The following is a 56970-nucleotide window of genomic DNA, read 5'->3' on the forward strand; positions in this document are numbered from 1 at the left end:
CCAGCTCAAGCCATTCCAGGCAGGGAGCCTTATTCAGAATTAGCCTCAGTTTCCCGAGGTTGTTCTGATCCATAGGGTAGTTTGGCCACGTGTCACTGAGCTATCTGCCACGGGTCTAAACCCGTGCGACTAGCATGGCTAAATCGAACTCCGATAGCAATGGCCTCCGGCAGGATCAACCGGAATGGTCCCGAGCTCAAGGCTCGGGGGGTATGGCGGGACACACCCGAATGGGTGTGTTCCATCTATTGCATTGCGTGGTCCGAGTTCGGTGATCCAGATCGAGTCGGCCGATCGGGCGTCACCGAACTACCAGGGCTAACATCAGATCCCGTCTTGACGGCGGACCGCAGGGGCGGAATCCTCATTTCCTTCCGGACTTGGTTATATTCCGAGCAAGGGCATAAGCCCTTCGGAATGTCCCCGTTCGGCGAGTGGTATTCGCCGAACACGTCCGGGATTGGGGTACGAGTTGAACGCACCCCGAATCGCGTTGTGCTGTGTGGATTGTATCCGAATCCCCGTATTCACTTAAGGGCGTCGGAGTCGCCCGACGCCGGAGGTCGTTCCGGCGGGGCGTTCACATCACGACGAAGTTGCCTGTTTTACTTAAGGGCGTCGTTCCGTCGTCGTCCCGTGTGTGAATCGGGGCGTTCCTGCCTCCGTGCCGGATCGCGGCCGGAGGGGGTGGCGTCGTGCGCCACCTTGTTCGCATCCATACCGATGGGGGTGATACATTTAAGGCCGTCGTTCCGTCCAGCCATTGGTATCGCGTTCACGTGGTGCGGTTTCGCACGGGTTCCGGGTCGCGCGTACGCGTAATGAAGACTCTATCGAGGATCGTGGTGCCGGATGAGGTGAAGGACTACTGTGGTGACTTGCGTCGTGATGGCCCAGGGATGGGACTGTCGCGTGTACGTGGTGGTCGTCGCGTTGTGGGAGTGAAGGGTATCGTCGCGTGCGTGGCGTGTGGGAGCGCGATGCTGGCCCTGGGATGGTTCGCGCGAACCGGTGCCAGTTGGCGTGGCTGGGAGGCGTGGGGACGGTGGTGACTCGGCCGTCGCTGGTGGGACGTGGTGTCGCGCGGGTGGAGGCCGACCAGTCATTCCTCGCGTGGTGCGGGTGGTCGGGTCGGGTGGTGCCCGCGCGGTGGCGAGGTTCGCCCTGGTGGGTGTTACGTATGTCGGTCGAGAAGCGCGGTGGGGGTTATTCTTCGAGGTGCTCGATGCGCTTCTTCGAGACGTTCGCCTCCGTGATCTCGTTGGGCATCCAGTCGGGCTTGTCGTCGGGGGCTTGCTCGTTCCAGGCCCAGCCGTCGTAGATGTGGACTTTGTCGGTGCCTTTCTCGCGGAGGCGGAGTTCGGTCTTGTCGGCGTTCGATTCGCCCTGTGCGGGTTCGAGTCGCCGCGCCGCCTTCAGTGCTGCCTGTCGTGGCGTGTTCCCGGAGAACACGCTGGTTTCCTCGCCACTCTGGTTTCGGAGCGCGAAATTGCGCTTGCCATCTTCACGTACCATGATTTCGCTCCATGCGAATGGAGCACACGACCCACCATAAAGATATCCCCGAAACCGAGGGACGGCGACGGCGCCATTGATAAAGGGAGGGGTAATCGAGGGGTTCGAGCGACCGAGTTCGGGGGGTCGAAGCCGTCTCAGTCGCTCGCGCGCGCCGCCCCGACGCCCTCTGCGTGTAGAAAACACTTAAGTAGGTGCTGTAGCGAACACTCGAACTAGACCTCGGCGATGGTACGGAAAAAGAAGCTGAGTCCGAGTGGCGCGAAAGACGAGAACGGCGAGTACCACAACGTCCACATCAACCTCCACGAGGACGAACTGGCGGTCGCGGGCATGGATATCGGGGACGAGGTGTTCGTCCGCGTGCGCGACGGGAAGATAATCATCCAGAAGGCCGACCAGGACGAAGTCGAACACGAGTTCTAGCGTACCATCCCACGGCCCTGCCCCATACGGGCCAGATCGCTTCCCGACCCGACCATCGCCGAGCCACGGCACCACGCCACCCCTGACGGCACGAACCGGTGACGCCTCCACGAGAACCGGCGGCCCAGACGCCGCCGGATGCTCCTGCGGTCACTCCCAACCGGAAACGACGACCTGCCGGCCGTCGTATGCTCCTGCGGTCAGTTCCCGAGACGTTTATCGGCGCGGAGCGTGGCGTATCAGGTAATGAGCGTGTACGACGTGGCGCGACCGCTGTTGTTCTCGCTGCCGGCGGAGACGGCACACGGACTGGTTCACGGGGGGTTGCGCGCGGTGGGAGGGACGCCAGTCGCGTCCGTGCTCGCGCGGCGGTTCGTCGTGGACGACGAGCGCCTGGCGACGACGGCGTTCGGGGAGTCGTTCCCGAACCCGGTGGGGGTGGCTGCGGGGTTCGACAAGAACGCGACGGTCGTTCCGGGACTCGCGTCGCTGGGGTTCGGGTTCGTGGAGGTCGGTGGGGTGACGGCGGAGGCGCAGCCGGGGAACCCGCGACCGCGGATGTTCCGCTTGCGCGAGGACGAGGCGATCGTGAACCGGATGGGGTTGAACAACGAGGGCGCGGACGCCGTGGGGCGTCGCCTCCGCGAGGACGTGGACGCGGCCGTGCCCGTGGGCGTGAACCTCGCGAAGTCAGAGTCGGCGTCGATGGCGGAAGCGCCGTCGGACTACCGGTACACGTACGAGCGCGTCGCCGAAGGCGGGGACTTCTTCGTGGTGAACGTCTCGTGTCCGAACTCGGAGGGGTTCCGGGACCTCCAGAACAAGGACGAGCTGGCGGCGATCTTCCGCGAGCTCGTCGACGCGGGCGCGAGTCCGCTCCTCGTGAAGCTCTCCCCGGACCTCCCGGAGCCGGCGGTCGAGGACGCGCTCGACCTCGTCGACGAGTTCGACCTGGACGGCGTCGTCGCGGTGAACACGACGACCGATCGTCCCGAGTCGCTATCCAGTCCGAATGCGAGGGAGACGGGTGGCCTGTCGGGCAAACCCATCGAGGACGCGTCGACGCGACTCGTGCGGTTCGTCGCTGAACGCACCGACGTCCCCGTGGTCGGGGTCGGTGGCGTGTCGGACGCCGCGGGCGCGTACGCGAAGATCCGTTCGGGCGCGTCGCTCGTCCAGTTGTACACGGCGCTCGTCTACGAGGGGCCGTCGCTCGCGCGAGAGATCAATCGCGGACTCCTCGAGTTGCTCGAACGCGACGGGTTCGACTCGGTCGCGGACGCGGTCGGCGCGGACCTCTAGCCCGCGAGTCGACGCCCGCGCCGGCTCGCGCGGGCGAACCCTTTTGCCTGATTGCGCGCAATCGATGGGTGTGACTGCGGAGACGGACGCGTACATGCGCTTCTTTCCCTACGAGGAGCCGTACGCGAACCAGCGCGAGGCGATGGACCGCATCTACAACGCCCTCAGTCGCGGGCAGGACGTCCTCTTCGAGGGAGCCTGTGGGACGGGGAAGACGCTCTCGGCGCTCGTGCCGGCCCTGGAGTACGCGCGGGAGGCGGAGAAGACGGTGGTCATCACGACGGACGTCCATCAGCAGATGCGTCAGTTCATCACGGAGGCGAGTGCGATCACGCGCGAGGAGGCGATCCGCGCGGTCGTGTTCAAGGGGAAGGCGTCGATGTGCCACATCGACGTCGGGTACGAGGAGTGCCAGGCGTTGCGGGATACGTCTCGCGACCTCGTGGAGAAGCGCGAGGACGTCGAGCAGCTCGAGGAGCGCCAGGAGGAGCTGCTGGAGGAAGTCAAGGAGGGCGACGACGGCTCGCAGGCGGCCCAGGAGGCTCAGGAGGCGCGGTCGGCAGTCATCAACGAGATCCAGTCCTTGCAGGGCGCGATCGAGGACGTCGACGACGCGAACGTCTGCGATCACTACCTCCAGAACCTGACTGCTGACACGGACGGCTTCTACGAGTGGCTGTTCGACGACGTGCGGACGCCCGAGGAGATCTTCGAGCAGGCGGGCTCGCAGGGCTTTTGCGGGTACGAGCTCCTGAAGGAGGGCATCGAGGGCGTGGACCTCGTCGTCGCGAACTACCATCACCTTCTGGACCCGATGATCCGCGAGCAGTTCTTCCGGTGGCTCGGCCGGGACCCCTCGGAGGTCATCACGGTGTTCGACGAGGCGCACAACGTGGAGGATGCGGCGCGCGACCACGCGACGCGGACGTTGACCGAGCAGTCCCTGGATAGCGCGCTTGGCGAGCTCGAGGAGGAGGACGACGCGCGCGCCGATCGGGCGGCGAACGTCCTGGGGGCGTTCCGGGATGCGCTCGTGGAGACGTACGAGGACGGGCTGGCGTTCGGGGAGCGCGAGCGCGTCGGCGAGGACTGGCACGACGTCACGATCGCGAGCGAGGACGGCCGCGACGACCTCACGCTATCCTTCCTCCAGGGATACACGGGTCAGGGCTACCAGCAGGACCTGGAGGCGGCGGTCCAGCTCGGGCAGGAGTTAGACGAGCGGTACGAGGAGGCGTACAAGCGCGGGGAGGCGACGACGCGCCAGGACTGCCAGACGCTCGCGGCGGCGCGGTTCGTGGGGTCGTGGATGCAGGAGTCGACGGACCAGGGGAAGTACCCGGTCGCGGCGGTGCGTCGCGACCAGGGGACCGACGACGTGTACGGGCGCGTGGAGTTGTACACGTGCATTCCCCAGGAGGTGACGAGCGAGTTGTTCCAGGAGACGCACGCGAACGTCCTGATGAGCGCGACCCTCCAGCCGTTCGGGATTGCCGGCGAGGTCCTGGGGTTACAGAATCCGGTGGAGATGGAGTACGGGCTGGCGTTCCCCGCGGAGCGCCGCCGGACGTTCGCGGTTGGGACGCCGGCGTTGTTCGCGAGCAAGCGCGACGAGGCGGCGGTCCAGGAGCGTTACGGGGAGACGCTCGCGGACGTGGTGCGGTTCACGCCGGGGAACACGCTGGCGTTCTTCCCGAACTACGCGGAGGCGAAGCGGTACGCGACGCGCCTCCGTCAGGATCCGGACGTGGATTCGACGGTGTATCTGGACGAGGCGGGCGTGAGCGCGGAGGACGCGCGCGCTGCGTTCACGAGCGACGACGACGCGGTCCTCCTGACGTCGCTGTGGGGTACCTTGGCGGAGGGCGTGAGTTTCGACGGCGACGACGCGCGGTCCGTCGTGGTCGTCGGCGTCCCCTACCCGCACCTGGACGACCGCGCGGAGGCGGTCCAGCGCGCGTACGGCGAGGAGTTCGGCGACCGCGACCCCGAACAGGACGGCTGGCGGTACGCGGTGGAGATTCCGACGGTCCGGAAGACCCGGCAGGCGCTCGGGCGCGTCATCCGGTCGCCGGAGGACTTCGGCGTGCGCGTCCTCATGGACGAGCGCTACACGGCCCGGAGCGAGCAGGAGATGGGGAAGTACAGCGTCCACGACACGTTCCCCGGCCACGAGCGCGAGGAGATGGTCGACATCGGCCCGACGAAACTCAAGTTCGCGATGCTGAACTTTTACCAAGACATGGACGCGTACGGCGATTCGGGGCCGCCAGCGCCCTGAGCGTTCGACGGTCGGCTTTCCGCCCACGTTTTGCGCCGGCGAGACCGCGAGCGAAGCGAGCGGCGACGCCGGCGACAAAAGGTGGTCTCACCAGGACATGGACGCGTACGGCGATTCGGGGCCACCAGCGCCCTGAGCGTTCGACGGTCGGCTTTTCGCCCACGTTTTGCGCCGGCGAGTCCGCGAGTGCGGAGCGGAGCGAGTGGTGCGGTCGGCCAGCGGCGTTGTCGGCGAGAGGGGTTCGTTAGCGTGGCGGGCTGTCGGTCGTGAGGTCGGGGGTGGTCCTGTCGGGCGGGGTGGTCGCGCGTTCGGTTTCGGTTGCGACGACGTGGACGCCGGTGAACTCGAAGCGGGCGCCGCCGTCGGCGCTCTCGGTTGCGGTGACGGTCCAGCCGTGGGCGTCGGCGATTTCGGCGACGATGGCGAGCCCGAAGCCGGTGCCGTCGGCGTCGGTCGTGTATCCGGGTTCGAAGACGGTCTCGCGGTCGGATTCGGGGATGCCGGGGCCGTCGTCTTCGACGTAGAACCCGTCGGCGAGCGTCCCGATGGTGAGGGTGACGTCGTCGCCGGCGTGGTCGCAGGCGTTCCGGATGAGGTTCTCGAACAGTCGCTTGAGGCGGTCTGGGTCGCCTGCGAACGCGAGGTCGTCGGCGACGACGAGTTCGGCGTTGCCGGTGTCGACGAACCGCCAGCAGTCGGTCGCGAGCGTCGAGAGGTGGACGTCGACGGGGTCCTCGACGGGGTCGCCGTTGCGGGCGAGCGCGAGGATCTCGTCGATGAGGGCGTTCATGCGGTCGAGAGCCGTCTCGATGCCGTCGAGGCCGTCGACGGCGTCTGCCTCGTCGACGGCGCCGTCGGCGAGTCGGTCGCGGAGGAGTTCGAGTTCGCCCTGGGCGACGTTGAGGGGGTTGCGGAGGTCGTGGCTGACGACGCTGGCGAAGGATTCGAGGCGCGCGTTCTGTCGTTCGAGTTCGCGCCGGTAGCGTTCGCGGTCGGTCACGTCTGTCAGGACGACGGCGTGCCCGGTGCCGGCGCCGCCCGTCCCGTAGGGGGTCGCGGTGACGCGGTAGTGTCGGGTGCTGCCGTCGACGTCGACGGAGACGACGTCGTCTTCGCCGGCGTCGATTCGGGCGGCGACCTCGGGGAGGACGGCGTCGAGGGGGTCGCCGCGTGCGCTCTCGAGGGCGGGGAAGTACGTGGTGGCGGCGCGGTTGGCGTCCCGGACGCGGCCGTCGCGGTCGAGTGCGATGGTGGGGACGTCGCGTTCGGCGGCGAACCTGACGGCCTCGAACTTCTCGATGTACGCGTACGCGACGCCGACGGCGAAGACGGCGACGCCGATGGGTTCGTACCCGATCTCAACGAGGACGGGAGTGGTGACGGCGGCGACGTCGAGGACGACGGGGAGTGCGGTGGCGGCGAGGAGCGCGGAGAGCGCGCGCGTGTCCATGTCGACTTCGGTGAAGCGGTCGAGGAGCATGAAGTAGCCGACGAACGCGAGCGCGTACGACAGCCCCATCGCGACCCAGTGGAGGGTGCCGCTGGCGACGGCGACGTGCGGGAACGGCGTCGCGACGGTCGTCGTGGTGAAGTAGCCGGCGTGGAGTGGGTTCGTGACCTTCACGGCGACGACGACGACGAAGACGAAGACGGCGACGCGCCGGTACGTCGGGTTGCGGTGGTAGGCGCGGCCGGTGTACGCGGAGCAGAAGTACAGCCACGCTCCGACGGTCGCGAACCCGAGGACGAGGCCGACGGTGTACGCGGCGAGCTTGAGGGAGAGCGTCGGGAGCGCGAGGAAGGCGGCGTTGGCGGCCGCCCAGCCGCCGCTGGTGAGGAGGAGGGCGCGGAGGCCGCGTCGCGTGTCGGCGTCGTCGACGGCGCGGAGCCGGCGGCTGCTCGCGACGCACGCGACGCTCGCGACGGCGAAGACCGCGACGTAGAGCCCGAACACGAGGGTTTCTCCGGGGAGGGAGCGCAGCACGATGTGGAGTTAATGGCCACCGCTCGTATTTCGTTTTCGGTAGTTCCCATCCGTCGAGATCGCGTCCGTCGTCGCGCCGGGGCTCGTTCTCGGCGACTACGCGGGGAGTCGTATCTCCCCCGCGGGTTCTTCGAGGTGTGCGTCGTAGAACTGGAGGCGGTCGACGGTCCACTCGATCGGGTCGACGTCGACGTCGGCAGCGGCGTCGGCGGCCGCCATCGGGCCGTCGCGGGCGATCGTGACGTGCGGGACGTAGTCGTCGCCGCCGAGGCCGTCGATGCTCCCGAGTGCGTCGACGAGGCGGTCGTGGACCTCCCGCAGACCGGGTGATTCGACGGCGAGGTAGACGACGGGGCCGGTGCCGGAGGTCGGGTCCTCGAAGTAGTCGATGCCGGTGACGCGGACGGCGAACGGCGGCATGCCGGCGAGGGCGTCCCGAACCTGGCGCTGGACGCGGTGGCGGTCGCTGGGCGTGCTGGCGTCGAGGCGCTTCGCGAGGAGCGTGTGGTCGCTGGGGTACGTCGCGAAGTCGACGAGATGGGGATGGAGGTCGCTCGCGAGCCGGCGAACGCGTCCCGGAACGGGGACGTTCAGGCTGTACACGTTCGGTGCGTGGACTGGCTCGACCTAATGTCGTGCGGTTCCGCGTCGCCCGGTCGTGGGGCTACGGACGTCCGCGGCCCAGCGAGGCCGCGTCGCTCGGGCGTGGGCCTACAGGCGGTCGAGGAGCCAGAGGACGATGAGGACGAGGATGACGAGTCCGAGGATGGGCTGGAGCGGCCCGAGCAGCCACCCGATGGTGCCGATGATCATCCCGACGACCTCGAGCACGATCCAGACGACGACGAGCAGGAGGACGATCTTGAGCAGGTCCTCGACGTCGATGCCGCCTCGGTTTTCGAGCATATCCTGGTCTGCTCGCCGTAACGATATAAAGACCCGGCAAAATCGCGGTAGTGTGTGACGTGATATCGTACGGTCGTGGGGTCCAAGGCTTGCCGCGCCGGCAACCTTTAGTAGTACGTGTCCAGTACGTGTTGGTACGATGGTTCAGCACCGCACGTCTACGTTCGCGGACTCCGCGAGCGGTGCTGCCGTGTCCCTTCGAACGCCGCGACCGGCCCGTTAGGGCCACACATACTACTTCCTCGACTCGCGGCGCAACGTACTTCGACCAGTTCGACGGCGGGGGTTCCGCCGTCACCCACATCGACACGGCATGACACACGACGATACTACGCACGACGACGCGGCGACGACGGACGCACAGCACACGACCGACTCGGACTACGCAGCAGCGAATCTCGACACGACCCACGTAACGAAAGTCGACGGCGGCACGGTCGCGCTCGCGTTCTCGGGCGGCCTCGACACGACGGTCTGCGTCCCGCTCCTCGAGGACCTCTACGGGTACGACGAGGTCGTCGGCGTCACGGTCGACGTCGGCCAGCCAGCCGAGGAGTTCGCGGAGGCCGAGGAGACCGCGGCGGCGCTCGACCTCGAGCACTACGTCGTCGACGCGAAGGACGAATTCGCGGACCTCTGCTTCGAGTCCGTGACGGCGAACGCGACGTACCAGGGATACCCGCTCGGGACGGCGCTCGCTCGCCCCGTCATCGCGGAAGCGATCGCCGAGGTCGCCGCCGACGTCGGCGCGGACGCGGTCGCGCACGGCTGCACGGGCAAGGGGAACGACCAGTTGCGCTTCGAGGCGGTGTGGCGCGACACCGACCTGGACGTCGTCGCGCCCGTGCGCGAACTCGGACTGACGCGCGAGTTCGAGCAGGCGTACGCCGCCGAACTCGACCTCCCCGTAGAGGGCGGGAACGAGGGCGACTGGAGCATCGACACGAACCTCTGGAGCCGTAGCGTCGAGGGCAAGGACCTCGAGGACCCCGCGTACGTCCCGCCAGAGGAGATCTACGACTGGACGACCGAACCCGGCACGGTCACCGAACCCACGCTCGTCCAGGTCGGGTTCGCTGACGGCCTCCCGACGGGCGTCTCCGTCCTCGAGGGCCCCGAATCCGTCCAGGAGACCGCCGCCGAGGCGGTGACCGAGGCCGGGGACGCGGACGAGGCGACGACGGCGGTCGCGTCGGGCGAGCCGGTCGCGACCATCGAGTTCCTGAACGCGCTCGCGGGCGCGTACGGCGTCGGCCGCACGGACATGATGGAGGACCGCATGCTCGGCCTCAAGGTTCGCGAGAACTACGAGCACCCGGCGGCGTCGGTGCTGCACGCGGCCCACGAGGCCCTCGAGGGCCTCGTCCTGACGAAGGACGAGCGCGACTTCAAGGCGACCGTGGACGACGAGTGGTCCCAGAAGGCCTACGAGGGCCTCGTTCACTCGCCGCTCTCCGCCGCGCTCGGCGGGTTCCTCGACGTCGTGAGCGAGAAGACCGAGGGGACCGTGACGGTGAAGCTCGCCGCCGGCCAGGCGCGCGCGGTCGGCCGCGACAGCGAGCACGCGGTGTACTCGGAGTCCGCGGCGTCGTTCGACACGTCGACCGTGGACGGCATCGAGCAGGCCGACGCGACGGGCGTCGCGAAGTACCACGGGTTCCAGGACCGCCTGGCGAACTCGACGTCGACGACGAGCGAGAGCGAGGAGTCGACCGACGAGACGACGATCACGGCCGACGACTGATGACGGAGTTCCGCGACAACCGCACGGCCGCTGGCGACTCCGGCGGGAGCGGCGGCGTCGGGGACGACGGCGTCGGGAACGACGGGAGCACCGGTCGCGACGGGAGCGGCGACGGGGCGAGCGGTCGCGGTGCGACCGACGGCGGGACGGCGGTCCGCGGCGAGCGCTTCAGCGGCGGCCCCGCCCGTGGATTCATGTCGTCGCTCGCTGGCGACGAGCGCATCTTCGAGGCGGACCTGGCGGTCGACCGCGCGCACGTCGTGATGCTCGCCGAGCAGGGCGTCGTGAGCGACGACGAGGCGGGCCAGATACTTCAGGCGCTGAACGTCGTGGAGGTCGAAGAGCACCAGGGGCTGCCCGACGGCGAGGACGTCCACGAGGCGATCGAGTCGAAGGTGATCGCGATCGCGGGGTCGGTTGGCGGGAAGATGCACACCGCCAGGTCGCGCAACGACGAGGTGGCGGCGTGCATCCGCTATCGCCTCCGCGAGGACGTCCTCGCGGCACTGGCGGCGGTGAACGACGCGCGCGCGGCGCTCGTCGAGGTGGCCGACGCCGAGGGCGAGACGCTGATGCCCGGTTACACCCACTTGCAGTCGGCGCAGCCGACGACGGTCGGGCACTGGGCGCTCTCGTACGCTGGCGCGCTCGCTCGCGACGCCGACCGCTTGCTCGACGCGTACGAGCGCGTGAACGAGTCCCCGCTGGGGGCGGCGGCGTTCGCGGGCACGCCGTTCGACGTGGACCGCGAGCGGACCGCAGAGCTGCTCGGATTCTCGGGGCTCGTGACGAACGCGACGGACGCGGTCGCCGCGCGCGACCACCTCGTGGAGGTCGCGAGCGCGCTCGCGAACGTCGCCACGCACCTGTCCGGGCTCGCGGAGGACCTCGTGATATTCTCGAGTCGCGGATTCGTCGCGCTCGACGACGCGTACGCGTCGACGTCCTCTATCATGCCCCAGAAGAAGAACCCGGACACGCTCGAGCTCGTTCGCGCGACCGCGGGCGACGCGAGCGCGGGCCTGAACGGCCTGCTCTCGACGCTGAAGGGCCTGCCGCGCGCGTACAACCGCGACCTCCAGCGTGCGACGCCGCACGTCTGGAGTGCGGTCGATGCGGTGACGGAGGCGACCGAGGTCGCGGCGGGCGCGGTCGCGACCGCCGACTGGCCGAGCGACGCGCTCGCCGAGGCGGCCGGCGAGGGGTTCGCGACGGCGACGGCGGTCGCGGACGTGCTCGCGATGGCGGGCGTCCCCTTCAGGCAGGCCCACGAGGTCGTCGCGACGGCGAGCGAACGCTCGACGGCCGCGGACGATGCGGACGGAGCTGGCGGTTCGGCTGACGGCGACGCACCGTCGGTCGAGACGATCGCTGCTGCGGTCGCGGACGTGCTCGGCGAGCCGATGGAGTCGTTCGTGGACGCGGCGAGGGTCGCGGACGCGCTCGATCCGGCGGCGAACGTCGCGATGCGCGACTCGGTCGGCGGGCCCGCGCCCGACGCGGTGGCGTCGCAGGTCGCGTCCGCGGCAGACGCGCTGTCGGGCGACGAGTCGGCGGTCGCGGCCAAGCGCGACGCGCTCGAACTGGCTCACGAGACGCTCCAGGACGAGGTGTCGACGTATGTTTGAGGCGGCGATTGCGCCTGATGGGGAGGCGATCGGACCGCGAGGCGTGCGAGGCCGACTGCCACCAGCCCCACCACGGGGCGACTATTCACAGTAATCTGATATGGGTTTCAGATTCGACGGCGGATTTTGCTTTCTCAGTGCGCCTAGAGTGGACTCTGTTTAATCTAAGTTATTTGGTAAGTTCGGAAGGTTTATGTTCCTCCCGCCGGGAGTACCGTGTACGATGACGACATGCACCGAGTGCGGCGCCGACGTGGCGCTGCACGACGACGCGGAAGCCGGAGAGATCGTCGACTGCACGACCTGTGGCGCAGAGCTCGAAGTGATAGACGTCTCCCCGCCGGTCCTCGAGAAGGCCCCCGAGCTGGAAGAGGACTGGGGGGAGTGAGCGTGCAGACGACAGTCACCAAGATTACCACGACGATGACGACGACAGCATCGAGGTGGACGACGTGAACGTCGGCGTCCTCTACTCGCGCATCCGCCAGGACGAGAAACTCCTGCTCTCGGAGCTGCGCGAGCGCGGGCACGACGTCACGAAGATCGACGTCCGCAAGCAGCGCTTCGACCTCCAGGAACCCCCCGAGGCGTTCGCGGGACTGGACGTCGTCGTCGACCGCTGCATGGCGACCTCGCGGAGCCTGTACGCGACGAAGTTCTGCGAGCAGTACGGCGTCCCCGTCGTGAACTCGGCTGATACCGCGGAGACGTGCGCGGACAAGGTCGAGAACTCGCTCGCGCTCGCCGCCGCCGGCGTCCCCACGCCGCGGACGGAGACGTCGTTCACGACCGACGCGGCGATGGAGACCATCGAGGAGTTCGGCTACCCCTGCGTCCTCAAGCCCGTCATGGGCTCGTGGGGCAGGTTGATGGCGAAGATCGACTCGAAGAGCGCCGCCGAGGCCATCCTCGAGCACAAGGCGACGCTCGGGCACTACGAGCACAAGGTGTTCTACGTCCAGGAGTTCGTCGAGAAGCCCGGCCGCGACGTCCGCGTCCTGGCGGTCGACGGCGAGCCGATCGCCGCGATGGTGCGCTCGGGCGACCACTGGTTGACGAACGCCGCGAAGGGCGCCGACACCGAAGCGTTCGAGCTCGACGACGAAGCCGAGGAGCTCGTGCAAATGGCGAGCGACGCCGTCGGCGGCGGCCTCCTGGGAGTGGACCTCATGGAGACCGACGGCGACGCGACCGACTGGTCGTACACCGTCCACGAGGTCAACCACACCGTCGAGTTCAAGGCGCTGAACGAGACCGTCGACGTCGACGTGCCCGCGAAGGTCGTCGACTGGCTGGAGGCGAAGGTCGACGCCGTCGAAGCCGACGCGGAGGACGACGCCGACGCCGAGGAAGCGATGGCGGAGGTGTCGGACTGATGGCCGCGGAACTGACTGCACCGATGGAGGTGCGTTGCTGATGGCAGCCACGCCCACCGGCGACGTGGACGTCGACGCGGAGGCGGTGTCGGCGAGCATCGTCGGCGCGAGCGGGTTCGCGGGCGGCGAACTCCTGCGCATCCTCGCGGGCCACCCCGAGTTCGAGCTCGCGCAGGCGACGAGCCGCGAGTACGCCGGGAAGTCCGTGGGGAGCGTCCACCCGCCGCTTCGCGGGACCGACCTCCGGTTCAGCGAGCCCGGCGACCTCGAGAGCGTGGACGTGCTGTTCACGGCGACGCCGCACGGCGTCACGATGGAGCACATCGACGCGTACCAGGACGCCGCGGACCTCGTCGTCGACCTGTCGGCGGACTTCCGGCTCGACACCGAAGCGCAGTACGACGAGTGGTACGACGGCCACTCGCGTCCCGAACTCCTCGCGGACGCCGAGTACGCGCTCCCCGAAGTCAACCGCGAGAACCTCGCGGGCGCGGACGTCATCGCGAGCGGTGGCTGCAACGCGACCGCGACCATCCTCGGCCTCTATCCCCTGGCGGAAGCCGGCGTGCTCGACGACGCCGAGGTCGTCGTCGACGTGAAGGTCGGGTCGAGCGAGGGCGGCGCCGGCGGCGGCAAGGCCTCGAGCCACGCGGAGCGCTCGGGCGTCGTGCGTCCGTACGCGCCCACCGGGCACCGCCACGAGGCCGAGATCGAGCAGTGGTTGGGGCAGTCAGTATCGTTCACGTGCCACGCCGTCGACATGGTCCGCGGTGCGAGCGCGACCTGTCACGTGTTCCCGGACAGCCCGGTTTCCAACGGCGACCTCTGGTCGGCGTACCGCGGCGAGTACGAGGACGAACCGTTCGTGCGCCTGCAGGCCGGCGGCTCCAGCACCTATCGCTACCCGGAGCCGAAGGCGGTCGCGGGCACGAACCACGCCGAGGTCGGGTTCGAGCTCGACCCGTCGAACGAGCGCGTCGTCGTGTTCTCCGCGATCGACAACGTCACGAAGGGGTCGGCGGGACAGGCCGTGCACGCGGCGAACGTCGCGCTCGGGTTCGAGGAGACCGCCGGCCTCGAGTTCGCGGGCCTGCACCCCGTGGGGAGTCCCTGAGATGACGCGCTCGATGACGACCGCGACGAGGTGGTCGGCGTGACCGTCGTCGTGAAGATCGGCGGCGCTCGCGCGGTCGATCCCGACGGTGCGCTCGCGGACGTGGCGGAACTGGTCGCCAGTGGAGAGCGGGTCGTCGTCGTCCACGGCGGCTCGACGGCGGTCGACGAGACGCTCGAGGACCTCGGCGAGGAGCCCGAGTACGTCGAGACGCCCGGCGGCGTCGTCGGGCGGTTCACGGACGAACGCACGATGGAGGTCTTCGAGATGGTGCTGCCCGGGAAGCTCAACACGGACCTGACCGCTGGCCTCCTGAACGAGGGCGTGGACGCGGTCGGCCTCTCCGGCGTCGACGGCGGCCTCCTGACCGGGCCCCGCAAATCTGCGGTCAGAGTCCTCGAAGACGGCAAGAAGAAGATCAAGCGCGGCGACCACTCCGGGAAGATCGAGTCGGTCGACGCGGCCCTCCTGGAGGCGCTGTTCGACGCCGGGCGCACGCCCGTCGTCACGGTCCCGATGCTCGGCGTGGACGGTGCGGCGAGCGTCGACGACGCCGTCGCCGACGACGGCGCCGAACTGGTTCCCGTGAACGCGGACGCCGACCGCGCGGCCGCCGCCATCGCGGGCACACTCGGGGCGGAGCTCGTCGTGCTCACGGACGTCGCGGGCGTCTACGCGGACCCCGAGGACGCGAGCACGCGCATCGACAGGGTCGTGACACCCGAAGGGTGGAACGACCTCCAGTCGGCCGCGGAGGGGTTCATGACGAAGAAGGTCATGGCCGCCGAGGAGGCGCTCGACGGCGGCGCGGCGAGCGTCGCGGTGGCGAGCGCGAACGCCGACGCCCCGGTGACGAGCGCGCTCGACGGCGACGCGACGACGATCCTGCCCGGTGCACTGCAGTCGGGAGACGATTCCGAAGCGGAGGTGTCGGCGCAGTGAGCGGCTTCGTGTTCAGCGAGAAGCCGATCAGCATCGAGCGCGGCGAGGACGTCCACGTCTACGACGACGCGGGCACCGAGTACCTCGACTTCGGCGCGAGTTACGCGTGCACGCCCGCCGGGCACTGCCACCCCGAGGTCGTCGACGCCGTCCGTTCGCAGGCCGGCGAGTTGCTGTACGCGCAGGCGAGCTACGGGAACGCCCAGCGCGACGTGCTCTACGAGCGTCTCGCGGCGTTCGCGCCCGACGGCCTGGACAACGTCTGGCTCTGCAATTCCGGTACCGAAGCGAACGAGGCGGCGCTGAAGTTCGCGCGCTCGGCGACCGGCCGCGAGAAGATCGTCGCCGCGAAGCGCGCGTTCCACGGCCGCACGATGGGCGCGCTCGCGGCGACGTGGAAGGCGAAGTACAAGGCGCCGTACGAGCCCGTGATGCCGGGCGTCGAGTTCGTCGACTACGGCGACGAAGACGCCCTGGCCGAAGCAGTGGACGACGAGACCGCCGCCGTCGTCCTCGAACCCGTCCAGGGCGAGGGCGGCGTGCATCCCGCACCGGAGGGCTACCTGCAGGCGGCCCAGGACCTGACGGACGACGCGGGCGCGGCGCTCGTCCTGGACGAGATCCAGACGGGCGTCGGCCGCACGGGCACGCACTGGGCGTGCCAATCGCGCGACGTCACCCCCGACATCCTGACGGCGGCGAAGGGGCTCGCGAGCGGCCTCCCGCTCGGCGCGACCGTCTGCGCGGACTGGGTCGCCGAGGGCGCCGCCTCGCACGGGTCGACGTTCTCCGGGAACCCCCTCGTCGCCGCCGCGGCGACCGCGACGCTCGACGTCGTCGAGGGCGAGGGCCTCGCCGCGAACGCGAGCGAGGTCGGCGCACACCTCCAGTCCGAACTATCAGAGCTCCCCGTGCGGGACGTCCGCGGCGAGGGCCTCATGGTCGGCGTCGAGGTGAAGCGCGGCGCGAACCGCCTCCTGAAGGGCCTCGCCATCGAGCACAAGGTGCTCGCGCTGCCCGCGGGCCGCACGGTCGTTCGCTTGCTCCCGCCGCTCTCCGCGACGACAGAGCACGCCGACGCCGTCGTCGACGCGCTCGGGGACGTCCTCGCGGAGGTGTCGGCGTGATGACGGACGCGAACGCGACCGGCGCGACGGGAACGCCCACCGACGCCGTGGACGAGGCGACGAACGACGTCTCCACGGCGGAAGCGCGCGAACTCGTCGCTGACCTCGTCGCCACCCCGTCGCCCTCGGGCGAGGAGGTGGCGGCCGCGGAACGCCTCGCGGCGTTCTTCGAGTCCCACGACCGCGAGGTCTGGCTAGACGACGTCGGGAACGTCCGCGCGCCCGCGAACGACTGGGTGCTCCTCACGAGCCACGTCGACACCGTCCCCGGCGACGTCCCGACGTGCATCACGGACGCCGACGCGACGCTCACCGACGCAGAGACGGTCGCGAACGACGCGGAAGCAGTCGCGAACGACGCCGATGTCGCCACGACCGCGGAGAGCGACGACGCGACGCTCCCGACGGACGGGACGACGCTCGTCGACGACGACGCGGTCCTCTGGGGGCGCGGAAGCGTGGACGCGACGGGGCCGCTGGCGGCGATGGCGGTCGCTGCCGTCGAGACCGGCGCGTCGTTCGTCGGCGTCGTCGGCGAAGAGACCACGAGTCGCGGCGCACACCACCTCGTCGCGGACCGCGACGCGCCCGACGCCGTCGTGAACGGCGAACCCTCGGGCTGGGACGCGCTCACGCTCGGGTACCGCGGGTTCGTCGCCGCGACCTACGAGGTCGCGACCGAGGCCGCGCACTCCTCGCTCCCCGACCTGAACGCCGTCGAGCACGCGACCGCGTGGGTCGAGGACGTCAAGGACGCGTTCGAGAGTCCGCTCGGCCCCGGCGCAGACGAACACGAAGATGCGTCCGTGTTCGAGTCCGTGACGGTCAAGCCCGTGATGGTCGACGCCGGCACCGAACCCGGCGGGAACGCGGTGACGGCGACGGTCGACTGCCAGTTCCGCATCCCACCTGGGACCGACGCCGAGGAGATCGAAGCGACCGTGGACGCAGTCACGCGCCGCGGCGTCGTCGAGTTCGGGGACGCCATCCCGCCGCACGTCGCGAGCCCCCGGACCGAACTCGGGCGGGCGTTCCGCACCGCGATCAGGCGAGCGGGGGGCGAGCCCAGCCTCCTCCGCAAGACCGGTACCGCCGACGCGAACCTCTACGACGCCGCGTGGGACTGCCCCGTCGCCACGTACGGCCCCGGGGACTCCTCGCTCGACCACTCGCCCGACGAACACCTCGCGCTCGCCGACTACGACCGCGCCGTCGCGGTCCTCGAGTCGGTCGTCGCGAGCCAGCAGTGAGCATTCAACCATGAGCACGCCGACAGCCGACCCGTCGACCGCATCGAGCCCAGAGCCACCCGCGCACGTCCTCGACGTGGACGACCTGAGCGTGGAGACGTTCCACGCCGTTCTCGCGGACGCCGCCGACTACCAGCAGTCGCTCGCGGCCGGCACCCCGCATCGCGACCTCCCCGAGCACACGCTCGGGATGCTGTTCGAGAAGCCCTCGACGCGAACGCGGATGAGCTTCGAGACGGGGATGACCCAGCTCGGCGGGCACGCGGTATTCCTCGGCCCGGACGCGACGCACCTCGGGCACGGCGAGCCCCTGAAGGACACCGCGCGCGCGCTCTCGGGGTACGCGGACGCGCTCGCCATCCGGACGTTCGACCACGACGCCATCGAGACGATCGCGGCGTACGCGGACGTCCCGGTCGTGAACGCGCTCACGGACGACGCCCACCCCTGTCAGGCCCTCGCGGACCTCCTGACGATCCAGCAGGCGTTCGACGACGACTTCGAGGACGCGTCGGTGGCGTGGGTCGGCGACGGGAACAACGTCGCCGCGTCGTTCGCGATCGCGTGCGCGATGGCGGGCGTCGACTGCACGATCGCAACCCCGGAGGGCCACGGGCTCGATCAGGACGTCCTCGATCGCGCCGCCGCCGTCGGCCCGGCACCCACGGTCACGCACGACTTCGAGGCGGCAGTCGCTGACGTCGACGTGATCGAGACGGACGTCTGGGTGAGCATGGGCGAGGACGACGACAAGCGCGAGGCGTTCGACGGCTGGACCGTCACCGCGGACGTCCTCGAAGCCGCGGACGCGAAGTTCATGCACTGCCTGCCCGCGAACCGCGGCGAGGAGGTCACCGACGCCGCCATCGAGAGCGAGCGCTCGCTCGTCTGGCAGCAGGCCGAGAACCGCCTGCACGTCCAGAAGGCGCTCCTGGTCGAACTCCTCTCCTGAGCCGCCTGTAGACGGCGTCGTTTCTCACCGCGAGAGCGCGATCGCCGTGCCGCCGCCTTCAGTTCGAGAGCGCGATCGCCGTGCCGGCACCCAGGAGGACGCCCCAGACGAGGTGGCCGGGGTCGGACCACTCGCGGCGCCGCGCGCCGGGCGAAGGTCTATGGGTTCGTCCCCGGGACAGTATAGTATGACGACGAGCGACGCGCTCTCCGTCGGCTTCCTCGGGTATCGCTTCATGGGCAAGGCGCACGCGAACGCGCTCGCTCGACTCCCGATGTTCTTCCCGGACGCCCCGGCGGTCGAGCGCGACGTCCTCGTCGGCACCGACGAGGACGCGCTCGACGAGTGGACCGACCGCCTCGGGTTCGAGCGGTACGCGACCGACTGGCGCGACGTCGTCGACGACGTCGACGTCCTCTACAACCTCGCCCCGAACTTCCTGCACGTCGAGCCGACCGTCGCGGCGCTCGAAGCGGGCACGCACGTGCTCTGCGAGAAGCCGCTCGCACCGACGCTCGCCGGCGCCGAGCGGATGCGCGACGCCGCTCGCGAGAGCGACGCCGTCGCGGGCTGTGCGTTCAACTACCGGTTCGTGCCCGCCATCCAGTACGCGCGGAACCTGATCGCGAGCGGCGACCTCGGCGAGATACGGCAGGTCCGCGGGTCGTACCTCCAGGACTGGCTCGTCGACCCCGACGAGCCCTGGTCGTGGCGGAACGACGCCGAACTCGCCGGCAGCGGCGCGCTCGGTGACCTCGGCGCGCACACCGTCGACCTCGCTTCCTTCCTCGTCGGCGACCGCGTCGGCGCGCCCGAACGCGTCAGCGGCCACCTGCGGACGTTCGTCGACGAGCGTCCCGTCGAGGACGACGGCGGCGACGGCCGCGGGAACGGCGACGACGACGGGGGCGATAGCGACGCGGAGACGAAGCCCGTGACGGTCGACGACGCGTACTCGGCGCAGGTCGAGTACGAGAGCGGCGCGATGGGGACGTTCGAGGCGTCCCGGATGGCGACCGGGCACACGAACGACCACAGCATCGCGGTCCACGGCACCGACGGCAGCGTCCGGTTCTCGCTCGAGCGACTCAACGAACTCGAGGTGCACGCGGGGGACTCGCGGGGGTTCGAGACGGTGCTCGTCACCGACGAGAGCGACCCGTACGTCGAGCACTGGTGGCCGCCCGGGCACGTCCTCGGGTGGGAGCACACGTTCGTCCACGAGAACGCCGAGTTCCTCGCGCAAGTCCCCGCGAGCGAGGCCGGCGCCGCGACCGCGGTCGACTCGAACGTCGCGACGTTCGACTCCGCGTTCGACGTCCAGCGCGTGCTCGACGCCGTCGCGGCGAGCGACGACCGCGGCGAGTGGGTGCGCGTCGACGACGTCTCGCCGTAGCGACGAGCGACGCAACCACCAGCGCCGCCGCGCGGCGCGGCCGCCGTCGCGACCTCAGCGGAGGAGTGCGGCGGTGACGCCGACGACGAGACCGTACGCGAGGTGCGTGACGAACCCGAGTAGCGTCACGTCGAACGACGCGGGCGCCGGCGCGACGCCGGTGTTCCAGATCCCGACCTGGTCGACGAGGAGCGCGGCGAACGCCCACACGGTGAGTGCGAGCACGACGCTGACGGCCGTCGTGTTCGGGAGTCGCCACTCGGCGCCCTCGACGGCGTCGAACGCGAACGCGAAGACGACGCCGAGGACCGCCGCGTGCGAGACGTGCAACGTCCATCCGACGATGCCGCCGGCGCCGTCGAGGCCGTAGATGCCGGGGACGGCGTCGGTGAGGAACGACGGCTGGAACGCCGAGTAGAGGACGGCCATGACGACGCCACCGAGGACGCCGCCGATGACGCCGGCCTGCCACTCGGCCAGTCTCGCGTCGGTACCGGTCTCTGTCTGCGTTGCCGTCTCGGACATACGCGACGGTTCGAGGCGGACGCGAAAAGCCGGCGCGCCAAGCCAGTAAGGGGCCGACGCTCGACCCTTCGACCTCCGGCGATCTCAGTCGAGTGCGGCGTAGACCGCGCCGAGGATCACGCCGTAGACGACGTGCCCGACGAGGCTCTGCACGCTGACGTTCGGGAGCGCCGGCGCGTTCGCGAACCCGACCGCGTCCAGCCAGACGGGTATCACGAGGACGCCAGCACCGGTCGAAACAACGATGGCACTCACCGCCCCAGGGTACGGCATGGACCCCCTCCGCGCTGACGCCGGCGAGCTGGACGTCGACGAGATACTCGCGGCGCTCGCCGACGGCCGACGCGTCGTCATCGTCACCGAACTCCTCGGGAGCGAGCACGAGGTGACGCTCCGGCGCGACGGCTCGACGTTCTACTGCGACACCCCGACGACGCTCCACAAGCACGCGAGCGAAGCCGAGATGCGCGAGTGCATCCGCAACCAGGGGTACGCGCGCGAGGACGCCGAACCCGTCGAGGACTGACGGTCGTCGCTCGAGCTCGCGCACTGTCGCCGGACGACGCCGCACGCCGGAGGTACGTTTTTCACCGACGACGCCGGAAGAGGGGGTATGACCGACCAGCGTCCGGACCTCGGGGACCTCCTCGAGCAACCCGACCCGACGTTCGAGAGCGTCCTCAGTTGCGTGTTCGGCATCCAGGACCACGAGGTCCGCACGTACGTCGCACTCCTCGAGACCCCCGGGAGTACCGTCGAGGAGCTGGCGTCGGAGATGGACCGCGACCGCTCGAACGTCAACCGGTCGCTCTCGACCCTCCTCGACAGCGGCCTCGCGGACAGGAATCGACGCTTGCTCGACGCCGGCGGCTACGTCTACCAGTACACCGCCACTGATCTCCCCGACGCCAAGGACTTGCTGCACGACGCACTCGACGAGTGGACCGACACCGTTCACGACGTCATCGACGAATTCGACGGGGACTGAACGGACTGGAGGGGCATACAGCCGTCCCCATGCGGCCGTTTCTGGTGGTCTCCCTCTGCTTCCCCGAGCGTTGGGGTGTGTCGTGGCTAGGTGTCGGTGGCGTGTTCGAAGGCGTGCAGTCCTGCGGGGCCGACGGCGAACAGTTTGCCGGCTGCGATGACGGGCGATGCGTACGTGGAGGTGTGTGGTTGTGTGTACGACCAGCGTTCGCGGTCGGGGGCGAGCAGGCCGTCGGCGTTGCGGCGGTACGCGACCGGGTGGTCGTCGTCGACGACGACTGACTCGTCGGTGACGACCGGTGCGGCGGTCGCGAGTTCGCCGCTGGAGAGGCGCGTCTGCCAGTTCGTCTCGCCGGTCGCCCCATCGATCTCGTGGAGGTCGCTCCCGGCGACGTAGACGTCAGTGTCGTCGACCGCGGCGGCGGCGAGCGATCGGAGGTCGCGTCGCCAGCGGACGTCGCCGTAGCGGTCGGTGGCGACGACGCCCTGCCAGCCGGTCTGGACGACGCCGCCGTCGTCGAGGACTGGGGCGGCGTGCGGCGTCTTCGCGTCGACGCGCCAGCGTTCGTCGCCGGTTCCCGGTTCGAGTTTGACGAGGGCGTTCCGGTCGGGGACGTACACGCCCGTGTTCTCGACGGCGGGCGCGACCTGCGTCGCGAAGTCGTCACCGAGCCTGTACTCGTCGTATTCGAGCGGTTCCATGGGCGTCCGCCAATGCTCGCTGCCATCGGGGCCGAGCCGGACGCACGCGGTCGCGCTTCGGACGTAGACGTCGCGGACGTCGACGGTGACGCCGTACGTTCGGCCGTCGCCGACGCGAGTCGTCCACGTGGGGTCGCCGTCGTCGAGCGCGAACGCGGTCACGTACGCGGGCGCCGGGTCCGGGCCGTCGCTCCGCGGGACGACCCTTGTCGGGACGTAGAGCCGGCCGTGGTCGGGGTCGATTGCGGGCGTGCCCGAGACCCAGCGGCGTTCGTCGGTGCCCGCAGCGACCGGCGTGGCCCACGCGTCGGTGCCGTCGACAGCGACCGCGTGAACGGTGCGTTCAGTCGCGAAGTACACCACGTCGTCGTGGACGACCGGCGGTGCGTACGGGAAGTTCGCGGACGCGAGGACCGCGTGGTCGGTCGGCTCCGGGGCGCCACCGGCGACGTGGTTCTGATTCCCGGGTGCGTTCCCGAACGAGTGCCAGTCGCCGTCGGCGAACGACGACGGCGTGGTGCCGCCACCGAGCGCGCTGCAACCGGCGAGTGCGCCAGCGATGGCGGTGCCAGCGGTCGCGAGGACCGCACGTCGGGAGCGCCCGCTGGCGTCGCTGTCGCTGTCCGCGGTGGACGTGGAGGGCGAGGTCACGGTCGCACGTCCGGGCAAGGACGTCAAGTGTCTTGTGCAGATCGTCACGATACGCGATTTCGGCGCCAGGGTCGGGCCGGCAACGTCTGGGTGGACCCCGCGGACTTTTGCGTGCGCGGGGCTTTCGCCCCGGTAATGGATTCGCTCTCACTGGACGCGCCGGCGCCGGCGGCGCCGTCGGTCGCGAACGACGACGGCGTGTGGCTCGCGTGCATCGAGTGCGGCGACGCGTACGCGCCGTTCGAAGACGTGCGGTACACGTGCGACTGCGGCGCGTTGCTCGAAGCGAGATATGATAGCTTGCCGACGTTCGACGACTTCGAGGGCCGCGGCGTCTGGCGGTATTCGGACGCACTCCCGTTCGAGGTGGGCGTGACGCTCCCGGAGGGGGATACGCCCCTGCATCGGGTGCCGGACCTCGAGGACGAACTGGGCGTGGAAGCGTTACGCGTGAAGCACGAGGGCATGAACCCCACTGGAGCGTTCAAGGACCGCGGGATGACCGTCGGCGTCCGCGTCGCCCAGGAACTCGGCGTCGACCGGCTCGCGTGCGCGAGCACCGGGAACACGAGCGCTGCGCTGTCGGCGTACGGCGCTCGCGCGAACATGGAGACCCTGGTCTTGCTGCCGGCGGGGAAGGTCGCGGCGGGGAAGGTTGCGCAGGCGAGCCTGCACGGCGCGCGCATCCTCGAGGTCGACGGGAACTTCGACCGCTGCCTCGACATCGTCCAGGACCTCGCCGAATCCGGCGACGCGTACCTCCTGAACTCGCTGAATCCCTTCCGGCTCGAGGGCCAGAAGACGATCGGCCTCGAGATACTCGAAGGATTCAGGGACGATTACGGGACCTTCCCGGACCGCATCGTGCTCCCGGTGGGGAACGCGGGGAACACGGCGGCGCTGTACAAGTGCTTCCGCGAGCTCGTACAGTCGGGCGCGCTCGACCGCGACGACGTCCCGACGCTCACGGGCGTCCAAGCGGAGGGGGCGGCGCCGATGGTCGAGGCCGTTCGCGAGGGCAACGACGCGGTCCGGCGGTGGGACGACGTGGAGACGCGCGCGACCGCGATCCGCATCGGGAACCCCGTGAACGCGCCGAAGGCGCTCCCGGGCATCCGCGAGACCGGTGGGACCGCGGTCGCCGTGTCGGACGAGGAGATCACGCGAGCGCAGCGCGACCTCGCGGGCGAGGGCGTCGGCGTCGAGCCCGCGAGCGCCGCGAGCCTCGCCGGTGCGCGCAAGCTCCGCGAGGAGGGGACCATCGAGGACGACGAGCGCGTCGCGCTCCTGACGACCGGACACCTCCTGAAGGACCCCGACGCGGCGGCCGCCGCCGGCGCCGACCCCGAGCCGGTGCCGGGGACGACCGAGGGCGTCCGCGAGCACCTGACGGACTGATCGAGCAGACGGCGACCCCGTGGTCGCCGTTTCCCGAACCGACTGGGCAAGTACACGGCGACCCTCGGGTCGAGCTCTCGGGGCGTCCGCCCGTCAGGTCGCTGCCGTCGGGGCAGCGGGAGAACGGAGAGGAGCGCCGGATCAGTCCTCCTGGTCGGTGGGGGTGGCGGCGGCTTCGGGGGTGACGAGTTCGCCGAGGTACATCGAGATCTGGACGAGGCGTCCGTCGTCGTGGTCGGGGACGTTCCCGACGCGACCGCTGAACTGGATGCAGTCGTCCTGGGGATGGTCGACGAGTGCATCGCCCGCTGGGCTGGATTCGGCGGAGACCTTCGCCACGCCGGTTCCGTCGTGGACGAGCACCCACCGGCCGTCGTCGTTCGTCTCCACGATCTCGCCAGCGAGAGTGAACCGGTCGTCCTCGTCGGCCTTCGTGAGTTCGTCGATCGTCGCGTCCCGCGAGCGCGTCTCGCAGTTCGGGCGTCCGGCAGTCGCGGTCTCCGCGCTCCCGTCCAGCGCGGCCAGACAGCCGGTCGTCGCTCCGAGTGCGGCCGACGCCAGAAGGGCGAACGCTCGTCGTTGCACAGGGAACGGTCCGCGAGGCGACGCATCAGTTTGACGGTGCGAGTCGGTCGGTTCGCCGGGGTTTCCGGTTGTTGCGGTTCGCCGGGCTCGGCGAAGTCGTCGGGTCCGTCCGACGCTCGCATTCCGCGTCTGACGCTCGCATTCCGCGGGACTGACGGGGTTTGATAGTCATTCCCACACAGAGTTCTGGTCCATGTCGACCGACTCCGCCATCACCGTCGAATGGACCGTCCCGGACGGCGAAGCGGGCGGCGACGCGCGCGGCCGCGCCGACGACGCTGGCGACGGCACGCGCGAAGTCGCCCCCGCACCGAACAGCGAGCCCCTCGCGGACCGCGAGACGGCCGAGCTGCCGCCAGCGAGCGTGCTCGCCGCGCGCGTCGACCACCTGCGATCCGACCGCGACGCTCGCGAGCGCGAACTCGACGCCGTCCGCGACCGCTACGAGACCATCCTCGCCGAGCGCAACGCGGAGATCCGCGAGTTGCGCGCGAACGAATCCTGGCTCGAAACGCTCGCTCAACGCGCCAGCCGCTTCTTCTGAGGAGGCCACGACGACCTGGTCGGCGGTCGACACCGCGACGTTCTCCTCCGCTGTTCCGGTGCTCGCGTGCTCGTCAACGACGCCGTCCGTGCAGGCCTCGAGATCGCCCTCGCCGACCGGAAAGTGGACGTCCGGGAGTCACGTTCGAGAGTCCCTGGTCGGTCCGGTTCGACAGCCGAGTTCGACGGGATGTCCATGAACAACGAAGGCCGTGGCGTCAAGTTCTACTTCCACGGACCGAACCTCGCCGACCTCGACGTCCTCGAGATCGAAGCCCAATAGTGCCCGGATACGCACCTACTCCCGAAAACTGACGGCCCCGGACCCTCATGTTCGAAACCATATCCGCCATGGGCTCCCGTTCGATGCTCATCGCGTTCGCATCCGCACTCGTCACGCTCGCACTGATCAGCATCCCGACCGTGACGAACCCAGGGGGTGGCGTCGGCCTCTCCAATCCGTACTACGCGTTCGCCGTTATCACCCTCACGGCGTGCATCGTGCTCTCGGGCACCTGGCTCGCGATCGATCAGTTCCGCTAACGCCGGTCCGCCGAGTACCGGCACGGCTACGGCAACGAGGCGCCGACGGCGTCACTACGTGCCGCCGTTCAGGACGATCTCGCGGACCTCGATGATGCGGTCGTCCGCGAGCAGCGCCTCGATGGCGGCGTCCGGGACGTCGCCGTCGACGTTGTACACCGTGAGCGCTTCCCCGCCGATGGTCTCGCGGGCGTTGAACATCCCCGCGATGTTCACGTCGTACTCGCCCATCACGGACCCGATGAGGCCGATGACGCCGGGCTCGTCCGCGTTCCGCGCGATGACCATCCGGCCGTGGGGAATGGCATCCACGCGGTAGCCGTCGACGCGAACGATACGGGGGTCGTCGCCCGCGAACAGCGTCCCACAGACCGAGACCTCCGCCTCGCCGTCGCTGACGGTGACGGTGACGAGGCTCTGGAAGTCGTCGCTACTCCGTGACTTCGACTCCGTGACTTCGACGCCGCGCTCCTCCGCGATCCGCGGCGCGTTCACCGCGTTCACCTGCCACTCCAGGGGCTCGAACACGCCCTTGAGCGCGCTCGCGGTGACGAGCTCGACGTCCTCCTCCGCGATGTCGCCCTCGTAGGAGACCTCGACGGACTCGACGCGCTTCCCGAACAGCTGCGCGGCGACCTTCCCCGAGGTCTCCGCGAGGTCGACGTACGGCTCGACGCGCGGGAACGCCGCCTCGTCCATCGACGGCGCGTTCAGCGCGTTCATCACGGGTTCGCCCGCGAACGCAGCGACGATCTGGTCGGCGGTCGACACCGCGACGTTCTCCTGGGCCGCTTCGGTGCTCGCACCGAGGTGGGGCGTCACGACGACGTCCTCGACGTCCAAGAGGGGGTTGTCGGGACTCACGGGCTCCTCGGCGAACACGTCCACCGCCGCGCCCGCGAGCACGCCGTCCTCGACGGCCGCGGCGAGCGCGCCCTCGTCGACGACGCCGCCGCGCGCGCAGTTCACGACGTACCCGCCCTCGAGTTGCGCGAGCTCTTCCTCCCCAATCATGTTCTCGGTCTCGTCCGTCAACGGGACGTGCACGGTGAGGAAGTCCGCGCGGTCCAGGCACGCGTCGAGGTCGACGAGTTCCGCGCCGAGCTGTTCGGCGCGCTCCTCGCTGATGTAGGGGTCGAACGCGACGAGGTCCATCCCGAGCGCGTGGCACTTCTTCGCGACCTCCTGGCCGACGCGACCGAGGCCGACGACGCCGAGGGTCTTCCCGTTCACTTCGGTGCCGAGGAACTCGCCCTTCGCCCACTCGCCGCCCCGGAGGCGCGTATGGGCTTGCGGGATGGAGCGCGCGGTCGCGAACGCCATCGCGACCGTGTGCTCGCTCGCAGCGCGAACGTTCCCCTCGGGCGCGTTCGCGACGACGACGCCGTGCTCGGTCGCCGCGTCGATGTCGATGTTGTCCACGCCGATTCCGGCGCGACCGACGATGACGAGCTCCGGCGCCGCCTCGAAGACGGCCTCCGTCACCTCGGTCCCGGAACGCACGACCAGTCCGTTCGCGTCCGAGACCGCGTCGAGGAGCGCGTCGCCCTCGACGTCGTACGCCGTCTCGACCTCGTGACCGGCGTCTCTCAGGCGCTCGATACCCGCGTCGGCGATGGGGTCCGTCACCAGGACCTTCATACGCGAATCCATCATCCCGCCGCCCATAACGCTTCCTTTACCGGGGAGGGCGGCGAGAATTGCCGAACGATGCCAGACGACGACGCGACGCGCGAATCGCCGACGGGGACGCCAGTGGAGACCGACCGGAGCGCCGTCGAGACGCTCGCGAGCGACGAGGACCGCGACGCCCGACGCGCCCTCGTCCGCGACGTCGTGCTGCTCGCGCTCGTCGCCCTTTCGCCGACGGTCCAGCTCGTCGGCGCGTTCGTCGCACGAATCGCGAGGACGACCGACGCCGGCCCGTGGCGCGACCGGGCGTGACCGCGCTCTCCCGACCCACCACCTCGTGAGCAGCAGTCATTCCGACCAGCGGTTTCTTGACGTGCGCGCTCCAACCGGCGGGCAATGACGGATCTGGCCCCGGACCTCGACACGAGCACGGTCCGGGACGGGTCGAACGTCCTCATCGTCGGCCCCCCGATGACGGGCAAGCGCGAGTTGCTGTACGAGGTCCTGGCGGCCGACCGCGGCGACGACCGCGCGACGGCGTTCGTGACGACGCGGAAGGCCGCGGAAACCGTCGAGCGCGAGTACCGCGACGTCCACCCCGACGTCGACACGCTCGCGGTCGTCGACTGCGTCACCCGCCAGCGCGGGTTCGGCGGCGACGAGTCCGCGACCCGCCGGCTGGTGTCGAGCGCGGGCGACCTCACCGGGATCGGGATCGGCCTGACGGACTTCATGCGGCGGTTCCACCAGGACGAGTCGCTGTCGAGCACGAGCGTCGGCATGCACACGCTCTCGACGCTGCTGATGTACGCGGACGTCCGCCGCGTCTACCAGTTCCTGCACGTCCTCACGGGGCGCGTGGAGAGTTCGGGGTTCCTCGGCGGGTTCGTGCTCGACACGCCCGTCCCGCAGGACTCGCTTGGCATCATCAAGCAGCCGTTCGACGGCGTCGTCGAGGTCCGGGAAGTCGAGGCGACGGGGGCACGAGAGTACCGCGTCCGGGGCCTCCCGAGCGACGCCGGACCGCGAGCCTGGACCGAGTTCTGACGCGCCGTCGCGGCCGCGTCCCGGTCAGTGGAGGACTCGACACCGTCGACGCGACCGCGTCCCGCTACTGGCTGGTGTCGATGCCGAGCAGCGAGTACACGCCACAGGTGTTCGTCGCGCCCGTGACGAGGAGTATCAGCGAGAGCGCACCGAGGACGGGCGAGAGCACCACCGGTGCGCCGCCGACGGCGTCGGCGAGGATGGCGAGCGAGACGACGCCGAGGATGCCTCCGAGGACGACGCGACCGATACCGTCCGTTCGACCGACGTTCTGCTCCATACCGGAAAAATATGGTATCGAGTCACAAGAATAGCGGGCCGGTTCCAGACGACTGAGAACGCCGGTCGCGTTCGAGAGCGTCCGCTGGTCGCAGCCGGCGGCTGGCAGGAACAGTCGAGTCAGATCAGTCGTCGACGTTGAGGTAGTCGAGCGTGGTGTCGACGAGCGGCGACTCCTCGCGGTCGAAGACGACGACGACGCCACTCCACTCCTCGTCGGGGAACACGGCGACGATGACCTCGTCGAAGAACCGGACCGTCGAGTTCAGTTCGCCGAAGTCGTAGAGCGCTTGCTCCTGGGGTGGGTCCCCGAGCGCCTTCATGAGGAGCGTCTTCACGCGCTCTTCGAGTTCCCCGTCTGTGTACTGGGCGTCGACCTCGTCGCTGACGTGCACGAGGTCGTACTCCTCGCCCTCGTACCGGAACGCCAGCCGGAGCGAGGCGTCGGCGTTCTCGTGCAGTTCCTCGACGAGCCCGCGCAGGTTCGTGTCCTCGACGGCCTCGATGGCCTCGTCCGCTTCGTCCATGCCCGCCGGTTCGGACCACGGCGGCTTAATGGTGTGTGCGAGTTCGCCGGTCGACACCCCGGTCGCGGCGCGGCCATCGACGGTCGAAGCGACCGCGAGGGTGGCGAGTTCGACCGGGACCCGGAGGCTACAAGGCGGGCGCTCGCTCAGTCGTGGGTATGACGCTGGTCGCGTTCGACTTCGACGGGACGCTCTCGGACTCCGAGATGACGGTACTGCTCGGCGACGAGTGCGGGGTGGCCGACGAGATGGCGGCCATCACGCAGCGCGCGATGAACGACGAGATCGGGTACGCGGAGAGCCTGCGGCAGCGCGCCGCGCTCCTCGACGGCCTGAGCGAGGACGCGGCCGGACGCGCGTGGGCGAACGTTCGACTCCGCGAGGGCGCCGCCGACGTCATCGAAGCGTTGAACGACGCGGGCGTGACGACCGCCATCTTCACCGGCGGGTTCGAGAAGGGCGTCGCCGCCGCGCTCGACCGCGAGGGCGTCGCGGTCGACGCCATCGTCGCCAACCGGCTGCCCGTCGAGGACGGCGCACTCACGGGCGGAGTCGAGGGCGCGCTCGTGGAGGGCACGAAGGACGACGCACTCCGCGAGTACGCGGACGAGCACGGCGTCGCGATGACGGACACGGTCGCGGTCGGCGACGGCGCGAACGACCTCCCGATGCTCGAGGTCGCCGGGCTCGCGATCGGGTTCGAGCCCAAGCCCGCGGTCGAACCGGCGTGCGACGTCACCGTGTCGACGATGCCCGAGCTCGTCGACGTCCTCGAAGCCGAAGGCATCCTCTAGGCGGTCGCGACCGCAGTTCTTTCGTTACGGTACTCGTCCGTCGAGCCACGCGAGCGGCGTGTACGTCCCGGTGGTTTCGCCGACCGGGAACGAGCCGACTTCGCGCCAGGCACCGTCGCCGCCGCCGTCGTCAGCGGTGCCGTCGTCGTCGGGGGCGTCGGTAGCGTCGTCGGCCGGGTCAGCGCGGAGCAGCGACCCGCGGTGCGTTCCCGCGACGAGCGTGCGCTCGCTCTCGGCGCCGTCGACCCCGTTGGTCGGGACCGCGCCGAGGCCGGTGACGACCTCGGTCGGCGTCGGGTACGCGATGGGTTCGAGGCTGTCGCCGGGGCGGTACGCGAAGAACCCGGGGTCCTCGTCGGGAGCGTCCCAGTTTCCCGAACTCGAGAGCGCGCCGGCGGCGTACGTCGTGCCGTCGTGGTGGAAGACCGTGCGGAAGTACCGCTGGTCGACGCCGTCGTCCAGTCGCGTCCACGACCGGCCGGCGTCGGTCGTCCGGAACAGCCCGAACCCGGTCGCCGCGATCCACGTCTCCGCGTCGACGACGGCGAGCTCGTGGACGTCGTCGTGGACGTCTCCAGGGCGCCTGCTCCAGTCGATCTCGTTGCTATCGGTAGGACGTGCGCTCCAGTCGACGTCGTCGCCGTCGCCGGCGACCTCGGGCCGCGGGTCGGTGATGGGACCACGGCGCTCGCTCCACGTCTCGCCGCGGTCCTCGCTCGCGTGGACGCCGCCGACCTCGACAGCCGCGACGACGCCCTCGGGTCGCCCCGGCAGGCCCTTCGCGTCGCGGACGTGCGCGAGGTCCTCGTGGCGGGGGAGGCGCCAGTGCTCGCGCGACGGCAGGTCCTGGAAGCCCTCGCACTCGCGCCACTCGAGCGCGCTCGCCGCAAGGCCGATGCCGTCCGTCCCGACGTCGTCGGGGACGGTCGCGGCGTACATCGCGGCCGGCCGGGTGCCGGCGTACAGCGTCTCGCCGTCGCTGCTCGCACCGACCGCGTACGCCGCCTCGCCTGGAGCCCCGAGGTCGACCCACTCCTCGCCCGTCGGCGAGTGGTAGAGGCCCGTCGCGGTCGCGGCGAACAACCCACCGGAACCGACGTCGTCGAGTCGGCGGAGTCGCATCACCGCGCCGGACTCGAGCACCTGCTCGGTCGTCGCTGTATCGTCTCCGTTCGCGTCACGGACGCCAGCGAGGCGGTACGCGCCGTCGTCGCTCCCGACGTAGAGCATACGCGAACGGTCGACCGGATTCGAGAAAAGCGTTCCCGGAACGCGGTTTTGGTAAACTATCCGATGCGTTAGCCGGGTCGGTCCTCGACGATCGCGTCACGGGGGACGACGCCGCGTCAGTTCTCGACGACCGCATCCCGGTACCGCTCCGCGCGCTCGCTCGGCAGGAGCATCCCGTCGGATTCCTCGACGAACGCGACCACGCGCTCGGCGACCTCGACGTCGTCGAGCGACCCCTGTCCACTCCCGGGTTCGCTGGCCGCAGTGGTGCGCGCGGCGACGAGGTCGCCGACGAGCGCCACCTGCTCGTTCACGCGGTCGACGAGGTACCCGACGTCCTCGACGGTCTCGACGACGTCCGCGTACGCCGCCGCGTCAGCCTCGGGGTCGAGCGTCGCCGCGTCGTCCGCCGCGTGGTCGTGGACGGCCTCCACCGCGGCGACGCCGCGCTCGGTCGCCGCCTGCAGGTCCGCGAGGAGGTCCACGATCGGCGGTGCGTCGGGGTCGCCGTCGGCCACGCGCTGGAACGCGACGACGAGGTCGCTGTCGGGCATGCACGACCGTACGGAGAGCAGCCCCAAGAGCACGGTGGGTCCCGACGCGGACGCCGTAAAGCGGTCGCGATGTATCGCTCACTCGGACTCGTCCGCTCCGCTCGCGGCCGACTCCCGCCCGCTCGCAGCGTTCGGACTCGCACGGGTGGGCCTCTCCGCGACGTATCGTCGCCGGACGCGGCCAGCGAGCTTCGCGGCGACGAACCCACCGATCCCGACGAGGACGATGGTCCCGCCGGCGGCGACGTCGAAGCGGTACGAGACGGTGACGCCCGCGATCGTCGTGGCCTGCGCGACGCCGATCGCCGCGACGACCGAGCGCGCGAACCCGCTCGCGGCGGTCGTCGTGGCGACCGGGATCACGAGCATCGCCGCGACGAGGATGACGCCCATGATCTGCATCGCGCCGACGACCACGATCGCCGTCAGGACCGCCAGCAGGCGGTTGTAGTGGCCGACGTCGAGCCCGGCGGCTCGAGCACCGATCTCGTCGAACGTGACGTAGAGCAACGGCCGGTACGCGACGGCGACGACGCCGACGACGACCGCGCTCAGCACCAGCAGGATGGTGGTGTTCGTCCGCGTGACGGTCGCGAGCGACCCGAAGAGGTACGCGTCGATCCCGACGGCGATGCCGCCGTCGGTCGCCGTCACGAGCACGCTCCCGGCCGCGAACGACCCGGTCAGGACGATCGCGAGCGACGTGTCGCGGTACGCGCCCGCGTAGTCGACGAGCGACTGCACGAGGAGTGCGGCGACGGCCGCGACGACCAGCGCGGTCAGCAGCGGCGGAACGGCGACGGCGAACACCGCGTTCGCGAACAGGCCGGCGGCGACGCCGGCGAACGCCGAGTGCGCGAGCGTGTCGCCGATCATCGCCATCTCGCGGTGGACGAGGAAGCTCCCGACGAGCGGCCCGATCAGCGCCACGCACACCGCCGCGAAGTACGCTCGCTGCATGAACGGGAACGCGAGGACGTCGAGTCCGGTCGAGCCGGCGAGGACGTCCAGGAGGCCACCCCAGAGGTCGTCGACGACGACTCGCGACAGCGCGTCGATCGCGTCGAGCACGCCAGCGGCCAGCGCTGCGGTCGACGCGAGAGCTGCTTGCGTCGACATCAGTGATCGTGGTGGACAACGTGCTGGGCGTCGCCGTACGCTTGGCTCAACGCGTCCGTCTCGACGAACGCGTCGGGGTCGCCGTGGAAGAACAGCTCCCGGTTCAGGCACGCGACTGCCGACGCGTGCGTCGTGACGACGCCGATGTCGTGCTCGATGAGGACGACGGTGAGTCCGTCGTCGTTCAGCTCGTGGAGGAGGTCGTAGAACGCCTCCCGCGAGTCGGCGTCGACGCCGACCGTCGGCTCGTCGAGCGCGAGCAACTCGGCGTTCGACGCGAGCGCGCGAGCGATGAACACGCGCTGGCGCTGGCCGCCGGAGAGCCGGCCGACGCGGCGCTCGGCGAGGTCCGTGATGCCGACGCGAGCCATCGCGTCGTCGACGGCTCGGCGGTCCTCGTCGTCGAACCGCCGGAACCACTTGTGGGGGTATCGCCCCATGCGAACCGCTTCCGCGACGGTGACCGGCATCTCGCCGTTCGCGCTCGCGACGTCCTGCGGCACGTAGCCGATGTATTCCCCGTCCTCGAAGTCCACGGCTGGCTCGCCGAACAGCGCGACCGACCCCGAGTCGGGACGCCGGAGCCCGATCAGGAGTTCGAGGAGCGTGGACTTCCCGGAGCCGTTCGGGCCGACGAGCCCGAGGAACTCGCCGCTCGCGACGTCGAGCGACACGTCCTCGACGACCGGCCGGTCGCCGTACGCGAACGAGACGTCGCGGGCCTCGATTGCTGTCATTATGCGTCCAGTGCCTGCTCGAGTGTCGGCAGGTTCACGCGCTCCATGATCTCGACGTACCCCCACTCCTCGTTCGCCCACTCGTCGGTCAGCCCCGGCATCGCCGTCAGGGGCAGCACCGCCTCGACGTCGGTCTCGTCGACGAGCTGGTCGGCGGCGCGCTGGGACTCCAGCGGGTCCGCGCAGATGTACCGGAGATCGTGCGCGTCGATGACCTCCTGTGCGCGCTCGATGTCGCGCGTCGTCGGGCGGTCGTCGGGCGAGACGTTCGTGAGCGCCTCGACCGTGACGCCGTAGCGGTCGCTGAAGTACTGGAACGAGTCGTGGCCCGCGACCAGGACGGTCTCGTTCGACGCCGCCGCCACCGTCGACGCGACTCGCTCGTGGAGGTCCTCCAGTCGGTCACGGAACGCGTCGGCGTTCTCGGCGTACGCCTCGGCGTTCTCGGGGTCGACGTCGACCAGCCCGCGTCGGACGTTCCCGACCGCATCCCTGGCCCGTAGCGCGTCCATCCAGAAGTGCGGGTCCATCCCTCCGCCGTGGTCGTGTCCATCGCCTCCCTCGTGACCACCTTCTTCGTGCGTCTCCTCGTGGTCGTCCTCCTCGTGGTCGTCCTCCTCGTCGTGATGGGCCTCATCGTCGTGGTTCCCGCCGGCTTCGAGCAAGTCGAGGCCCGCGCTCGCGTCGACCGCGACGACGCGCGAGTCGTCGGCGTCGAGGTCCGCCCGGATGTCGTCGGCCCACGGCTGGAAGCCGTCCATGCCGTGGACGAGGAGGTCCGCGGTGTGGACGTCCTCGCGGACGCGCGGACCGGGCTCCCACCCGTGCCCGTGCTGTCCGATCGGCACGAGGAGGTCCGCGGTCGCCGCGTCGCCGGCGACCTGCGCGGCGACGCTGTCGAAGACGAAGAACGTCGACCGAGCGACCGAACCGGCCGACTCCTGGCCGCCGGCGAGCCCGGTATCGCCGAGACACCCCGCGAAAGCACTCGTACCGACCGCTCCGACCGTCGCCGACAGGAGACGCCGCCTGGTAAAGCCCATGTGTGATTAATAATTCTTCCCCAGATTATAATAAACTTGCCGTTCGTGTGGGGCCCGAGATAATAAGAGCAAACAACAGAACGCCCAGCAGTGTTATTGTTTGGTGGGCGTGCGTCGTAGCGTCGAGAGAAGGAGGTCGCGCGGTCGGTTGTCTGCCGCTTCTCGTGGGATTCGCCGCCTCAACCGACGATGCCGAGGATGCCCGCCGTCCACCGACCGACCTCCGAGAGCGCGAACAGCACGCCCTCGGGTCGCGAGAGCCGTCGCCCGGACCACATGAGCGCGACGGCGACGAGGACGACGACGACGAGCCACGCGACGGTCTCCAGGACGACCGACGACACCGCCAGCGGGCGGACGAGCGCGCCGACGCCGAGGACGGCCAGCGCGTTGAAGACGTTGCTCCCGACGACGTTCCCGACCGAGACGCCGACGCTCCCCCGGGAGAGCGCGACGAGCGACACGGCGAACTCGGGCGTCGACGTCCCCGCCGCAACGATGGTCCCGCCGATCAGCGCGTCCGAGAGCCCGGCGGCGCTCGCGACGACGGTGGCCGACTCGACGAGGACGTGCCCGCTCGCGAGCACGACCGCGAGCCCGACGACGAGAAGCACCACGCTTCGGACGCTCGCGCTCGGTGCGGCGACGCGGAGCGGGACCGCTGCCCCGGTCGCGTCCACCGAACCGGTCGTCGCCCCACCTCCCGAACCGGCCGTCGCCGCACCTCCCGAATCCGTCGCTGCCGCGTCCGACCTGGCATCCCAGAGGAGGTAGGCGGTGTAGGCGACGTACGCGACGACGAGCAGACCGCCCTCGAGTCGCGCGACGGCCCCGTCGAGGAGCACGCCGGCGAAGACGAACGTGGACGCGACGAGCACGACGCCGTCGCGGTGAACGAGCGACCGCTCGATCGGAATCACGCGAATCGCGGCGACGACGCCGAGGATGAACGCGAGGTTGTAGACGTTCGACCCCGCGACGTTCCCGACGGCGACGTCACCGAGCCCTGCCATCGCGGCGTCGGCGGTGACGACGAGCTCGGGCGTCGACGTCCCCGCCGCGACGACCGTGAGGCCGACGACGAGGTCCGAGAAGCCGACGCGACGCGCGAGCGCGACCGCCGCGTCGACGAGGAGGCGAGCGCCGACGCCGAGTCCGACGACGCTCGCCACGAACAGGACGCCCTGGACGAGGAGCGAAGTCACGGTATCGACGTCGACGCCGACCGACAAAGAGCTAGGGCGCGAGGAGGAGCTCGAAGCGACAGCGGGCGGCCGGACCGTCGCGGACGACGACGGCGGGACGACGAGACCGTCGCGACGGCGACCGCAACAGCGACGGCGGGATGACGTGACCGTCGCGACGGCGACCGCAACAGCGACGGCGGGACGACGAGACCGTCGCACCAGCGACCGCGTCAGTTCGACGGTTCGGGGAGCTTCGCCAATTGCTCCTCCTGGCGACGCTTGCCGAGCGCGAAGTAGTTGTTCGGCTTCACGAACGTGTCCTGCCCGAAGTCGCTGAGGACCATCCGGAGGACGGCGGCCTCCTTCTCGCTCGTTCCCTGCCACGTGTACGCGTGGAGGTCTCGCGAGAGCGGGTACGCCGTCGAATCCAGGCCGTTCTGGTCGTCCTGGTACGCGTACGTGGTGCCCTCCCACTCCAGCGCGATGGGGGCAACACCGTCGGTGTCGATGAACGCGAGCGCGAGATAGCTGATCGCGTTGTCGGCCTGCGCGATCGCCTGCGCGAGGCGCTGGTTCTGTCCGAACCGGTTCGCGACCTGCGTGTCCTCCTCGGGGTTCCCGAAGACGTTCGCGACGAACGAGGTACGGGTCCCCGAGCCCTTCACGCGCCCGAGCACCTGGATCTCCTTGTCCGGGCCGCCGAGTTCGCTCCAGTTGGTGATCCGACCCTTGTAGAGGCCCTTCAGTTCGTCGCCGGTGATCTTCGAGACGCCGGCCTCCGCGATCTCCTCGGAGACCACGAGCGGCTGCCCGTCCACGCCCACGACGTGGTCGACGAAGTCGTCGTAGGAGTCGCGGTCGGGGAGTTCGTCCTCGACGCGCCCCGACGAATTCCCGAGGTCGTGCTGGCCCTTCATGACCTTCTCGACGCCCGTCCCCGAGTGCGAGAGCCCGACCGTGAACTGGAACGGCGGGTCACCGCCCTCGCTCGCCTCGAACCCGTACAGGCCACCCCAGTAGTCCGCGAGGTTCTGGTCCGTGTCGATGCCGTACTCGCCGTGCGGCCAGTACTCGGTGTCGTCCGCGGGCCGGTTCGCGTTCCAGTACGACGCGGCCGTGTTCATGATCGGATACACCGTCGAGGACCCGCCGGACGTCAGCGCCCCCGACTCCGTCGACTCACCGTCGTCGTTGCCCCCCTGCGTCGTCGTCGACTCGCCGTCGTCGGCGCCGTCTGGCTCGTCCGTGCTCTCGCCGCCCGAGCCCCCCATGCAGCCGGCGACTGCTGTTGCCCCGGCGACGCCGGTGGTCGCGATGAACGTCCGCCGCGATACCACGTCAGCGAACCGCTGTGTCTTGTCGGCCATCACCGAATACTCCCGCCATATCGACTAAAGCAGTTTATAATAGGGGTACGAGGCACTCAGACCCCACAATTCGTCTCTTGTCGTTTCCCATCGGTCCGGACCGCTCTGACCGGAACCGACTGGTATATACTCGAACGTAGTCGTCGGTGATCGCCAGACCGCCCTGGCAGCGCCGCCGGGAACGCGGTTCGACGCTGGCGGCGGCCTACGAGAACAGGCTCGTGTGCTCTACGAGAACAGGCTCGTGTGCTCTACGAGAACAGGCTCGTGTGGACGGGCGCGTGCTCGTCGTCGCGGTTCCCGCCGTTCTCGGTGTCGGTGACGGCGCGCCCCTCGACGCCGTCGGCGAGGAAGTCCCGCAGTGGCGGGCCGACGTGCTCTGGTTCGACGAGGAACGCGTCGTGGCCGTGGTCGGACTGGACGACGTGGTGTGCGACCGGGACGTCGGCGGCGCGCGCGCTCTCGGCGAGTTCCTCGGCTTGCTCGACCGTGAAGTGCCAGTCCGCGGAGAACGACATCGCGAGCACCTCGCCCTGGAACGCGGCGAGCGCGGCGGCGTCGTCCTCGTAGCCGGCGGCGAGGTCGTAGTCGTCCATCGCCCTGGTGAGGTAGAGGTAGCTGTTCGCGTCGAAGCGCGCCGTGAACGAGTCCGCGTTGTAGTCGAGGTACGACTCGACCTCGCGGTAGGGGAAGAACTCGCCGGCGGGGTCGCTCGGGAAGCGGTCGCGGGCGTCGTTCCGCCCGGCGGCCCGTCGCCCGAACCGGTCGTCCATGGAGTCCTTCGAGAGGTACTGGAGGTGCCCGAGCTGGCGCGCGAGCGCGAGACCGTCGTCGGGCGACTCGTCGGTGTGGTAGTAGTCGCCGCCGTTCCACGCCGGGTCGGTCGTGATCGCGCGCCGCGCGATGGACTCGATGGCGAGTCCCTGCGCGTCCAGGCGTGGCGCGGTGGCGACGGCGCCGACGCGGTCGACGTCGTCCGGGTAGCGCTTCGCCCAGTCGAGGGCGTTCATCCCGCCGACGCTCCCGCCGACGACGGCGTGCAGGCGGCCGACGCCGAGTTCGTCGAGCACGAGGCGCTGGCTGCGCGTCCAGTCCGCGACCGTCACCGGCGGGAACTCCGTCCCCCAGCGCGAAGTTTCGCGCTCGTCGTCGCTCTTGGCTGTGTCCGGCTTCGGGGTGGCGGGGCCGTCGCTCCCGTAGCACGACCCGGGGACGTTCACGCAGACGACGTAGTACTCCTTGGTGTCGATGGCCTTCCCGGGGCCGACGACGTCCCCCCACCACGCTCGCGCCTGCCCCGCCGTGTTCGGCGCGCTCGCGCTCTCTCCCGGCTCGCTCTCGGCGTCGCCGGAGTCGTCCTCGTCGTTCCCCCCGCGTTGCCAGCCGTCGCGGCCGGTGCGGCGAGCGACGTGCGCGCTCCCCGTGAGCGCGTGCGTGACGAGGACCGCGTTCCCGCCGTCGAACTCGCCGTACGTCTCGTACGCGAGCGTGAGCTCGGGAACGGTCTCGCCGCACTGGAACTCGAACGCGCCGACGGTGACGGTCTCGGTCGTCACGCGCCGTCACCCCTCGGTCCGTCGGCGGCGGCCTCGCTGGCCTCGGTCTCGTCAGTCGCGGTCTCGCCGGTCGCGGATTCGATGGCGGCGTCGAGGTCCGCGAGCAGGTCCGCGGGGTCCTCGATGCCGACGGAGAGGCGGACGAGGTCGGGCGTGACGCCGGCGTCGGCCTGTTCGTCGGGCGAGAGCTGGGCGTGCGTGGTGCTCGCGGGATGAATGACGAGCGTCTTCGCGTCCCCGATGTTCGCGAGGAACGACGCGAGTTCCACGCGCTCGCAGAAGCGCTTGCCCGCGGCGTAGCCGTCGGGCCCCTCGTCGCCCTCGCTCCCGTGGAGGCCGAACGCGATCATGCCGCTGTACCCGCCGTCTAGGTATTTCGAGGCGTTGTCGTGCGTCGGGTGCGAGTCGAGGCCGGGATGGGTGACCCAGTCGACGGCGTCGTGGTCGTCGAGGTACTCGGCGACGACGCGCGCGTTCTCGCAGTGCCGGTCCATCCGGAGTTCGAGCGTCTGGAGGCCCTGGATGGTCTGCCAGGCGTCGAAGGGACTCTGCTGGTCGCCGAGCGAGCGCAGCGACCGGTAGCGGACGGCGGCCGCGAGCGGCGCGTCGGGCGCGTGCTCGGCGAAGTCCGTATCGGGATAGGCGGGATTCGGGCCCGCGACCTCGGGGTAGTCGTGCGCGCGCCAGTCGAAGTTGCCGGTGTCGACGACGACGCCGCCGACGGTCGTGCCGGAGCCGTGGAGCCACTTCGTCGTCGACTCCCAGACGACGTCCACCCCGTGCTCGCCCGGCCGGCAGAGCGCGGGCGTGGCGAACGTGTTGTCGGCGACGAGCGGGACGCCGTGCTCGTGCGCGACGTCCGCGACCGCGTCGAAGTCGGGCGTGACGAGACTGGGGTTCCCGACGGTCTCGACGTGGACGTACGCGGTGTCGTCGTCTATCGCCTCGCGGTAGGCGTCGACGTCGAGCGTGTCGACGAACTCGACGTCGATGCCGCGGCGTGCGGCGGTGTGCGCGAGGTACGCGGTGGTGCCGCCGTACGTGTCGTTCGAGCAGACGACGGTGTCGCCGGCCTCGGCGAGCACGAGCGTGAGGGCGTCGAGCGCGGCCATCCCGGACGCGGTGGCGACCGCGGCGGGCGCGTCGTGGAGCGAACTGACTGCGTCCTCGAGGCGCTCGACGGTCGGGTTGGAGATGCGCGAGTAGATGTGACCCTCGCGTTCGAGCGCGTACAGGTCCGCGGCGTGGCCGGCGTCCTCGAACGCGTAGGACGTGGTCTGGTAGAGCGGGGGTGCGCGCGCGCCGGTGGCGGGGTCGGCGGCGCCGTCGGCGTGGACGGCGCGCGTCCCGAAGCGCGCGCCGCGACGCGGTGTGGGCGGCGACTCGGCGTCGTCCGAAGCGTCCTCTGTCATGTTTAGAAGTAATATATCTCTACGAATCTATAACCAGCAGTTACGGCAACGCTTGCATACTGTGCTAACGTCACTCTCGATTTCGGAGTCGAGTCCTGCCAGCGCGAGGACGGCCGTCGAGACAAAAACGCGGAAGCGGGTGACTCAAGCGCGCGAACGCCGCGGACGCGACCTCAGTAGAGGTTGACGTTGACGTTCTTGACCTGCGTGTACTCCTCGATCGCCTGCTCGCCCTGCTCGCGACCCATTCCGGACTGCTTGTAGCCACCGAACGGCGTCTGCGGGAACGTCACCGGGTACTCGTTGATCGAGACCATCCCGTACTCGAGCCCCTCCGCGAGGCGGTGCCCGCGCTTGATGTCGTTCGTCCAGATGCCAGACATCAGGCCGTACGGCGAGTCGTTCGCGACCTCCAGGGCCTCCTCCTCGTCTTCGACCTCGATGACGGAGAGGACGGGCCCGAAGATCTCCTCGCGAGCGATCGTCATGTCGTTCGTGACGTCCGTGAAGATCGTCGGCTCGACGAAGTACCCGCTGTCCTTGTCGTCGGGTGCGCCGCCGCCGACGGCGACGGTCGCGCCCTCCTCCTTTCCGGTCTCGATGTAGTCCAGCACCTCCGCCTGCTGGTCCGCCGAAACCGCGGGGCCCATGCGGGCGTCGTCGTCGATCCCGGACCCGAGCGGGTAGTCCTCGACCATCCCGACGAGGCTGTCGACGAGCTCGTCGTGGACGTCCTCGTGGACGACGAGGCGCGAGCCCGCCCAGCACATCTGCCCGCAGTTCATGAAGATCCCGTTCCGGACGCCCTTCGCGGTCGCCTCCAGGTCGGCGTCCGGGAACACGAGGTTCGGGCCCTTCCCGCCGAGTTCGAGCGTGACGCCCGTGACGTGCTCGCTCGCGGACTCCATGACGTGCTTCCCGATCTCCGTCGACCCCGTGAACGCGACGTGCTCGACGTCCTCGTGACTCGCGAGGTGTCCGCCCGCCGAGCTGCCCGGGCCCGGAATCACGTTCACGACGCCGTCCGGCAGGCCCGCCTGCTCGGCGGCCTTCGCGTAGTAGAGCGCAGACAGCGGCGTGACGCTACTGGGCTTCAGGACGACCGTGTTCCCCGCGGCAAGCGCGGGCGCGAGCGAGCGGCCGGCGAGCTGGAACGGGTAGTTCCACGGGCTGATGTGCGCGGTGACGCCCAGCGGCTCTCGGCGCGTGTAGTTCAGGCGCGGCCCGTCCACGGGGATCGTACTGCCCGTGATCTTGTCCGTCCAGCCGGCGTAGTACCGGAACGTGTCGATGACCATCCCCACGTCGATCCCGGCCTCGAACGGCGTCTTCCCGTTGTCGTGACTCTCGACGAGCACGATCTCGTCCTTCATCTCCTCCAGGGCGTCCGCGAACGCGTCGAGCTTCTGGCCGCGCTCGCCCGGCCCCATCCGCCGCCACTCGCTGTCGCGCGCCGCCGCCGCGTCCGCCGCCGCGACCGCCGCGTCGACGTCCTCGGGGCCCGCCGAGGCGACGGTCGCGTACACCTCCTCCGTCGCCGGGTCGACCGTCTCGCTGGTCTCGCCGCTCTCGGCGTCTGTCCATTCGCCGTCCACGTACAGCTGCGTCGGACCTTCGTAGCTCATACCGCGTCATTGGCGCGGACGCGAGAAAGGCGTACTGGTCGCGGATGCCGAGCCTTCACTCGATCCCGAGTTCGAATCGAGGCACCGTGACGCATCGAACCTCTTCCACTGGCCTGGCGCGCGAGCCGCTCGCGGCGTCGAGCCCGTGGCGAGACGCCGCGACGACGCGTGCGAGGGACGCCGACCGAACGAAGTGACGGGCGGCGTCGGCTGGGGAGGGCGTGGCTGCGGTGCGGTCGCAGTCCCGCGAGCCGCGGCTGGCTGCTCCACCCAGATGACGAACGACGTCGACCGACCGACAACCTTCTTGATGTCGGTCTCTCGACCACTGGTATGGACCGACGGCAGTTCCTCGCCGCCTCCGGAACGCTCGCCGTGGCCGGTTGCCTGCGGCTGTCCGGCGAAGACGCCGAGACGACGAACGAATCGACGACGGCGGACGCAGCGACATCGACGACCGACACAGCGATCGAGACCGAGGAAGCGACGACGACCGAGGCGACGACGGAGCCGTCCGGCCCGGTGACCGGCCTCGAAGCCGACTGGACGCACGACGCCGGCAGCAACTTCGACGCGAGCGTCGGCAGCGACGCCGTCGTCGTGAAGTCCCAGTCGTGGAGTTCCGCGGCCGACGGCGCGACCGCGCTCGCCGCCGACGCGGGCGATCGACGCTGGACGGCTCTGGAGGAGGACACCGTCGTCACCGCGACCCCGCTCCCCGACGGCGGCGCGGTCCTCGGAACGAAGGGCGGCGACGTCGCGGCCGTCGACGCCGACGGTGCGGTCCGGTGGCGGCAGGGAATCGACGGCGCGGTCGTCGGGCGGCCCGCGGTCGCGGACGACGCCGTCATCGCGGGGACCGGCGACGACGACGACGTCCGGCCGTCGGTGGTCCGCCTGAACGCCGACACCGGCGACGTCGACTGGCGCGTCACTGACGAGGACGCCACCGCGGACTACGACGACGCCGTCGGGATCGCGGTCGTCGACGACGTCGCGTACGTCGGGTACACGAACGGCGTCGCCGCGTACGCGCTCGACGGCGGCGCGAAGCAGTGGGGCGCGCACGCGAACCTCAATCTCAGCCGCCCGGATTCGCTCCTCGTCGGCGACGACCTCGTCTACGCGCACCGGTCGCCAGGGCTCGCCGCGTACGACCGCGCGACCGGCGCCGAGGCGTGGTTCTTCGAGCCCTTCGACGACTTCCAGACGCGGCTCGTTCCCGGCGACGGCGTCGTGTACGCGGGCTCGGGGGACGCGTCCGTGTACGCCATCGAACGCGACGGCAGCGAACGCTGGCGGACGCAGATCGCGGGGCCGGTGACGCAAGTCGCGGCCGCCGGCGACGCGCTGTTCGCGTCGGTCGACGGCGGCGACGTCGCCGTGCTCGCTCGCGCCGACGGCGCACAGCGTACGAGCCTCGAGCGCGGCCGGACAGACGTCCTCGCCGCCGCCGCGACCCGCGTCGTCACCGCGGACGGCTCCACTGTCACCGGGCACGCGCTCGTCCGCGACGACTGACCGCGAGGAGCGACCGCACCGACGACCGCGACGACCGGCCGCGGCCCCCGCGACTCCTGCTCGCGGCGCAGTCAGTCGGCGGCGGTGTGCCAGAGGCCGCGGACGTACGTCCCGTCCGCGACGACGAGCGTATCGTCGAAGGGGTGGAGCCCGGTGACGTAATCGGCCGGCTCGTACGCGTACTCGCGGACGCGTTCGCCCGCACTCGGGTCGACGACGAGGACGCGGTCGCCGGCGACGTCGAACCCGACGAGTTCGTCCCTCGCGTCGTCGTACGCCAGCCGCCAGACGTGCCCGTCGTCGAGGCGCCACACCCATTCGCCCGTCGCGGGATCTCGCTCGCCGAGCTGTCCGCCGACGAACAGGCGGCCGTCGACGACGGTCAGCCCGCTTGCCCGCGAATCGTCCGCGTGCGTGCGCTCCCACACCGTCTCGCCGCTCGCGGGGTCTATCGCGAGCACGCGATCGCCCTCCACCGAGAGGAACGCGAGGCCGTCGAGCGCGGCGAGCGACGACTGGAACCCGAGCGGTCCCTCCGGGAACTCGCGACGCCAGCGCTCCTCGCCCGTCGCCGGATCGAGCCCGTACAGTCGTCCGCTACCGTCCGACCACTCGAACCCCTTGAGGCCGCCGAAGACGAGCGTGCCGTCGACGAGAACCGGCGTCAGCGGATTGCCACCCGCCGCCTCGAACCGCCACTCGACCGTGCCGTCGTTCACGTCGATCGCACGCACCACCTCGTCGTTGTCCGGCGCGTACAGCGTCCCGTCCGCGACGAGCGGCGTCGGCCGACCGCCAGCGTCCGCCGCCCACCGCTTGCGGCCGGTCGAGGCGTCGACCGCGACCGTCCCCCGGAACGTCGTCGCGTACCCCGTCCCGTCCGCGACGACGACGTCCCCCGACGGCTCGCTCGGCAGCGACGCCGACCACGCGACGCTCCCGTCGGCGGCGTCGAACGCCCGCACTTGATCGTCCGCGGCGCCGACGAGCGCGCGATCACCAGTCTGCGTGACGCCGGTCTCGACCGGCGCCCGCAGCCGCTCCTCCCACCGCAGATTCCCCGGCGTCTGCGGTTCTGGCAACGACTCGGTCGTCTCCGTCGGTTCCTCCTCGGTCGCCGCGTCTGTCGTCTCCGTCTCGGGGGATTCCGTCGTCCCTTCGGTCGTGGTCGCCGTCGTCGCAGTCGTCGCCGTCGTCGCAGTCGTCGCAGTCGTCGCGTCGTCGGCGGACTCCAGTTCGAGACAGCCGCTCGTCGCGAGGAAGAGCCCGAGTACGGCTCGGCGTTTCATGCAGGACGCGTTGGCGACGTGATACAAAGTCGTTGCCTTCAGCCAGCGCACCCCACGGGTCGACCGGTGACCGCCTCGCGTGGGGCGACCAGCGCTCACCGCACGCGTCGATCGACGGGTCGAAGCTTCGAAGGAGCGGAACGAGGCCGGTACCGGCCCGCGAACGCAACCGGCCCGCGAACGCAACCGGCCCGCGAACGCGACCCTCGTGGTCGCTACGGCCGGAGCGGTGTCGTTTGCCTGCTTACTCGCCGCTGCCCGTCTCGACGGGCGCGCCCACGAGGTTCCCCCACTCGGTCCAGGAGCCGTCGTAGTTGATGGTGTCCTCGTACCCGAGGAGTTCGTGGAGCGCGAACCACGCGACCGACGAGCGCTCGCCGATCCGGCAGTACGCGACCGTCGTCGAGTCGCCGTCGATGCCCTCGTCGGCGTAGAGGTCCTGGATCTCGTCGAACGACTTGAACGTCCCGTCGTCGTTCGTCACGGCCGCCCACGAGATGTTCTTCGCGCCGGGGATGTGGCCGCCGCGCTGCGCGGTCTCCTGGAGGCCCGGGGGCGCGAGGATCTCGCCACTGAACTCCTCGGGCGACCGGACGTCCACGAGCGGAACGCCGCGGTCGATGGCGTTCTCGACGTCCTCCTTGTACGCGCGGATGCTCTCGCGCGGCCCGCTCGCGTCGTAGGACTTCTCGCTGAACTCGGGGACCTCCTCCGTGAGCGGATAGTCGTTCTCGAGCCAGTAGTCGCGGCCGCCGTCCATGAGCTTCACGTCGTCGTGACCGTAGTACTTGAACTGCCAGTACGTGTACGCCGCGAACCAGTTCGAGTTGTCGCCGTAGAGGACGACGGTGTCGTCCTCGCCGATGCCGTGACTCCCGAGGAGGTCCTCGAAGTCGTCCTTGCTCAGGATGTCGCGCGTGGTCTGGTCCTGGAGTTGCGTCTCCCAGTTGAACCCGATGGCGCCGGGGGCGTGGCCGTCGTCGTACGCCTCTGTGTCCACGTCGACCTCCACGAGTCGGTGGTCGGAGTCGTCGTCCTGGAACGCGTCGAGGTTGTCCTCGACCCAGTCCGCGGTCACGAGAACGTCGTTTGCGTAATCGGTCATGCATCTACTACGTACGGGCCCCGTCATATATCCAGTCGCCCCCCGGCAGTCGTGTCCTGTCATGGAACGTAGCGGAACTTGCTGCCGGTACTTGGTCGCGTGGTCCCGGTCGCTCGAACGGTCTCAGTGCGGCGATATCGGTGCCGACGAGCACGGTCCGGCACGCCCCTGGTAGTTACTGGATACGGACACGATGACGACATAACAGGATTTTGTTGCCGCTATCTACGAGTTCCGCGGCTGGCGGCCGAAACCCGAGGGGCTAACCCCTCGCCGGCAGAACGCCCGTGCATGACCGACGCATCGCACGACGCCGACGCCGAGGACGCCATCGTGGACGGCGGCGCCGGGAGCGACGACGCCATCACGGACGGCGCGACCGGGAGCGGGAGCGGCGACGAGGGTTCGACCGGTTCCGGCGACGGCCGACGTGTCCCCTGGGTCGTCGACGCCGACTGGCTCGCCACGCACGCCGCCGACCCGGACGTCAGCGTCGTCGACGTCCGCGACGCCTGGGAGTACGACGGCATCGGGCACGTCCCCGAGGCCGTGAACGTCCCCTTCGACTCGTTCCGGAGCGACGGCGACGACGACGTCGGGATGCTCCCCGGCGCCGACCGCTGGGCGCAGGTGATGCGGGACGCCGGCGTCGCGCGCGACGACGTCCTCGTCGCGTACGACGACACCCACGGCGTGTTCGCCGCCCGATTCCTCGTCACCGCGCTCATGTACGGCCACCGCGACGTCGCCCTACTGGACGGCGACTACGCCGCGTACAACCGCGACCACCCGACCACGACCGACGCCCCCGACGCCGCCGCGACCGACTACGAGGCCTCCGTCCCCGACGACCGACCGCTCATCGACGCCGACGCCGTCGCCGCGCTCCTCGACGGCGACCGCGACAGCGTCGTCTTCGTCGACACCCGCGACGACGGGGAGTACGAGGACGGCCACCTCCCCGGCGCCGTCAACCTCGACTGGAAGGCGCTCGTCGACGACGAGACCCGCGGCCTCCTCCCCGAACCCGAACTCCATGCGATCCTCGACGCGCACGGGATCACGTCCGAGAAGCGCGTCGCCCTCTACTGCAACACCGCCCGCCGCATCAGTCACACGTACGTCGTCCTCCGGGACCTCGGCTACGACCGCGTCGACTTCTTCGAGGGCTCGCTCACCGAGTGGCGCGACCGCGACGGCGCACTCGAGACCGGCGACTGAGTCCGTCCGTCGAGGTTCGGTCGTCGAACGAACCCGAACCGACGTGGCCGTTCGACACCGATTCCCACGACTGCGTCCGCCGTCGGCTTTCGTTCGCCCGACGTTTCGAGTCCGACATCACGCTCCTTAAGACCACGCGGTGCAACCACCCAGTTATGAGACGACGTCGTTTCCTGCAGGCCACCGGGAGCGCGGGCGCCCTGGGGCTCGCCGGCTGCCTCGTCCAGGACGATGGCAACGAGAGCACCGACACGACAATCTCCGAAACCACGACCGGTACCGACGCAACCGGCACCACGAGCGAGACGACCACGACCGCGGAACCCGACCTCGAGGGCACCATCACGGTCGCGACCTACGAGTCGTTCCTGAACGCACCGAGCGAAAGCTACGACGCCCCCGGCGCGTTCGTCAAGCAGCGCTTCGAGGAGGAGTACCCGGACGCCACCGTCGAGTTCACCGTCCCGAGCAACGGCCTGAACGAGTACATCCAGCGCCGACAGCAGGGCGCGAGCGTCGACGCCGACGTCTACGTCGGCCTGAACGTCGACGACCTCGTCCGGATCGACGAGAACCTCGGCGACAGGCGGCTGTTCCAGGCGCTCGACACCGACCGCATGGAGCGCGCGAGTCACGTCCGCGACGACCTCGACTTCGGCGACCCGAAGGGTCGCGCACTCGCGTACGACACCGGCTACATCAGTCTCGTCTACGACGAGCGCGACGTCGACGCCCCCGCGATGCTCGACGCACTCACCACCGAGCCCTACGCGGGCAAACTCCTCGCACAGACCGCGCAAGGAACGGACACCGGGCAGGCGTTCCTGCTCTGGACGATCGCCGAGAAGGGCCCCGACGGCTACCTCGACTACTGGGAGCAGTTGTTAGAGAACGACGTCCGCATCCTCGGGTCGTGGTGGGACTCCTACAGCGCGTACCTCGACGATCAGCGACCGATGGTCGTCTCCTACTCCACGGACCAGGTGTACGCGAACCGCGACGACCAGAACATGCAAAAGCACCAGGTCGCGTTCCCGAACGACGAGGGGTACGCGAACCCCGAAGGGATGGGGCTCGTGCAGGGCACCGAGGAGACCGACCTCGCCTACGCGTTCATGGACTTCGTACTCCGCGGCGAGGTACAGCGGACGATCGCGCTCGCGAACGTCCAGTTCCCCGCCGTCGCCGACGAGCACGTCGACCTCCCGTCGGAGTTCAGCGACTACGCGCACCGTCCCGAGAACCCGGTGTCGCTCGGCTACGACCAGCTGAAGGGGAACCTCTCGGGCTGGATCGACGAGTGGTCCCGGCTCGTCGCGAGCAACTGACTCCGTTGCCCGCAGCGCCACGCAGACGTGGCGGTGCGTCGCGCGGCGGTACGCCCGTCTCGCAGCGTGGTGGCCGAATCGACCGCTGGACCTAACTAGACCCCTACCGCAACCAGAATCGTGTCTCGGGCTCCCGTCGACTCCGCCGTCCGCACTCGCGTCCGCCGGTTCGTGGACGACCACGGACTCGCCGTCGGCGTCGCCGGGACCGCAGTCGTCCTTCTACTCGTCCTCTACGTCCCCGTCGGCGTCGTGTTCGCGGAGGCGTTCGGCGTCGACGGCCGCCTCTCGCTCGCGCGGTTCGCGGCCGTCCTCACGGACGAGTTCTACGTCGGCGCGCTCGCGGGCGTGCTCGACTCGCCGTTCGCGTTCGGCGAGCACGCCGCCGCCGTCGCCGGATTCTTCGCGGGGTTCGGCGTCCGAACCGCCACGTTCGGCCCCGTCCCGTACCCCGCGCCGGTCCTCCCGAGCGTCGAGACCGGCCTGTTCGGGTTCACCGCGTGGCAGGCGCTCCTGTCGACGATCGCGAGCGTCGTCGTCGGCCTCCCCGCCGCGTACGTCCTCGCGACGTTCGAGTTCCGCGGCCGCCGCACCCTCCGCTCCGTCACCATCCTCCCGTTCGTCCTCCCCGGCATCCTCGTCGCCGCCGGGTTCTACGCCGCGTTCGGCGAATCAGGACTCCTCAACGACGTCCTCGGCGTCGTCGGCCTCCACCAGTCGCTGCTGGAGACGAACCCCCTGTTCGTCGTGATCCTGGCGCACGCGTTCTACAACGCACCGCTCGTCGCGCGCGTCACCACCGGCGCCTGGGAGTCCGTCGACGCGCGCATGGTCGAAACCGCCAGGAGCCTCGGCGCAGACCGCCGGCGCGCGTTCCGCGACGTCGTCGTCCCCCAGTTGCTCCCCGCCGTCATGGCGAGCGCGCTCCTCACGTTCGTGTTCACGTTCATGACGTTCCCGATCGTGCTCGCGCTCGGCGGCCTCCAGCTCGCGACCGTCGAGGTCTGGGTGTTCACCGCCGCGTCGAACCTCGACGTCCCGACGGCGGCGACGCTCGCCGTCCTCGAGACCGCGATCTCGCTCGGGCTCACGTACGCGTACCTCCGGTACGAGGCCGGGCGGAGCGGCCTCGGGAGCGCCGGCGGCGACGTCGACCGCGAGCCACTGCTCCCCGACCTCGCGAACCTGGACGCGAAGCGACTCGGCGTCCTCGCGTACGGCGCGTTCGCGGGCGTGCTCTTCCTCGCCCCGCTCGTCGCGCTCGTCGCCGAGTCGCTGACGAACGGGAGCGGGTTCACGCTCCAGCACTACGCGTTCCTCCTCGACCGCCAGACCACGGGCGCGGCGTTCCAGACGAAACCCCTCGATGCGATCTTGAACTCGCTCGCGTTCGCCGCCGGCACGCTCGCCGTCGCCGTCCCGATGGGCGTCGTCGTCGCCGTCGTCTCCAGCACGGCGGGCCGCGGCCGGACGCTCGTCGACGCGCTCGCGATGCTCCCCGTCGCCGTCTCCGGCATCGTCTTCGGCGTCGGCCTCCTCACCGGGCTCGTGTTCGGCATCGACCTCCCCGGCCCGTACACGCTCAAGGTCACGGGCCCGGTCGCGGTCGTCGCCGCGCACGCCGTCGCCGCCTACCCCTTCGTCGTCCGGAACGTCAAACCGCAGCTCGCCGCGGTCGACCAGTCGCTCGTCGAATCGGCCAGGGCACTCGGCGCCACCCGCGTTCGCGCGCTCCTCGACGTGCAGCTCCCGCTCGTCTGGCCCGGCGTGCTCGCCGGCGCGGCGTTCGCGTTCGCGATCAGCATGGGCGAGTTCGACTCCACCGTCATCCTCGCCACCCAGTCGAGCACCGCGACGATGCCCGTCGCCGTCGAACGCTACCTCGGCCGGACGCTCGGCCCCGCGATGGCGATGGGGTCCGTGCTGCTCGCCGTCACCGCAGTCAGTTTCGTCGCGGTCGACCGACTCGGCGGCTACGTCGGCGAGGTGGGGCGATGACGGCGACCGCACCCGGAGAGAGGTGGGAGCGATGACGCGCCTCGAACTCGACGCCGTCTCCGTCGAGTACGGGGACACGACCGCGCTCGAGGACGTCTCGCTCTCGATCCGGGACGGCGAGTTCTTCACGCTCGTCGGCCCGAGCGGGTGCGGGAAGACCACGACCCTCCGGACAATCGCGGGATTCGAGCAGCCGACGACGGGCGCGGTCCGGTTCGGTGAGCGCGACGTCACCGCCGTCCCGCCCGAGGACCGCGGCGTCGGCGTCGTCTTCCAGAACTACGCGTTGTTCCCGCACATGACTGTCGGCGAGAACGTCGCGTACGGCCTCAAGTTCGCGGACCCGCCCGGCGACGTCACGGCGAGCGAGCGCGTCCGGACCCTCCTCGAACTCGTCGACATGGAGGAGTTCGCCGACCGGGACCCCGCGTCGCTCTCCGGCGGCCAACAGCAACGGATCGCGCTCGCCAGGGCGCTCGCGCCCGGCCCCGACGTCCTCCTGCTCGACGAACCGATGAGCGCGCTCGACGCCCGCCTCCGCGAGCACCTCCGCCGGCAGGTCCGGCGCGTCCAGCGCGAACTCTCCATCACGACCGTCTACGTCACGCACGACCAGGAGGAAGCACTCGCCGTCTCCGACCGCGTCGCGGTCGTGAACGACGGCCGCATCGAGCAAGTCGGGACGCCCGAAACCGTCTACCGCGAGCCAGCGAGCCGGTTCGTCGCCGGGTTCGTCGGCGAAAACAACCTCCTCGACGGCACCGTCGCCAACGTCGCCACCAACGGCACGGTGACCGTCGCCGCGAGCGACGCCGAGTTCGCCGTCGCCGGCGGCGTCCCGGAAGGAGACGCAGCGAGAACGCTCGCCGTCGGCGACCACGTCACCGTCTCCGTCCGACCCGCCGCACTCGACCCCGCGGTCGAGACGAACCGCATCGAACTCGCGATCGACCAGACCGCGTTCCTCGGCGAGCGCGTGCGCGTCGACGGCGACTGGCGCGGCCACCACGTCGTCGCCCACCTCGCCGACCGCCCCGACGGCGACGCGGTCGCGGTCGGGTTCCGGCCCGCGGACGCCCGCATCGTCGCCGTCGAGGACGGCTAGGGGTCGCGACCGTCTCGCGTCGCGGCTCAGTCGAGCTTCGACCGGAAGCGGTCCATCGCGAGGTCGAGCATGTCCGGACTCACTGGTTGGAACTCCTCGCGCTCGACCTCGGGGATGAACTCGCGCACCGAGTTCCAGGAGTCCCGCGCGTAGCGTTCGTCGACGAGGACGCGCACGCCGACCTCGTCGACGCCGCGGATGACCCGCCCGACCGCCTGCCGCGCCTTCCGGACCGCCGGGACCGTGAGCGCGTACTCGAACCCGTTCCCGAACGCGTCGTCGTACGCCCGCTGGACTGCCTTGGTGCGGGGGCTCGCGGTGTTCACGAGCGGGACGCCACAGACGACCGCCGCCTGCAACCGGTCGCCCTCGTAGTCCACGCCCTCCGTCAGCGTCCCGCGCAGCGACGTGACGAGGACCTTCCCCTCGCCCGCGAAGAAGTCGTCCTTCAGGCGCTCCGTCGCGTCGTCCTCGCTGGACTCGTCGAGCAGCACGGGCTTGTCGAGCGTCTCCTCGAGCGCGCTCGCCATCCACGCCGCCTCCGCGTAGTTCGGCATCCCCACGAGTGCGTTCCCGTCGACGCACGCCACCTCGCTCACCGCCTCGACGTACATCCGACGCGTCTCGTTCCCGCCGTCCGCCGGCTCGATCCGGCCCGGCTCCGGCGTCGGCCCGCGGTTCTGGTACGTGAACTTCGGCGCGGCGACCGCGAAGCTCTCGCGGTTCTCCGCCGGGAAGTGCAGCCCGTAGGTCCTGGTCTCCACGGGCCGCCCCTCGCGTTCGAGCGCGTCCAATCCCGTCACCTCCGCGAACACGTCCAGGGGTTCCAGCGTCGCCGACATGAGGACGCCCGCACCGAACTCCGCGAGGTGCTCCGCCAGGACGTCCGACGGCACGCAGTTCTGGATCGACAGCCGGGCGTTGTACGCCCTGCGCCACGTCTCCGGCGGTTCCGCGTCGTCCCACGTCCGCTCCAGGTCGACCTCGCGGAAGTACCGCGTGTGGTCGCGGGTCTGCCACGCCGCCAGCACGCGCCCGGCCGTGGCGCACGCGCGCGTCTTCTCCTCGTCCTCGCTCTCGTTCAGGATGCGCTGCGCGGTCAGCCCGACCGTCTGCGCAGTCGTCCAGAAGTTCGGACCGTACCCTGCGCGCTCCGCCCACTCCGTCAACTCGTCCTCCTGGGGCGTCTCCGGGTCCCGGAGCGGGATCTCCGCGTCAGGGAGGTCCGGGAGGTTCGCGCGCCACCCGCGATGCTCGCGGTCGAGGTAGTTCTCGACGCGCCGGGAGAGCTCCTCGCGGAGGTCCCGGATGAAGTCCCGCGTCGCGCGGACGTCGTCGACGTCCAGGTCCGTGTCCGCGAGCTCGCCCCGCACCAGTTCCGCGTCCGCCTTCGTGTGCTGGCTCGCGTCCCCGGTTCCGTCTTCGTCGAACGCGACCGGCTGGATCACCCGCGTCAACTCGGCCTCGGCGTCCCGCAATGTGCGGTCGGCCACGCCGTCGCTCACGAGGTCCCTGACCCTCGGTTCGAGCATGTGCGCCTCGTCGCAGACGACGAACGTCGAGTCGTCCAGCAGCGCGCCCGTGAACGCCTCCACCGTCGTCGGGTCGAACGCGTGATAGTAGTTCCCGACGACGACCTCCACCTCGTTCAGGAGGACGCCCATCAGCGAGTGCGGGCACGTCCCGTACTCCATCCCCGCGGAGACGAGGTCATCGGGGCGCATCAGGCCCGCGTCCGTCACGTCGAAGGGGATGGCCTCGCCGGGGTCGCCGTCCTCCGGAAGGTCCGCGAGGTACTGCGCGTAGAACGGACAGTACTCCACCGTCGACCGGTCCGTGCCGTACTCGGGGATGTCGCGCGGGTACGGCGACGGCGTGCTCGCGCTCTCGAGGTACGTCGCGCCCGCGCTGGCCGAGGGACCGGAGGCGAGGTCGACCTGCTGGCTGCGGGCCTGCCCCGCGAGCGAGTCCGCCGACGTGTCCCCGCCCTCGCCCGTGAGGTCGCGAGTCTTCTCCCGCAGGGTCTCGCAGCGGTCGTACACCGACCCCTGCCCGAACCCCGCAGCGCCCTCGCGCTCGTACGGGCAGACGTCGGCCTTCCCGACGAGCGTCATCGCACTCACCGGCTCGTAGCCGCCGGGGAGGTTCGCGTTGATAGTCTCTAGGTCCGTCTCGAACTGCCGCAACTGCTGCTTCACGCTCGTCAACACCATCACGCGCTCGACGTCCGAATCCGGGTCGCGCACGAGGTGCAATCCGGCGGTGAGCGCGAGCATCGTCTTCCCCGTCCCACAGGCACCCTCGAGGACCGTGAACCCGCCATCGCGCGCCGTGTCGATGGCCGCGTCGATGCCGTCCTCCTGCTCGGGGTACGGCTCGGGGTGGCCGAACACGTCCCGCCACGCCGGCGCGTCGTCCTCGCCGCCGGACGCGTTATCGTCCCCGGACGCGTCGCTCTCGCCGTCGCTCGCGTCCGCTGTCGGGTCGTCGCTGGCGTCCGCTGTCACTGGAAGAGTCATGGGGGGTGCGGCCGCAAAGGCCTGTCGAACGTCGCCCCGGCATCGCACTTGAACCCTCGCCGCGGACGGCGTCCACCGTCGCCACCCACCGTCGCCTGCGGGAGAACTATGTGGCGTCGCCCCCCACCGCCGTTCGTGCCCGAGCGACCCGCGACCGACGCCGTCCGCGCCGCGCTCCGCCACCGAGAGCGAAACGCGCTCGCACTCGCCGTCGTCGTTGGCGCGCTCGCGATCGCCGCCGCCGTCGGCACCTCGCCCGCGTACTTCACCGCCGCGCTCGTCGCGTTCTGCGCGTGGATGGCATGGTTCGTCCTCACCGTCATCGACTGGATTCGACTCGCAGAGTTCTGACGGCCTAGCACCAGAAGGCACACACAGCACCCGAAGGCCCACGCTGCGAAATCTGCAACCACCGGTTCGGCGCGCGGGCCGTCGTCCGCGCCGGTTCCGTGGGGCCGGCGCGGCGGCGACCGCGTGCGAGGTTCCCGCGAGTGTAACGAGCGGGAGCATGTGAGAGCTTGCTCTCACACAGGTCGGCGAGTGAACGACGTGAGCGAGCCGTCAGTTGGGGAGGACGAGGCTGCGAGCGGTGCGTCGCGGCGCGGTGCAGTCCGGTCCGCAAGACGCGAGGCACGAACCGCGGACCGCGAGCCTTTTCGGCGCGAACGTCGTACGAATCGGGTAATGACCGACGCGGACGCCGACGCCGACGACCCAAGCAGCCCACCCGACGCGGACGACACCACCGACCCCGCCGACAGCCAACCGAACGACCACACCGACGACGCAGGCCACGCGGAGACCCAAACCGGTCCCGCCGACGAACTCCTCGGTCACGAGGACGCAGACTCGGGGTCGAGCGTGCTCTGCCCGCGCTGTGGCGAGCCGCTCAGCGAGCACGCCGCGCAGGACCCGCTCGGGAAGTCCGAGGTCGGCGTCTGCGACGACTGCTACTTCGACCAGTTCGAGCTCGTGAACGCGCCCGACGAGCTCCGGGTCGAGGTCTGCGCGCGCTGTGGTGCCGTCCACCGCGGGAACCGCTGGACGGACGTCGGCGCGAAGGACTACACCGACGTCGCCATCGACGAGGTCGCCGAATCCCTCGCCGTGCACGTCGACGCGCACGACGTCACGTGGGAGGTCGACCCCGAGCAGGTCGACCAGAACAACGTCAAGATGCACTGCTCCTTTTCGGGGATCGTCCGCGGCCAGTTCCGCGAAGCACACGTCACGGTACCGGTGAGCATCGCGCGACAGACGTGCCAGCGCTGCGGGCGCATCGCGGGGGACGCCTACGCGAGCGTCGTCCAGGTTCGCGCCGTCGACCGCCTCCCGGACACCGACGAGGTCGAGCGCGCGAAGGACATCGCGAACGACATCGTCGGTGCGATGGAGGCGACGGGGTCGCGGGACGCGTTCGTCTCGAAGATGACGGAGGACGGCGACGGCCTCGACGTCAAGCTGTCGACGACGAACCTCGGGAAGAAGGTCGCGAGCAAGATCGTCGAGGAGTTCGGCGGCGACTGGGAGGACCACGAGACCCTCGTCACCGAAGACGAGGACGGGAACGAAGTGTACCGCGTCACGTACGCCGTCCGCCTCCCCGAGTTCCGGCCGGGCGACGTCATCGACCCCGACGACGACGACGGCCCCATCCTCGTTCGGTCGGTGCAGGGGAACCTCAAGGGCCGCCGGCTCGCGACCGGCGAGCGCTTCGAGGCGAGCTACGAGGTCGGCGACGCCCCCGACGCCCGTAAACTCGGGACTATCGACGACGGCGTCCAGACGACGCTCGTCGCGTACGAGGACGAGCACGCCGTGCAAGTGCTCGACCCCGAGACGTACGAGTCCACGACCGTGCCGCGCCCCGACTTCCTCGACGCCGACCCCGGCACCGAGGTCCCCGTCCTCCGGCACCGCAAGGGCCTGCACGTCCTCCCCGACGAATGACGAACGACGACGCCGACTCCGCCTCCGAGACCCACGCACCCGACGCCGCCACGAGCGACGCCGGCGGCGAGCGCGCAAGCGAAGACACGCTGGCGCTCGACGCCGCGAGCGACGACCGCGACGCACCGCTCGCGGCGGTCGTCGTGAAGCCCCGCGCGGAGGTGGCGACCGCGAGCCTCCGCGCCGAGGGCGTCTACGACGACGACCGGCGAGTCCGTCCGTTCGACGCCGACACCGTCGCGCTCCCCGTCACCGCACCGCCACAGGACACCGCCGTCCGGCGGGTGGTCCGCCAGCCCGATCCCGAGTACCGCTCCCGGGACCTCGCGGACTACCTCCGCGAGCGCGGCTGGAGCGACGACGAGATCGCGGCCGCGCCCGCGTCCTGGGCGGTCGTCGGGAGCGTCGTCCTCGTCGCCGACGGCGACTACCGCGACGACGCCGACCTCGGCGACGCTCTCCTCGAATTACACGGTGACGCCGACACAGTCTGCGTCCGCCGCGGCGTCACCGGCACCCACCGCACGCCCGACCTCCAAGTGATCGCTGGCACCGGCGACACCGAGACCGTGCACGTCGAGCACGGCACGCGGTACGCGCTCGACTGCGCGACCGTCATGTTCTCCCCGGGGAATCAGGCCGAGCGCGTCCACATGGGCGAGGTCGTCGACGACGGCGAGCGCGTGTTCGACATGTTCGCCGGCATCGGCTACTTCGCGCTCCCGATGGCTCGCGCGGGCGCAGACGTCACCGCCGTGGAACTGAACCCCGAGGCGTACCGGTACCTCGTCGAGAACGCCAAGTTGAACGACGTCACCGGGACCCTCCAGGCGATCCTCGGCGACTGCCGCGACGTCGAGACGACCGCCGACCGCGTCGTCATGGGCTACTACGGCGTCAGCGAGGCCGACGGGAGCGACCGCGGAGAAGCGTCGGAGACCGACGACG

General features: G+C 70.1%; 52 protein-coding genes, 1 rRNA gene and 1 pseudogene (1 of these 54 only partly in view). 29 read left to right on the forward strand and 25 right to left on the reverse strand.

Features of this window, described 5'->3' with window-relative positions; translation table 11 throughout:
- Together G9C85_RS17020 and G9C85_RS17025 are read right to left on the reverse strand one after the other, a co-directional pair.
- A 16S ribosomal RNA gene (locus tag G9C85_RS17020) occupies nt 1-186 on the reverse strand; the annotation flags it as partial.
- Nucleotides 187-1206: 1020 nt separating this feature from the next.
- Nucleotides 1207-1515 carry a non-histone chromosomal MC1 family protein gene (locus G9C85_RS17025; RefSeq protein ID WP_166042205.1) on the reverse strand — a complete coding sequence of 103 codons (309 nt, stop codon included), beginning with the start codon at nt 1513-1515 and terminating at the stop codon, nt 1207-1209.
- Nucleotides 1516-1743: 228 nt separating this feature from the next.
- Here G9C85_RS17025 and G9C85_RS17030 point away from each other — a divergent pair, with 228 nt between their 5' ends.
- The 3 genes from G9C85_RS17030 to G9C85_RS17040 all read left to right on the forward strand — a co-directional run bounded on the left by G9C85_RS17030 (nt 1744) and on the right by G9C85_RS17040 (nt 5524).
- The gene (locus tag G9C85_RS17030) at nt 1744-1941 is read left to right on the forward strand and encodes a hypothetical protein (RefSeq protein WP_166042207.1); all 198 of its coding nucleotides are present in this window, start codon (nt 1744-1746) and stop codon (nt 1939-1941) included.
- Between the two features lie 246 nt (nt 1942-2187).
- Entirely contained in the window at nt 2188-3243 is a 1056-nt protein-coding gene (locus G9C85_RS17035) for a quinone-dependent dihydroorotate dehydrogenase (protein ID WP_166042208.1), read from the forward strand.
- Nucleotides 3244-3337: 94 nt separating this feature from the next.
- Nucleotides 3338-5524 carry an ATP-dependent DNA helicase gene (locus G9C85_RS17040; RefSeq protein ID WP_166042662.1) on the forward strand — a complete coding sequence of 729 codons (2187 nt, stop codon included), beginning with the start codon at nt 3338-3340 and terminating at the stop codon, nt 5522-5524.
- A 244-nt stretch (nt 5525-5768) separates the two neighbouring features.
- Here the strand turns inward: G9C85_RS17040 and G9C85_RS17045 are convergent, their stop codons facing one another.
- The 3 genes from G9C85_RS17045 to G9C85_RS17055 form a co-directional block, all read right to left on the reverse strand.
- A complete protein-coding gene (locus G9C85_RS17045) occupies nt 5769-7505 on the reverse strand; it encodes a sensor histidine kinase (protein ID WP_166042663.1) in 1737 nt (578 codons plus the stop codon).
- A 99-nt stretch (nt 7506-7604) separates the two neighbouring features.
- Nucleotides 7605-8111: a 2'-5' RNA ligase family protein gene (locus G9C85_RS17050; RefSeq protein ID WP_166042210.1), complete on the reverse strand. Its 507-nt coding sequence runs from the start codon at nt 8109-8111 to the stop codon at nt 7605-7607.
- Nucleotides 8112-8219: 108 nt separating this feature from the next.
- Entirely contained in the window at nt 8220-8414 is a 195-nt protein-coding gene (locus G9C85_RS17055; protein ID WP_166042213.1) for a hypothetical protein, read from the reverse strand.
- Between the two features lie 313 nt (nt 8415-8727).
- On the opposite strand from G9C85_RS17055, the gene argG reads away from it, so the two are divergent.
- The 10 genes from argG to G9C85_RS17105 all read left to right on the forward strand — a co-directional run bounded on the left by argG (nt 8728) and on the right by G9C85_RS17105 (nt 19943).
- On the forward strand, nt 8728-10158 hold the full coding sequence (argG, locus tag G9C85_RS17060; protein ID WP_166042214.1) for an argininosuccinate synthase: 1431 nt from the start codon (nt 8728-8730) through the stop codon (nt 10156-10158).
- The gene (argH, locus tag G9C85_RS17065; RefSeq protein WP_166042216.1) at nt 10158-11786 is read left to right on the forward strand and encodes an argininosuccinate lyase; all 1629 of its coding nucleotides are present in this window, start codon (nt 10158-10160) and stop codon (nt 11784-11786) included. Before argG ends, argH begins: the two co-directional genes overlap by 1 nt.
- 223 nt (nt 11787-12009) lie before the next feature.
- Nucleotides 12010-12174 carry a lysine biosynthesis protein LysW gene (gene lysW, locus G9C85_RS17070; RefSeq protein ID WP_166042218.1) on the forward strand — a complete coding sequence of 55 codons (165 nt, stop codon included), beginning with the start codon at nt 12010-12012 and terminating at the stop codon, nt 12172-12174.
- Nucleotides 12175-12238: 64 nt separating this feature from the next.
- The gene (gene lysX, locus G9C85_RS17075) at nt 12239-13162 is read left to right on the forward strand and encodes a lysine biosynthesis protein LysX (protein WP_166042664.1); all 924 of its coding nucleotides are present in this window, start codon (nt 12239-12241) and stop codon (nt 13160-13162) included.
- Nucleotides 13163-13202: 40 nt separating this feature from the next.
- Nucleotides 13203-14276: an N-acetyl-gamma-glutamyl-phosphate reductase gene (argC, locus tag G9C85_RS17080; protein ID WP_166042220.1), complete on the forward strand. Its 1074-nt coding sequence runs from the start codon at nt 13203-13205 to the stop codon at nt 14274-14276.
- A 39-nt stretch (nt 14277-14315) separates the two neighbouring features.
- Nucleotides 14316-15218 (forward strand): acetylglutamate/acetylaminoadipate kinase, encoded by a 903-nt coding sequence (locus G9C85_RS17085; protein ID WP_166042222.1) that lies wholly within the window; start codon nt 14316-14318, stop codon nt 15216-15218.
- Nucleotides 15215-16345, forward strand: coding sequence for an aminotransferase class III-fold pyridoxal phosphate-dependent enzyme (locus G9C85_RS17090; protein ID WP_166042223.1), 1131 nt, complete (start codon nt 15215-15217; stop codon nt 16343-16345). Before G9C85_RS17085 ends, G9C85_RS17090 begins: the two co-directional genes overlap by 4 nt.
- Nucleotides 16345-17595 carry a [LysW]-lysine hydrolase gene (locus G9C85_RS17095; protein ID WP_166042225.1) on the forward strand — a complete coding sequence of 417 codons (1251 nt, stop codon included), beginning with the start codon at nt 16345-16347 and terminating at the stop codon, nt 17593-17595. The genes G9C85_RS17090 and G9C85_RS17095 overlap by 1 nt, the downstream gene beginning before the upstream one ends.
- 10 nt (nt 17596-17605) lie before the next feature.
- Nucleotides 17606-18547: an ornithine carbamoyltransferase gene (gene argF / locus G9C85_RS17100; protein WP_166042227.1), complete on the forward strand. Its 942-nt coding sequence runs from the start codon at nt 17606-17608 to the stop codon at nt 18545-18547.
- Nucleotides 18548-18734: 187 nt separating this feature from the next.
- On the forward strand, nt 18735-19943 hold the full coding sequence (locus G9C85_RS17105) for a Gfo/Idh/MocA family protein (RefSeq protein WP_166042229.1): 1209 nt from the start codon (nt 18735-18737) through the stop codon (nt 19941-19943).
- Nucleotides 19944-19997: 54 nt separating this feature from the next.
- Here G9C85_RS17105 and G9C85_RS17110 read toward each other — a convergent pair whose 3' ends face one another.
- Nucleotides 19998-20468: a histidine kinase gene (locus tag G9C85_RS17110; protein ID WP_166042231.1), complete on the reverse strand. Its 471-nt coding sequence runs from the start codon at nt 20466-20468 to the stop codon at nt 19998-20000.
- An 84-nt stretch (nt 20469-20552) separates the two neighbouring features.
- Nucleotides 20553-20681 (reverse strand): annotated as a pseudogene (locus G9C85_RS17115) (histidine kinase); the annotation flags it as partial.
- 58 nt (nt 20682-20739) lie between these two features.
- Here G9C85_RS17115 and G9C85_RS17120 point away from each other — a divergent pair.
- The gene (locus G9C85_RS17120; protein ID WP_166042233.1) at nt 20740-20994 is read left to right on the forward strand and encodes a hypothetical protein; all 255 of its coding nucleotides are present in this window, start codon (nt 20740-20742) and stop codon (nt 20992-20994) included.
- Between the two features lie 87 nt (nt 20995-21081).
- Nucleotides 21082-21456: a helix-turn-helix domain-containing protein gene (locus G9C85_RS17125; RefSeq protein ID WP_166042235.1), complete on the forward strand. Its 375-nt coding sequence runs from the start codon at nt 21082-21084 to the stop codon at nt 21454-21456.
- An 86-nt stretch (nt 21457-21542) separates the two neighbouring features.
- Here the strand turns inward: G9C85_RS17125 and G9C85_RS19145 are convergent, their stop codons facing one another.
- Nucleotides 21543-22808 (reverse strand): PQQ-binding-like beta-propeller repeat protein, encoded by a 1266-nt coding sequence (locus tag G9C85_RS19145; RefSeq protein WP_166042237.1) that lies wholly within the window; start codon nt 22806-22808, stop codon nt 21543-21545.
- 135 nt (nt 22809-22943) lie between these two features.
- Between G9C85_RS19145 and thrC the strand changes: the two genes are divergently transcribed.
- The gene (gene thrC, locus G9C85_RS17135; protein WP_166042239.1) at nt 22944-24206 is read left to right on the forward strand and encodes a threonine synthase; all 1263 of its coding nucleotides are present in this window, start codon (nt 22944-22946) and stop codon (nt 24204-24206) included.
- 141 nt (nt 24207-24347) lie between these two features.
- Here thrC and G9C85_RS17140 read toward each other — a convergent pair whose 3' ends face one another.
- A complete protein-coding gene (locus G9C85_RS17140; RefSeq protein ID WP_166042241.1) occupies nt 24348-24791 on the reverse strand; it encodes a hypothetical protein in 444 nt (147 codons plus the stop codon).
- 193 nt (nt 24792-24984) lie between these two features.
- On the opposite strand from G9C85_RS17140, the gene G9C85_RS17145 reads away from it, so the two are divergent.
- Nucleotides 24985-25335 carry a hypothetical protein gene (locus tag G9C85_RS17145; RefSeq protein ID WP_166042243.1) on the forward strand — a complete coding sequence of 117 codons (351 nt, stop codon included), beginning with the start codon at nt 24985-24987 and terminating at the stop codon, nt 25333-25335.
- Nucleotides 25336-25700: 365 nt separating this feature from the next.
- Nucleotides 25701-25877: a hypothetical protein gene (locus tag G9C85_RS17150; RefSeq protein WP_205254400.1), complete on the forward strand. Its 177-nt coding sequence runs from the start codon at nt 25701-25703 to the stop codon at nt 25875-25877.
- A 54-nt stretch (nt 25878-25931) separates the two neighbouring features.
- Here G9C85_RS17150 and serA read toward each other — a convergent pair whose 3' ends face one another.
- Nucleotides 25932-27518: a phosphoglycerate dehydrogenase gene (gene serA / locus G9C85_RS17155; RefSeq protein ID WP_166042247.1), complete on the reverse strand. Its 1587-nt coding sequence runs from the start codon at nt 27516-27518 to the stop codon at nt 25932-25934.
- A gap of 69 nt (nt 27519-27587) precedes the next feature.
- Here serA and G9C85_RS17160 point away from each other — a divergent pair, with 69 nt between their 5' ends.
- Entirely contained in the window at nt 27588-27821 is a 234-nt protein-coding gene (locus G9C85_RS17160; RefSeq protein WP_166042249.1) for a hypothetical protein, read from the forward strand.
- 84 nt (nt 27822-27905) lie between these two features.
- Complete coding sequence (locus G9C85_RS17165; RefSeq protein ID WP_166042250.1) at nt 27906-28556, forward strand: hypothetical protein; 651 nt, start codon at nt 27906-27908, stop codon at nt 28554-28556.
- 64 nt (nt 28557-28620) lie between these two features.
- Here G9C85_RS17165 and G9C85_RS17170 read toward each other — a convergent pair whose 3' ends face one another.
- Together G9C85_RS17170 and G9C85_RS17175 are read right to left on the reverse strand one after the other, a co-directional pair.
- A complete protein-coding gene (locus tag G9C85_RS17170; protein ID WP_166042252.1) occupies nt 28621-28836 on the reverse strand; it encodes a DUF2892 domain-containing protein in 216 nt (71 codons plus the stop codon).
- Between the two features lie 124 nt (nt 28837-28960).
- Nucleotides 28961-29362, reverse strand: a complete 402-nt coding sequence (locus tag G9C85_RS17175) for a hypothetical protein (RefSeq protein ID WP_166042254.1) — start codon at nt 29360-29362, stop codon at nt 28961-28963.
- Between the two features lie 158 nt (nt 29363-29520).
- Between G9C85_RS17175 and serB the strand changes: the two genes are divergently transcribed.
- Nucleotides 29521-30156 carry a phosphoserine phosphatase SerB gene (gene serB / locus G9C85_RS17180; RefSeq protein WP_166042256.1) on the forward strand — a complete coding sequence of 212 codons (636 nt, stop codon included), beginning with the start codon at nt 29521-29523 and terminating at the stop codon, nt 30154-30156.
- Nucleotides 30157-30180: 24 nt separating this feature from the next.
- On the opposite strand, the gene G9C85_RS17185 is transcribed toward serB, so the two are convergent.
- From G9C85_RS17185 to G9C85_RS17230, 10 genes are all read right to left on the reverse strand, one after another.
- A complete protein-coding gene (locus tag G9C85_RS17185; RefSeq protein ID WP_166042257.1) occupies nt 30181-31386 on the reverse strand; it encodes a glycosyl hydrolase in 1206 nt (401 codons plus the stop codon).
- A gap of 116 nt (nt 31387-31502) precedes the next feature.
- On the reverse strand, nt 31503-31940 hold the full coding sequence (locus G9C85_RS17190) for a hypothetical protein (protein WP_166042259.1): 438 nt from the start codon (nt 31938-31940) through the stop codon (nt 31503-31505).
- Between the two features lie 78 nt (nt 31941-32018).
- Entirely contained in the window at nt 32019-33059 is a 1041-nt protein-coding gene (locus G9C85_RS17195; RefSeq protein ID WP_166042261.1) for a metal ABC transporter permease, read from the reverse strand.
- On the reverse strand, nt 33059-33796 hold the full coding sequence (locus tag G9C85_RS17200; protein WP_166042263.1) for a metal ABC transporter ATP-binding protein: 738 nt from the start codon (nt 33794-33796) through the stop codon (nt 33059-33061). Before G9C85_RS17200 ends, G9C85_RS17195 begins: the two co-directional genes overlap by 1 nt.
- On the reverse strand, nt 33796-34839 hold the full coding sequence (locus G9C85_RS17205) for a metal ABC transporter substrate-binding protein (protein ID WP_166042264.1): 1044 nt from the start codon (nt 34837-34839) through the stop codon (nt 33796-33798). The genes G9C85_RS17200 and G9C85_RS17205 overlap by 1 nt, the downstream gene beginning before the upstream one ends.
- Nucleotides 34840-35018: 179 nt before the next feature.
- Nucleotides 35019-36044 carry a calcium/sodium antiporter gene (locus tag G9C85_RS17210; protein WP_166042266.1) on the reverse strand — a complete coding sequence of 342 codons (1026 nt, stop codon included), beginning with the start codon at nt 36042-36044 and terminating at the stop codon, nt 35019-35021.
- A 212-nt stretch (nt 36045-36256) separates the two neighbouring features.
- Nucleotides 36257-37393, reverse strand: a complete 1137-nt coding sequence (locus G9C85_RS17215; protein ID WP_166042268.1) for a substrate-binding domain-containing protein — start codon at nt 37391-37393, stop codon at nt 36257-36259.
- A 251-nt stretch (nt 37394-37644) separates the two neighbouring features.
- A complete protein-coding gene (gene metX, locus G9C85_RS17220; protein WP_166042269.1) occupies nt 37645-38949 on the reverse strand; it encodes a homoserine O-acetyltransferase in 1305 nt (434 codons plus the stop codon).
- Nucleotides 38946-40361: an O-acetylhomoserine aminocarboxypropyltransferase/cysteine synthase family protein gene (locus tag G9C85_RS17225; RefSeq protein WP_166042271.1), complete on the reverse strand. Its 1416-nt coding sequence runs from the start codon at nt 40359-40361 to the stop codon at nt 38946-38948. The genes metX and G9C85_RS17225 overlap by 4 nt, the downstream gene beginning before the upstream one ends.
- Before the next feature lie 173 nt (nt 40362-40534).
- The gene (locus G9C85_RS17230) at nt 40535-41986 is read right to left on the reverse strand and encodes an aldehyde dehydrogenase (protein ID WP_166042273.1); all 1452 of its coding nucleotides are present in this window, start codon (nt 41984-41986) and stop codon (nt 40535-40537) included.
- 333 nt (nt 41987-42319) lie between these two features.
- Here G9C85_RS17230 and G9C85_RS17235 point away from each other — a divergent pair, with 333 nt between their 5' ends.
- Nucleotides 42320-43507, forward strand: a complete 1188-nt coding sequence (locus tag G9C85_RS17235; RefSeq protein WP_166042274.1) for a PQQ-binding-like beta-propeller repeat protein — start codon at nt 42320-42322, stop codon at nt 43505-43507.
- Nucleotides 43508-43578: 71 nt separating this feature from the next.
- Here G9C85_RS17235 and G9C85_RS17240 read toward each other — a convergent pair whose 3' ends face one another.
- Together G9C85_RS17240 and G9C85_RS17245 are read right to left on the reverse strand one after the other, a co-directional pair.
- Nucleotides 43579-44796 carry a PQQ-binding-like beta-propeller repeat protein gene (locus G9C85_RS17240; RefSeq protein ID WP_166042276.1) on the reverse strand — a complete coding sequence of 406 codons (1218 nt, stop codon included), beginning with the start codon at nt 44794-44796 and terminating at the stop codon, nt 43579-43581.
- Between the two features lie 244 nt (nt 44797-45040).
- The gene (locus tag G9C85_RS17245; protein WP_166042278.1) at nt 45041-45901 is read right to left on the reverse strand and encodes a sulfurtransferase; all 861 of its coding nucleotides are present in this window, start codon (nt 45899-45901) and stop codon (nt 45041-45043) included.
- A 291-nt stretch (nt 45902-46192) separates the two neighbouring features.
- Here G9C85_RS17245 and G9C85_RS17250 point away from each other — a divergent pair, with 291 nt between their 5' ends.
- The 4 genes from G9C85_RS17250 to G9C85_RS17265 all read left to right on the forward strand — a co-directional run bounded on the left by G9C85_RS17250 (nt 46193) and on the right by G9C85_RS17265 (nt 51553).
- Nucleotides 46193-47122 carry a sulfurtransferase gene (locus G9C85_RS17250; protein ID WP_166042280.1) on the forward strand — a complete coding sequence of 310 codons (930 nt, stop codon included), beginning with the start codon at nt 46193-46195 and terminating at the stop codon, nt 47120-47122.
- 155 nt (nt 47123-47277) lie between these two features.
- Nucleotides 47278-48450, forward strand: coding sequence for a thiamine ABC transporter substrate binding subunit (locus tag G9C85_RS17255; RefSeq protein WP_166042282.1), 1173 nt, complete (start codon nt 47278-47280; stop codon nt 48448-48450).
- A gap of 120 nt (nt 48451-48570) precedes the next feature.
- The gene (locus tag G9C85_RS17260) at nt 48571-50448 is read left to right on the forward strand and encodes an ABC transporter permease (protein ID WP_369680839.1); all 1878 of its coding nucleotides are present in this window, start codon (nt 48571-48573) and stop codon (nt 50446-50448) included.
- A gap of 31 nt (nt 50449-50479) precedes the next feature.
- Nucleotides 50480-51553: an ABC transporter ATP-binding protein gene (locus tag G9C85_RS17265; protein WP_166042283.1), complete on the forward strand. Its 1074-nt coding sequence runs from the start codon at nt 50480-50482 to the stop codon at nt 51551-51553.
- A gap of 26 nt (nt 51554-51579) precedes the next feature.
- Here G9C85_RS17265 and G9C85_RS17270 read toward each other — a convergent pair whose 3' ends face one another.
- Nucleotides 51580-53946 (reverse strand): ATP-dependent DNA helicase, encoded by a 2367-nt coding sequence (locus G9C85_RS17270; protein WP_369680842.1) that lies wholly within the window; start codon nt 53944-53946, stop codon nt 51580-51582.
- 261 nt (nt 53947-54207) lie between these two features.
- Here G9C85_RS17270 and G9C85_RS17275 point away from each other — a divergent pair, with 261 nt between their 5' ends.
- The 3 genes from G9C85_RS17275 to G9C85_RS17285 form a co-directional block, all read left to right on the forward strand.
- On the forward strand, nt 54208-54423 hold the full coding sequence (locus tag G9C85_RS17275; protein ID WP_166042288.1) for a hypothetical protein: 216 nt from the start codon (nt 54208-54210) through the stop codon (nt 54421-54423).
- Between the two features lie 333 nt (nt 54424-54756).
- Nucleotides 54757-56022 (forward strand): 60S ribosomal export protein NMD3, encoded by a 1266-nt coding sequence (locus G9C85_RS17280; protein WP_166042291.1) that lies wholly within the window; start codon nt 54757-54759, stop codon nt 56020-56022.
- Nucleotides 56019-56970 carry the 5' portion of a class I SAM-dependent methyltransferase family protein gene (locus G9C85_RS17285; protein ID WP_166042293.1) on the forward strand. The gene runs 239 nt beyond the window's last position, so 952 of the gene's 1191 nt are visible here — the first part of the coding sequence; its start codon is at nt 56019-56021; the stop codon falls past the right edge of the window. Before G9C85_RS17280 ends, G9C85_RS17285 begins: the two co-directional genes overlap by 4 nt.

The sequence above is a fragment of the Halorubellus sp. JP-L1 genome, assembly GCF_011440375.1.
Taxonomy (GTDB): Archaea; Halobacteriota; Halobacteria; order Halobacteriales; family Natrialbaceae; genus Halorubellus.

Coding starts and splice junctions, on each gene's coding strand:
- G9C85_RS17040 (WP_166042662.1), top strand. CDS start 3,338: ATGCGCTTCTTTCCCTACGAGGAGCCGTACGCGAACCAGCGCGAGGCG.
- G9C85_RS17245 (WP_166042278.1), bottom strand. CDS start 45,901: ATGACCGATTACGCAAACGACGTTCTCGTGACCGCGGACTGGGTCGAG.
- lysW (WP_166042218.1), top strand. CDS start 12,010: ATGACGACATGCACCGAGTGCGGCGCCGACGTGGCGCTGCACGACGAC.
- G9C85_RS17125 (WP_166042235.1), top strand. CDS start 21,082: ATGACCGACCAGCGTCCGGACCTCGGGGACCTCCTCGAGCAACCCGAC.
- G9C85_RS17170 (WP_166042252.1), bottom strand. CDS start 28,836: ATGGAGCAGAACGTCGGTCGAACGGACGGTATCGGTCGCGTCGTCCTC.
- G9C85_RS17195 (WP_166042261.1), bottom strand. CDS start 33,059: ATGTCGACGCAAGCAGCTCTCGCGTCGACCGCAGCGCTGGCCGCTGGC.
- argH (WP_166042216.1), top strand. CDS start 10,158: ATGACGGAGTTCCGCGACAACCGCACGGCCGCTGGCGACTCCGGCGGG.
- G9C85_RS17235 (WP_166042274.1), top strand. CDS start 42,320: ATGGACCGACGGCAGTTCCTCGCCGCCTCCGGAACGCTCGCCGTGGCC.
- G9C85_RS17190 (WP_166042259.1), bottom strand. CDS start 31,940: ATGCCCGACAGCGACCTCGTCGTCGCGTTCCAGCGCGTGGCCGACGGC.
- G9C85_RS17120 (WP_166042233.1), top strand. CDS start 20,740: ATGGACCCCCTCCGCGCTGACGCCGGCGAGCTGGACGTCGACGAGATA.
- serB (WP_166042256.1), top strand. CDS start 29,521: ATGACGCTGGTCGCGTTCGACTTCGACGGGACGCTCTCGGACTCCGAG.
- G9C85_RS17110 (WP_166042231.1), bottom strand. CDS start 20,468: ATGTCCGAGACGGCAACGCAGACAGAGACCGGTACCGACGCGAGACTG.
- argF (WP_166042227.1), top strand. CDS start 17,606: ATGAGCACGCCGACAGCCGACCCGTCGACCGCATCGAGCCCAGAGCCA.
- G9C85_RS17160 (WP_166042249.1), top strand. CDS start 27,588: ATGCCAGACGACGACGCGACGCGCGAATCGCCGACGGGGACGCCAGTG.
- G9C85_RS17205 (WP_166042264.1), bottom strand. CDS start 34,839: ATGGGCTTTACCAGGCGGCGTCTCCTGTCGGCGACGGTCGGAGCGGTC.
- G9C85_RS17175 (WP_166042254.1), bottom strand. CDS start 29,362: ATGGACGAAGCGGACGAGGCCATCGAGGCCGTCGAGGACACGAACCTG.
- G9C85_RS17240 (WP_166042276.1), bottom strand. CDS start 44,796: ATGAAACGCCGAGCCGTACTCGGGCTCTTCCTCGCGACGAGCGGCTGT.
- G9C85_RS17200 (WP_166042263.1), bottom strand. CDS start 33,796: ATGACAGCAATCGAGGCCCGCGACGTCTCGTTCGCGTACGGCGACCGG.
- G9C85_RS17030 (WP_166042207.1), top strand. CDS start 1,744: ATGGTACGGAAAAAGAAGCTGAGTCCGAGTGGCGCGAAAGACGAGAAC.
- G9C85_RS17215 (WP_166042268.1), bottom strand. CDS start 37,393: ATGGCCGACAAGACACAGCGGTTCGCTGACGTGGTATCGCGGCGGACG.
- G9C85_RS17185 (WP_166042257.1), bottom strand. CDS start 31,386: ATGCTCTACGTCGGGAGCGACGACGGCGCGTACCGCCTCGCTGGCGTC.
- G9C85_RS17225 (WP_166042271.1), bottom strand. CDS start 40,361: ATGACAGAGGACGCTTCGGACGACGCCGAGTCGCCGCCCACACCGCGT.
- G9C85_RS17035 (WP_166042208.1), top strand. CDS start 2,188: ATGAGCGTGTACGACGTGGCGCGACCGCTGTTGTTCTCGCTGCCGGCG.
- G9C85_RS17025 (WP_166042205.1), bottom strand. CDS start 1,515: ATGGTACGTGAAGATGGCAAGCGCAATTTCGCGCTCCGAAACCAGAGT.
- G9C85_RS17255 (WP_166042282.1), top strand. CDS start 47,278: ATGAGACGACGTCGTTTCCTGCAGGCCACCGGGAGCGCGGGCGCCCTG.
- thrC (WP_166042239.1), top strand. CDS start 22,944: ATGGATTCGCTCTCACTGGACGCGCCGGCGCCGGCGGCGCCGTCGGTC.
- argC (WP_166042220.1), top strand. CDS start 13,203: ATGGCAGCCACGCCCACCGGCGACGTGGACGTCGACGCGGAGGCGGTG.
- argG (WP_166042214.1), top strand. CDS start 8,728: ATGACACACGACGATACTACGCACGACGACGCGGCGACGACGGACGCA.
- G9C85_RS17055 (WP_166042213.1), bottom strand. CDS start 8,414: ATGCTCGAAAACCGAGGCGGCATCGACGTCGAGGACCTGCTCAAGATC.
- G9C85_RS17150 (WP_205254400.1), top strand. CDS start 25,701: ATGCTCATCGCGTTCGCATCCGCACTCGTCACGCTCGCACTGATCAGC.
- G9C85_RS17280 (WP_166042291.1), top strand. CDS start 54,757: ATGACCGACGCGGACGCCGACGCCGACGACCCAAGCAGCCCACCCGAC.
- G9C85_RS17265 (WP_166042283.1), top strand. CDS start 50,480: ATGACGCGCCTCGAACTCGACGCCGTCTCCGTCGAGTACGGGGACACG.
- G9C85_RS17105 (WP_166042229.1), top strand. CDS start 18,735: ATGACGACGAGCGACGCGCTCTCCGTCGGCTTCCTCGGGTATCGCTTC.
- G9C85_RS17145 (WP_166042243.1), top strand. CDS start 24,985: ATGTCGACCGACTCCGCCATCACCGTCGAATGGACCGTCCCGGACGGC.
- serA (WP_166042247.1), bottom strand. CDS start 27,518: ATGAAGGTCCTGGTGACGGACCCCATCGCCGACGCGGGTATCGAGCGC.
- G9C85_RS17230 (WP_166042273.1), bottom strand. CDS start 41,986: ATGAGCTACGAAGGTCCGACGCAGCTGTACGTGGACGGCGAATGGACA.
- G9C85_RS17165 (WP_166042250.1), top strand. CDS start 27,906: ATGACGGATCTGGCCCCGGACCTCGACACGAGCACGGTCCGGGACGGG.
- G9C85_RS17095 (WP_166042225.1), top strand. CDS start 16,345: ATGACGGACGCGAACGCGACCGGCGCGACGGGAACGCCCACCGACGCC.
- G9C85_RS17250 (WP_166042280.1), top strand. CDS start 46,193: ATGACCGACGCATCGCACGACGCCGACGCCGAGGACGCCATCGTGGAC.